The 56,937-nt window shown below is 39.8% G+C and carries 57 protein-coding genes and 5 tRNA genes (1 of these 62 only partly in view); 38 read left to right on the plus strand and 24 right to left on the minus strand.

Annotated features, from left to right (window positions below; all coding sequences use genetic code 11):
• Positions 1 to 25 precede the first annotated feature (25 nt).
• On the minus strand, positions 26 to 1,039 hold the full coding sequence (glpX, locus tag A9501_RS07755) for a class II fructose-bisphosphatase (RefSeq protein ID WP_065265491.1): 1,014 nt from the start codon (positions 1,037 to 1,039) through the stop codon (positions 26 to 28).
• Positions 1,040 to 1,189: 150 nt separating this feature from the next.
• Between glpX and A9501_RS07760 the strand changes: the two genes are divergently transcribed.
• The 3 genes from A9501_RS07760 (at position 1,190) to dtd (ending at position 2,389) form a co-directional block, all read left to right on the plus strand.
• Positions 1,190 to 1,408 carry a cell division protein ZapB gene (locus tag A9501_RS07760; protein ID WP_046949384.1) on the plus strand — a complete coding sequence of 73 codons (219 nt, stop codon included), beginning with the start codon at positions 1,190 to 1,192 and terminating at the stop codon, positions 1,406 to 1,408.
• 109 nt (positions 1,409 to 1,517) lie between these two features.
• Positions 1,518 to 1,958 carry an FMN-binding protein MioC gene (mioC, locus tag A9501_RS07765; protein WP_048953319.1) on the plus strand — a complete coding sequence of 147 codons (441 nt, stop codon included), beginning with the start codon at positions 1,518 to 1,520 and terminating at the stop codon, positions 1,956 to 1,958.
• Positions 1,955 to 2,389, plus strand: coding sequence for a D-aminoacyl-tRNA deacylase (gene dtd, locus A9501_RS07770; RefSeq protein WP_065265492.1), 435 nt, complete (start codon positions 1,955 to 1,957; stop codon positions 2,387 to 2,389). The genes mioC and dtd overlap by 4 nt, the downstream gene beginning before the upstream one ends.
• A 57-nt stretch (positions 2,390 to 2,446) precedes the next feature.
• Here dtd and purT read toward each other — a convergent pair whose 3' ends face one another.
• From purT to folD, 5 genes are all read right to left on the minus strand, one after another.
• Positions 2,447 to 3,628, minus strand: coding sequence for a formate-dependent phosphoribosylglycinamide formyltransferase (gene purT, locus A9501_RS07775; RefSeq protein ID WP_065265493.1), 1,182 nt, complete (start codon positions 3,626 to 3,628; stop codon positions 2,447 to 2,449).
• 8 nt (positions 3,629 to 3,636) lie between these two features.
• Complete coding sequence (luxS, locus tag A9501_RS07780) at positions 3,637 to 4,140, minus strand: S-ribosylhomocysteine lyase (RefSeq protein WP_065265494.1); 504 nt, start codon at positions 4,138 to 4,140, stop codon at positions 3,637 to 3,639.
• Between the two features lie 340 nt (positions 4,141 to 4,480).
• A complete protein-coding gene (locus A9501_RS07785; protein ID WP_065265495.1) occupies positions 4,481 to 4,954 on the minus strand; it encodes a YqaA family protein in 474 nt (157 codons plus the stop codon).
• The gene (locus A9501_RS07790) at positions 4,954 to 5,556 is read right to left on the minus strand and encodes a beta-phosphoglucomutase family hydrolase (protein WP_065265496.1); all 603 of its coding nucleotides are present in this window, start codon (positions 5,554 to 5,556) and stop codon (positions 4,954 to 4,956) included. The genes A9501_RS07785 and A9501_RS07790 overlap by 1 nt, the downstream gene beginning before the upstream one ends.
• Before the next feature lie 298 nt (positions 5,557 to 5,854).
• On the minus strand, positions 5,855 to 6,709 hold the full coding sequence (gene folD / locus A9501_RS07795; protein WP_065265497.1) for a bifunctional methylenetetrahydrofolate dehydrogenase/methenyltetrahydrofolate cyclohydrolase FolD: 855 nt from the start codon (positions 6,707 to 6,709) through the stop codon (positions 5,855 to 5,857).
• Positions 6,710 to 6,886: 177 nt separating this feature from the next.
• Here folD and A9501_RS07800 point away from each other — a divergent pair.
• From A9501_RS07800 to A9501_RS07825, 6 genes are all read left to right on the plus strand, one after another.
• Positions 6,887 to 6,963, plus strand: a tRNA-Pro gene (locus A9501_RS07800).
• Positions 6,964 to 7,011: 48 nt separating this feature from the next.
• Positions 7,012 to 7,088 (plus strand) — tRNA-Arg (locus A9501_RS07805).
• A 110-nt stretch (positions 7,089 to 7,198) separates the two neighbouring features.
• Positions 7,199 to 9,970 (plus strand): RNA polymerase-associated protein RapA, encoded by a 2,772-nt coding sequence (gene rapA, locus A9501_RS07810; protein ID WP_065265498.1) that lies wholly within the window; start codon positions 7,199 to 7,201, stop codon positions 9,968 to 9,970.
• A gap of 2 nt (positions 9,971 to 9,972) precedes the next feature.
• Positions 9,973 to 10,635 (plus strand): bifunctional tRNA pseudouridine(32) synthase/23S rRNA pseudouridine(746) synthase RluA, encoded by a 663-nt coding sequence (gene rluA / locus A9501_RS07815; RefSeq protein ID WP_065265499.1) that lies wholly within the window; start codon positions 9,973 to 9,975, stop codon positions 10,633 to 10,635.
• Between the two features lie 26 nt (positions 10,636 to 10,661).
• Positions 10,662 to 11,240, plus strand: a complete 579-nt coding sequence (locus A9501_RS07820) for a rhomboid family intramembrane serine protease (protein WP_065265500.1) — start codon at positions 10,662 to 10,664, stop codon at positions 11,238 to 11,240.
• Between the two features lie 29 nt (positions 11,241 to 11,269).
• Positions 11,270 to 12,022: a DeoR/GlpR family transcriptional regulator gene (locus tag A9501_RS07825; protein WP_065265501.1), complete on the plus strand. Its 753-nt coding sequence runs from the start codon at positions 11,270 to 11,272 to the stop codon at positions 12,020 to 12,022.
• Between the two features lie 57 nt (positions 12,023 to 12,079).
• Here A9501_RS07825 and nusG read toward each other — a convergent pair whose 3' ends face one another.
• The 5 genes from nusG to tig form a co-directional block, all read right to left on the minus strand.
• Positions 12,080 to 12,637 (minus strand): transcription termination/antitermination protein NusG, encoded by a 558-nt coding sequence (nusG, locus tag A9501_RS07830; protein ID WP_065265502.1) that lies wholly within the window; start codon positions 12,635 to 12,637, stop codon positions 12,080 to 12,082.
• A 1-nt stretch (position 12,638) separates the two neighbouring features.
• The gene (gene secE, locus A9501_RS07835; RefSeq protein ID WP_065265503.1) at positions 12,639 to 13,055 is read right to left on the minus strand and encodes a preprotein translocase subunit SecE; all 417 of its coding nucleotides are present in this window, start codon (positions 13,053 to 13,055) and stop codon (positions 12,639 to 12,641) included.
• 139 nt (positions 13,056 to 13,194) lie between these two features.
• Positions 13,195 to 14,436, minus strand: coding sequence for an ATP-dependent protease ATP-binding subunit ClpX (clpX, locus tag A9501_RS07840; RefSeq protein ID WP_065265504.1), 1,242 nt, complete (start codon positions 14,434 to 14,436; stop codon positions 13,195 to 13,197).
• Between the two features lie 8 nt (positions 14,437 to 14,444).
• On the minus strand, positions 14,445 to 15,056 hold the full coding sequence (gene clpP, locus A9501_RS07845) for an ATP-dependent Clp endopeptidase proteolytic subunit ClpP (protein WP_257006495.1): 612 nt from the start codon (positions 15,054 to 15,056) through the stop codon (positions 14,445 to 14,447).
• Between the two features lie 96 nt (positions 15,057 to 15,152).
• Positions 15,153 to 16,451, minus strand: coding sequence for a trigger factor (gene tig / locus A9501_RS07850; RefSeq protein ID WP_065265505.1), 1,299 nt, complete (start codon positions 16,449 to 16,451; stop codon positions 15,153 to 15,155).
• A 282-nt stretch (positions 16,452 to 16,733) separates the two neighbouring features.
• Between tig and A9501_RS07855 the strand changes: the two genes are divergently transcribed.
• The 5 genes from A9501_RS07855 (at position 16,734) to A9501_RS07875 (ending at position 20,482) form a co-directional block, all read left to right on the plus strand.
• Complete coding sequence (locus A9501_RS07855; protein ID WP_065265639.1) at positions 16,734 to 17,879, plus strand: porin; 1,146 nt, start codon at positions 16,734 to 16,736, stop codon at positions 17,877 to 17,879.
• A 123-nt stretch (positions 17,880 to 18,002) separates the two neighbouring features.
• Complete coding sequence (locus tag A9501_RS07860) at positions 18,003 to 18,539, plus strand: DNA topoisomerase family protein (RefSeq protein ID WP_065265506.1); 537 nt, start codon at positions 18,003 to 18,005, stop codon at positions 18,537 to 18,539.
• Positions 18,540 to 18,554: 15 nt separating this feature from the next.
• Positions 18,555 to 19,106, plus strand: a complete 552-nt coding sequence (locus A9501_RS07865; protein ID WP_065265507.1) for a Sua5/YciO/YrdC/YwlC family protein — start codon at positions 18,555 to 18,557, stop codon at positions 19,104 to 19,106.
• Between the two features lie 3 nt (positions 19,107 to 19,109).
• The gene (gene aroE, locus A9501_RS07870) at positions 19,110 to 19,928 is read left to right on the plus strand and encodes a shikimate dehydrogenase (RefSeq protein WP_065265508.1); all 819 of its coding nucleotides are present in this window, start codon (positions 19,110 to 19,112) and stop codon (positions 19,926 to 19,928) included.
• Positions 19,925 to 20,482 (plus strand): DNA-3-methyladenine glycosylase I, encoded by a 558-nt coding sequence (locus A9501_RS07875; protein ID WP_065265509.1) that lies wholly within the window; start codon positions 19,925 to 19,927, stop codon positions 20,480 to 20,482. The genes aroE and A9501_RS07875 overlap by 4 nt, the downstream gene beginning before the upstream one ends.
• Here A9501_RS07875 and A9501_RS07880 read toward each other — a convergent pair.
• On the minus strand, positions 20,479 to 21,243 hold the full coding sequence (locus tag A9501_RS07880; RefSeq protein ID WP_065265510.1) for a glycosyltransferase family 2 protein: 765 nt from the start codon (positions 21,241 to 21,243) through the stop codon (positions 20,479 to 20,481). The genes A9501_RS07875 and A9501_RS07880 overlap by 4 nt on opposite strands.
• Positions 21,244 to 21,305: 62 nt before the next feature.
• Here A9501_RS07880 and waaA point away from each other — a divergent pair, with 62 nt between their 5' ends.
• From waaA to rep, 4 genes are read left to right on the plus strand one after another with little or no spacing between them, the layout of a single operon-like run.
• On the plus strand, positions 21,306 to 22,589 hold the full coding sequence (waaA, locus tag A9501_RS07885; protein ID WP_065265511.1) for a lipid IV(A) 3-deoxy-D-manno-octulosonic acid transferase: 1,284 nt from the start codon (positions 21,306 to 21,308) through the stop codon (positions 22,587 to 22,589).
• Entirely contained in the window at positions 22,586 to 23,053 is a 468-nt protein-coding gene (coaD, locus tag A9501_RS07890) for a pantetheine-phosphate adenylyltransferase (RefSeq protein WP_065265512.1), read from the plus strand. Before waaA ends, coaD begins: the two co-directional genes overlap by 4 nt.
• The gene (locus A9501_RS07895; protein ID WP_005644190.1) at positions 23,053 to 23,265 is read left to right on the plus strand and encodes a YceK/YidQ family lipoprotein; all 213 of its coding nucleotides are present in this window, start codon (positions 23,053 to 23,055) and stop codon (positions 23,263 to 23,265) included. The genes coaD and A9501_RS07895 overlap by 1 nt, the downstream gene beginning before the upstream one ends.
• A gap of 5 nt (positions 23,266 to 23,270) precedes the next feature.
• Entirely contained in the window at positions 23,271 to 25,286 is a 2,016-nt protein-coding gene (gene rep, locus A9501_RS07900) for a DNA helicase Rep (protein ID WP_065265513.1), read from the plus strand.
• Positions 25,287 to 25,385: 99 nt separating this feature from the next.
• Here the strand turns inward: rep and yafC are convergent, their stop codons facing one another.
• Positions 25,386 to 26,273: a DNA-binding transcriptional regulator YafC gene (gene yafC, locus A9501_RS07905; RefSeq protein ID WP_065265514.1), complete on the minus strand. Its 888-nt coding sequence runs from the start codon at positions 26,271 to 26,273 to the stop codon at positions 25,386 to 25,388.
• Positions 26,274 to 26,383: 110 nt separating this feature from the next.
• Here yafC and A9501_RS07910 point away from each other — a divergent pair, with 110 nt between their 5' ends.
• The 4 genes from A9501_RS07910 to A9501_RS07925 all read left to right on the plus strand — a co-directional run bounded on the left by A9501_RS07910 (position 26,384) and on the right by A9501_RS07925 (position 30,735).
• Positions 26,384 to 26,962: an NAD(P)H-dependent oxidoreductase gene (locus A9501_RS07910; RefSeq protein WP_065265515.1), complete on the plus strand. Its 579-nt coding sequence runs from the start codon at positions 26,384 to 26,386 to the stop codon at positions 26,960 to 26,962.
• Between the two features lie 479 nt (positions 26,963 to 27,441).
• Positions 27,442 to 28,302: an SDR family oxidoreductase gene (locus tag A9501_RS07915; protein WP_065265516.1), complete on the plus strand. Its 861-nt coding sequence runs from the start codon at positions 27,442 to 27,444 to the stop codon at positions 28,300 to 28,302.
• Positions 28,292 to 29,116, plus strand: coding sequence for an ABC transporter ATP-binding protein (locus tag A9501_RS07920; protein WP_065265517.1), 825 nt, complete (start codon positions 28,292 to 28,294; stop codon positions 29,114 to 29,116). The genes A9501_RS07915 and A9501_RS07920 overlap by 11 nt, the downstream gene beginning before the upstream one ends.
• A gap of 101 nt (positions 29,117 to 29,217) precedes the next feature.
• A complete protein-coding gene (locus A9501_RS07925; RefSeq protein WP_065265518.1) occupies positions 29,218 to 30,735 on the plus strand; it encodes an ABC transporter permease/substrate-binding protein in 1,518 nt (505 codons plus the stop codon).
• Between the two features lie 187 nt (positions 30,736 to 30,922).
• On the opposite strand, the gene rimO is transcribed toward A9501_RS07925, so the two are convergent.
• Entirely contained in the window at positions 30,923 to 32,260 is a 1,338-nt protein-coding gene (gene rimO, locus A9501_RS07930) for a 30S ribosomal protein S12 methylthiotransferase RimO (protein WP_048953347.1), read from the minus strand.
• 152 nt (positions 32,261 to 32,412) lie between these two features.
• Between rimO and A9501_RS07935 the strand changes: the two genes are divergently transcribed.
• The 7 genes from A9501_RS07935 to A9501_RS07965 all read left to right on the plus strand — a co-directional run bounded on the left by A9501_RS07935 (position 32,413) and on the right by A9501_RS07965 (position 36,281).
• On the plus strand, positions 32,413 to 33,129 hold the full coding sequence (locus A9501_RS07935) for an MgtC/SapB family protein (protein ID WP_048953346.1): 717 nt from the start codon (positions 32,413 to 32,415) through the stop codon (positions 33,127 to 33,129).
• A gap of 165 nt (positions 33,130 to 33,294) precedes the next feature.
• Positions 33,295 to 34,410: an aspartate-semialdehyde dehydrogenase gene (gene asd / locus A9501_RS07940; RefSeq protein ID WP_048953345.1), complete on the plus strand. Its 1,116-nt coding sequence runs from the start codon at positions 33,295 to 33,297 to the stop codon at positions 34,408 to 34,410.
• Between the two features lie 78 nt (positions 34,411 to 34,488).
• A complete protein-coding gene (locus A9501_RS07945) occupies positions 34,489 to 35,433 on the plus strand; it encodes an alpha/beta fold hydrolase (RefSeq protein ID WP_048953344.1) in 945 nt (314 codons plus the stop codon).
• Between the two features lie 115 nt (positions 35,434 to 35,548).
• Positions 35,549 to 35,643 (plus strand) — tRNA-Ser (locus A9501_RS07950).
• Between the two features lie 20 nt (positions 35,644 to 35,663).
• Positions 35,664 to 35,740 (plus strand) — tRNA-Arg (locus tag A9501_RS07955).
• Positions 35,741 to 35,796: 56 nt separating this feature from the next.
• Positions 35,797 to 35,873: transfer RNA gene (locus tag A9501_RS07960), tRNA-Arg, on the plus strand.
• Positions 35,874 to 35,969: 96 nt separating this feature from the next.
• A complete protein-coding gene (locus A9501_RS07965; protein WP_065265519.1) occupies positions 35,970 to 36,281 on the plus strand; it encodes a DUF5389 family protein in 312 nt (103 codons plus the stop codon).
• A 40-nt stretch (positions 36,282 to 36,321) separates the two neighbouring features.
• Here the strand turns inward: A9501_RS07965 and glmU are convergent, their stop codons facing one another.
• From glmU to hflD, 5 genes are all read right to left on the minus strand, one after another.
• Positions 36,322 to 37,692: a bifunctional UDP-N-acetylglucosamine diphosphorylase/glucosamine-1-phosphate N-acetyltransferase GlmU gene (gene glmU, locus A9501_RS07970; RefSeq protein ID WP_048953343.1), complete on the minus strand. Its 1,371-nt coding sequence runs from the start codon at positions 37,690 to 37,692 to the stop codon at positions 36,322 to 36,324.
• A gap of 157 nt (positions 37,693 to 37,849) precedes the next feature.
• Complete coding sequence (rplL, locus tag A9501_RS07975) at positions 37,850 to 38,221, minus strand: 50S ribosomal protein L7/L12 (protein ID WP_005626607.1); 372 nt, start codon at positions 38,219 to 38,221, stop codon at positions 37,850 to 37,852.
• A 54-nt stretch (positions 38,222 to 38,275) separates the two neighbouring features.
• Complete coding sequence (rplJ, locus tag A9501_RS07980; RefSeq protein WP_005626605.1) at positions 38,276 to 38,767, minus strand: 50S ribosomal protein L10; 492 nt, start codon at positions 38,765 to 38,767, stop codon at positions 38,276 to 38,278.
• 271 nt (positions 38,768 to 39,038) lie between these two features.
• The gene (gene purB / locus A9501_RS07985; RefSeq protein WP_065265520.1) at positions 39,039 to 40,409 is read right to left on the minus strand and encodes an adenylosuccinate lyase; all 1,371 of its coding nucleotides are present in this window, start codon (positions 40,407 to 40,409) and stop codon (positions 39,039 to 39,041) included.
• A 22-nt stretch (positions 40,410 to 40,431) separates the two neighbouring features.
• Positions 40,432 to 41,049: a high frequency lysogenization protein HflD gene (gene hflD, locus A9501_RS07990; RefSeq protein ID WP_065265521.1), complete on the minus strand. Its 618-nt coding sequence runs from the start codon at positions 41,047 to 41,049 to the stop codon at positions 40,432 to 40,434.
• 128 nt (positions 41,050 to 41,177) lie between these two features.
• Between hflD and trpS the strand changes: the two genes are divergently transcribed.
• Together trpS and A9501_RS08000 are read left to right on the plus strand one after the other, a co-directional pair.
• On the plus strand, positions 41,178 to 42,182 hold the full coding sequence (trpS, locus tag A9501_RS07995; RefSeq protein ID WP_065265522.1) for a tryptophan--tRNA ligase: 1,005 nt from the start codon (positions 41,178 to 41,180) through the stop codon (positions 42,180 to 42,182).
• 22 nt (positions 42,183 to 42,204) lie between these two features.
• Entirely contained in the window at positions 42,205 to 42,495 is a 291-nt protein-coding gene (locus A9501_RS08000) for a YfcZ/YiiS family protein (RefSeq protein ID WP_065265523.1), read from the plus strand.
• A 48-nt stretch (positions 42,496 to 42,543) separates the two neighbouring features.
• Here A9501_RS08000 and dusA read toward each other — a convergent pair whose 3' ends face one another.
• Both dusA and A9501_RS08010 read right to left on the minus strand, forming a co-directional pair.
• Positions 42,544 to 43,533 (minus strand): tRNA dihydrouridine(20/20a) synthase DusA, encoded by a 990-nt coding sequence (gene dusA / locus A9501_RS08005; RefSeq protein WP_065265524.1) that lies wholly within the window; start codon positions 43,531 to 43,533, stop codon positions 42,544 to 42,546.
• Positions 43,534 to 43,544: 11 nt separating this feature from the next.
• Positions 43,545 to 44,921, minus strand: coding sequence for a chloride channel protein (locus A9501_RS08010; RefSeq protein ID WP_065265525.1), 1,377 nt, complete (start codon positions 44,919 to 44,921; stop codon positions 43,545 to 43,547).
• Positions 44,922 to 45,199: 278 nt separating this feature from the next.
• Here A9501_RS08010 and rpsL point away from each other — a divergent pair, with 278 nt between their 5' ends.
• From rpsL to tuf, 4 genes are all read left to right on the plus strand, one after another.
• Positions 45,200 to 45,574 (plus strand): 30S ribosomal protein S12, encoded by a 375-nt coding sequence (gene rpsL, locus A9501_RS08015; RefSeq protein ID WP_005543325.1) that lies wholly within the window; start codon positions 45,200 to 45,202, stop codon positions 45,572 to 45,574.
• 157 nt (positions 45,575 to 45,731) lie between these two features.
• Complete coding sequence (rpsG, locus tag A9501_RS08020; protein WP_005626581.1) at positions 45,732 to 46,202, plus strand: 30S ribosomal protein S7; 471 nt, start codon at positions 45,732 to 45,734, stop codon at positions 46,200 to 46,202.
• 83 nt (positions 46,203 to 46,285) lie between these two features.
• Complete coding sequence (fusA, locus tag A9501_RS08025; RefSeq protein WP_005638535.1) at positions 46,286 to 48,388, plus strand: elongation factor G; 2,103 nt, start codon at positions 46,286 to 46,288, stop codon at positions 48,386 to 48,388.
• Between the two features lie 64 nt (positions 48,389 to 48,452).
• Entirely contained in the window at positions 48,453 to 49,637 is a 1,185-nt protein-coding gene (tuf, locus tag A9501_RS08030) for an elongation factor Tu (RefSeq protein WP_065265526.1), read from the plus strand.
• A 128-nt stretch (positions 49,638 to 49,765) separates the two neighbouring features.
• Here the strand turns inward: tuf and A9501_RS08035 are convergent, their stop codons facing one another.
• The gene (locus A9501_RS08035; RefSeq protein ID WP_065265527.1) at positions 49,766 to 50,455 is read right to left on the minus strand and encodes an rRNA large subunit pseudouridine synthase E; all 690 of its coding nucleotides are present in this window, start codon (positions 50,453 to 50,455) and stop codon (positions 49,766 to 49,768) included.
• Positions 50,456 to 50,458: 3 nt separating this feature from the next.
• The gene (greB, locus tag A9501_RS08040; RefSeq protein WP_065265528.1) at positions 50,459 to 50,935 is read right to left on the minus strand and encodes a transcription elongation factor GreB; all 477 of its coding nucleotides are present in this window, start codon (positions 50,933 to 50,935) and stop codon (positions 50,459 to 50,461) included.
• A gap of 107 nt (positions 50,936 to 51,042) precedes the next feature.
• On the opposite strand from greB, the gene A9501_RS08045 reads away from it, so the two are divergent.
• Positions 51,043 to 53,355 (plus strand): Tex family protein, encoded by a 2,313-nt coding sequence (locus A9501_RS08045; RefSeq protein WP_065265529.1) that lies wholly within the window; start codon positions 51,043 to 51,045, stop codon positions 53,353 to 53,355.
• A 124-nt stretch (positions 53,356 to 53,479) separates the two neighbouring features.
• The gene (gene gyrB / locus A9501_RS08050; RefSeq protein WP_065265530.1) at positions 53,480 to 55,900 is read left to right on the plus strand and encodes a DNA topoisomerase (ATP-hydrolyzing) subunit B; all 2,421 of its coding nucleotides are present in this window, start codon (positions 53,480 to 53,482) and stop codon (positions 55,898 to 55,900) included.
• Positions 55,901 to 55,951: 51 nt separating this feature from the next.
• On the opposite strand, the gene hslR is transcribed toward gyrB, so the two are convergent.
• Complete coding sequence (gene hslR / locus A9501_RS08055) at positions 55,952 to 56,350, minus strand: ribosome-associated heat shock protein Hsp15 (RefSeq protein WP_048953393.1); 399 nt, start codon at positions 56,348 to 56,350, stop codon at positions 55,952 to 55,954.
• Between the two features lie 206 nt (positions 56,351 to 56,556).
• Between hslR and A9501_RS08060 the strand changes: the two genes are divergently transcribed.
• Positions 56,557 to 56,937, plus strand: partial view of an OPT family oligopeptide transporter gene (locus tag A9501_RS08060; protein WP_065265531.1) — the beginning only. Its footprint extends 1,608 nt past the window's final position; only the first 381 of its 1,989 coding nucleotides appear in the window; its start codon is at positions 56,557 to 56,559; its stop codon lies off the right edge, out of view.

Raw genomic sequence — 56,937 nt, forward strand, 5'->3', positions numbered from 1 at the left:
ATTTCACCGCACTTGTTGTAGACAACTAAATATTCAAAATCTTATAAATTTCAGAATCTTTACGAGCTAAGTCATGAATTGATTGTATTTTTTGGATTGCACATGGTTGACCACAAATTAAGAGGGTTTCTGTAAAAGCTAAATTACCCTTTCTAGAGATACCTTTAAGCAAATCACCATGGGTGATACCCGTTGCGGTAAATACGAGGTTGTCATCACGCACGAGATCTTCAAGTTTTAACACTTCATTGATTTTTACGCCTAACGCTTCACAACGCTGAATTTCATCGGCAGCAATTTTTTTATTTTCTTCCGTATCACCTTTTACTTCGTTACGAGGAAGTAAACGAGCTTGCATATCGCCACCTAATGCACGAATTGCCGCTGCAGCTGCCACACCTTCTGGCGCACCACCGATTCCGTAAAGAAGATCGACTTCGGCATCAGGCAAACAGCACAATACGGAACCTGCCACATCACCATCAGGGATCGCCATCACTCTCACGCTCAAGTTATGCATTTGTTTAATTACCGCATCATGACGTGGTTTTGCTAATACCATTACGGTGAGATCTGAGAGTGATTTTCCTAGCTTAGATGCGACACGGCGAAGATTTTGTTCCAGTGGTAAAGTTAAATCAATCATGCCCTTAACATTTGGGCCTACCACCAATTTTTCCATATACATATCGGGTGCTTTTAAAAAGGTATTTCTGCCACCAGCAGCCAAGACAGAAATAGCATTAGACTGGCCCATTGCGGTCATACGCGTCCCATCAATAGGATCAACGGCGATAGAAACCAATTCTCCCATACCTGAACCGACTTTTTCGCCAATATAAAGCATTGGAGCTTCATCAATTTCCCCTTCACCAATAACAATTTCAGCATCCATATCGATTAAATTTAGCATATAACGCATGGCTTTTACTGCAGCATCATCAGCCGCATTTTTATCTCCCCGCCCAAACCATGTATGAGCTGCTAATGCGGCCATTTCTGTTACACGTGAAAATTCAATTGCTAGGGCAGCGTTCATTTTATTCTCCTTTGACTTTTAGCCATAAAAACGGTGTGATTTTATCATTACGTTATTGAACGAATAATAATTTTTTATACAAGGCTTTAAAAAGAGGTGTGAACTAGGTAAAATACGCCTAAATTTACCCATATTTAAAAGGAAATCATTATGTCTTTAGAAATTTTAGACCAGCTTGAAGAAAAAATTAAACAAGCTGTGGAAACCATCCAATTGCTTCAATTAGAAGTTGAAGAATTAAAAGAGAAAAATGCAGAATCTCAAAGAAATATCGAAAGTTTACAAACTGAAAATGAGCAACTGAAAAACGAACACCGCAACTGGCAAGAACATATTCGTTCATTGCTTGGCAAATTCGATAACGTTTAATCGTAACAAAAGGCTTAGAAAATCTAAGCCTTTTTATTTTAATCATTTCAAAAATATTCTTTTTGCTTTTCCCTCGAATGAGGGAAGAAAATAAATATAGGATAATCAAATGCACATTTGCATTCTCTCTGGCAGCACTTTAGGTGGCGCAGAATATGTTGCCGAACATTTAAACGATGTTTTAGAGACTCAAGGTTTTTCCACCGCTCTTTTTCATGGGCCAAGTTTATCCGACATCGAAAATGAAAAAATTTGGCTTGTTGTGACTTCAACTCATGGTGCAGGCGAGTTGCCAGATAATTTAAAACCTCTATTTGATGAATTAGCTAAAAATCAAAGCGATTTTTCAGATGTTCGCTTTGCGGTCGTTGGATTAGGTAATTCTGATTATGATACGTTTTGCTATGCTGCGGACAAAGTGGAGCAAACTCTCCAAGAAAAAAGTGCGGTAAAAATTTGCGAGACTTTAAAAATTGATGTTTTAAACGTGGATGATCAAGAAGGCTATGCTGAAGCATGGTTACCGAGCTTTATCGAGGGATTAAAATGATTGCTTTAATTCAGCGTGTGTCTCAAGCGAAAGTTGATGTAAACGGTGAAACAATAGGACAAATTGGCAAAGGTTTACTGGTTTTGCTTGGTGTAGAAAAAGAAGATAACCAAGAGAAAGCGGATAAACTTGCTGAAAAAGTACTTAATTATCGAATTTTCAGTGATGAAAATGACAAAATGAACTTAAATGTTCAACAAGCACAAGGTGAACTACTTATTGTTTCTCAATTTACATTAGCGGCGGATACACAAAAAGGTTTGCGTCCAAGTTTTTCAAAAGGTGCGCCCCCAGCATTAGCTAATGAATTATATGAATACTTTATCCAAAAGTGCGGTGAGAAATTACCTGTTTCAACAGGGCAATTTGCAGCAGATATGCAAGTGAGTTTAACAAACGATGGCCCAGTGACATTTTGGCTTAATATATAAAATCTTCTATAAGATCGACGCAAGCTGAAAGGCTTGCGTCAGTGAGTGCAAGAAATATTAGAGTGTAATTTCTAATTTTTGATAAGCTTGATTTACTTTTTCTAGTGCTTTTTCTACGGATACGCCTCGTGCTAATAACACGCCTAAACGTCGGTGGCCATTAACCTCACCTTTACCAAATAAACGAATATTCGTATGGGGTTCAGCAAGCACTTTATCAATCGCACCAAATTTTACATTCTTTGATTTCCCCTCTACAACAATAGCTTTAGATGCGGATGGACTAATTAAGGTAATCTCTGGAATAGGTAAACCTAAAATGGCTCTTGCGTGTAAGGCAAATTCCGAAAGCTCTTGAGAAATAAGCGTGACCATGCCTGTATCATGTGGGCGTGGTGAGACTTCGTTGAAAATGACATTATCTCCACACACAAACATTTCTACGCCAAAGATGCCTCGTCCACCTAGTGCACTTGTAATTTTCTCCGCAATCGATTGCGCTTTTTCCAATGCAATATCCGACATCACTTGTGGTTGCCATGATTCCCGATAATCACCTTCTTCTTGGCGATGGCCAATTGGTGCTAAGAAGCTTGTACCATTGATATGACGAACGGTTAAAAGCGTAATTTCATAATCGAATTTTACAAACCCTTCTACAATTATTCTTCCTGCACCAGCACGGCCACCTTCTTGTGCATAATCCCATGCTTTTTGAATATCGTCTTTAGATCTTAAAATACTTTGCCCATGACCAGAAGATGACATGATTGGTTTCACGACACAGGGAATGCCAATTTTTTCTACCGCATTTTGGAAATCAGTAAAATTATCTACAAATTGGTAAGGCGAGGTGGGTAACTTAAGTTCTTCTGAGGCCAGTCGGCGAATCCCCTCACGATTCATAGTAAGTTGTGTGGCTTTGGCGGTAGGTACCACGTTAAAACCCTCTTGCTCTAATTCCACCAGTGTTGCTGTTGCAATTGCTTCTACTTCTGGCACGATGTAGTCAGGTTGTTCTTGTTTTACAAGTGTTTTTAATGCCTCACCATCTAACATTGAGAGTGTATAGGCACGGTGTGCAACTTGTTGTGCTGGGGCATTTTCATAGCGATCCACTGCAATTACTTCTACGCCTAATCGTTGTAGTTCAATTACTACTTCTTTACCAAGTTCCCCCGATCCCAATAGCATCACTTTTGTTGCATTAGGTGTTAATGCGGTACCAAGCGTTGTCATTATTTCTCCTATTTTAATAATGCGTTATCTAATGTTAAATCTTCGTTTTTATTAATACCAACACGACGAGCAATCACATTTTTTGCGATTTCATGTGCTTCTTCTAAAGAGTGCTCTGTATATGTGCCACATTGATAAATGTTTAATTCTGGAATTTTGGTTTGATCTTGTACATTTAAAATATCGTGCATTGATGCTAACCAAGCGTTAGCGACTTGTTGTTCGTCTGGTGTGCCGATGAGAGACATATAAAAACCGGTTCGACATCCCATAGGTGAAATATCAATAATTTCAACATCTTCGTTATTTAAGTGATCACGCATAAAACCTGCAAATAAGTGTTCTAGAGTGTGGATTCCTTTTGGAGGGAGGATTTCTTTATTGGGAATGCAGAAACGTAAGTCAAAAATAGTAATATCATCACCTTTAGGTGTACGCATTGTTTTAGCCACACGCACGGCAGGGGCATTCATTTTAGTGTGGTCTACTTTAAAACTATCAAGTAATGGCATAAATTTTCCTTATAAATCAGTTGATTAAGAATTATTTGAATGAATGTTCATTTTTTTACAATTTTTTTATGAACTTTATAGCAAGGTCTTTGTCCTATAAGACGAGCAACTTGCAGTTGTTTTAATAAAATTGGTTCCTTAGGTTATTTGCCCCGTATTCTTGCGGGGCTTTTTTCTTTGTATTTTTTGTTAGATTTTATTTTTTGGAATTTTTTTAATTTATGTGAACTTTTTCCAGATGGGCTTGTCTGATAGAACAAGCAACTTGCAGTTGTTTTAATAAAATTGGTTCCTTAGGTTATTTGCCCCGTATTCTTGCGGGGCTTTTCTTTTGTCCATTTTATAATAAGAAAGGTACACTGAGAAACAATAACGCGACATAACGTACCAGTTTTCCAAGAAAAATAAAAAAACAGCTCGCGATAAAGTTCAATCTAAGCCAGCCCGCTAGGGCGCAAAATAAATCGCCTACTATAGGTAGCCAACTTAATAGTAAGGTGAGTGAACCATAACGTTGAAGTTGCTTCATAACCCATAAAGTGCGGTGATTTTTTGGCCTAAATTGAGGAAGCCAGCGCCCTATTCCATAAGTAGTTAAGCTACCTAGCCCATTACCTAGTGTTGCCATAAAAAGAAGTAAAAAAATATCCGTACTTAGCCAAGTTCCTAACGCTAATTTGGGGATAGCTAATACAATAAATATTATCTCTGAATTACCTGGTAATACCGTCGCACTTAGAAATGCACTCGCAAACATTAACCATAAGGCATGAGTTTGCCAAAAATCGGAAAGTAATCCTAATAACCATTCCATCATTTTGTGGTTATAATTTTTTGAGTACGAATATCAAAAACATCCATTCCGGCACTTAAACCTGCTTTTATGCCCAAGTCTGCATCTTCAAAAACAATACAGTTTGTAGGATTAATCTTGATCAGTTCTGCACAACGTAAAAAAGTTTCTGGATGAGGTTTATGCGCTTTTACATCGTCTGCGCTGACAATAGAATTAAAATAAGAGGCAATATCAAGTTTATCTATCAACATATCAATAATTTTTCGATGAGAGCCCGAGCCTAATGCAATCGGTTTTTTCTGATAGAAATGTTTTACAATATCAAATGTGGGAAGCAAGGTGGATTGTGATGGAATGAGCTGATAAGATAAAGCACGTTTTGCTGTAATAACTTCATCAAGACGTTCAAGTGGCATATTAGCCGATTTCATCATTTCCTCTGCAATGGTTCTTACGGTTGCCCCACCTAGGTTATACATGATTTGACTGTCAAATTCGTAGCCAAATTGTTTTCCCACCATTCCCCATGCTTTTGCGTGAACAGGCATAGTATCAATGAGGGTTCCATCCATATCAAAAATTAATCCCTCATATCGATCGAACATTGCATAATTAAACATTTTTACATCCTTACTTATTTTTAAATTTTTATCATTTTGCTATAAAATTGAGATCTCTGCATTGTTTTATTTTCATAAAAAGCGGTAAATTAAAGCACAAATTTTGAACAAATAGAATTCAAATGAGATTGCTTAAGCAATTAGAATGTTGGAAAGTTCCTAGGCGAATTAATTAATCGATTATTGAATATTCATACGCTTGTTTTAGATTGCAATGGAACAATATTGTCCCTGACTGATAAGAAATGATTTCATTCACATTGGTGAGCAAGGTTAAAGTTAACCTTGCTTTTGAATTTTATTGCGTTAATGTTTTTTTATAGGCATAAAGTGTATTGCTCATTAACATTGCAACGGTCATTGGCCCAACTCCACCTGGAACAGGGGTAATATATGCCGCTTTTTCGGCCGCTTTGTCAAACTCTACATCGCCTACTAATTTTCCATCTACACGATTAATTCCGACATCAATGACGACCGCACTTTCTTTGATCCAATCGCCAGGAATTAAATTCGGCTTACCCACTGCAACGACAAGTATATCAGCTTGGCGAACATGACTTTCCAAATCTTTGGTGAATCGATGAGTCACAGTGACGGTTGCACCTGCTAATAATAATTCTAAAGACATTGGGCGGCCGACAATATTGGATGCACCTACAATTACCGCGTGTTTGCCATGTAAATCAATGCCTGTTGTTTCTAATAGTTTCATTACACCATAAGGTGTGCAGGCTCGTAATGTTGGAATTCGTTGACACAATCTTCCTACATTATAAGGATGGAAGCCATCCACGTCTTTTTTCGGATCAATATGTTCAATAATAGCTTCGGCATTGATTTGTTGAGGTAAGGGGAGTTGCACTAAGATACCATCAATTGTTTTGTCGTTATTGAGTTTATCGATGAGGGCTAATAATTCGGCTTGTGTAGTTGTTTCTGGTAAATCATAGGATTGGGAAAGTATGCCGATTTCTTCACAACTTTTACGTTTACTTCCTACATAAATTTGTGATGCAGGATCTGCCCCAACGAGAATGACTGCAAGCCCTGGTGCACGTTTACCTTGAGCAATATAACGTTCAATCTCAGAGGCAACATCAGATTTGATTTTTTTTGAAAGAGTAGTACCAGAGATGATTTGTGCAGTCATTTAGTTGTCCTTTTATATGAAAAGAGAGAAAACGTTTGCTATTCTAACGGACAATGAATTTTTTACAACGGGAAATAGTGACATTTCCTAAATTGAAATAATTTTGAGCAATTAGCTTAAAAAATAAAAAAAGTCATTGACTGGTATCAAAACAAATCTATAATTGGTTCAGCTTATCGGCGAGTAGCGCAGCTTGGTAGCGCAACTGGTTTGGGACCAGTGGGTCGTAGGTTCAAATCCTATCTCGCCGACCACTTCTTTTATATTGTCTTGAAATTCTGTACAAAAGAAATCCTTTGAATGCGCCCTTAGCTCAGCTGGATAGAGCAACGCCCTTCTAAGGCGTGGGTCAAAGGTTCGAATCCTTTAGGGCGTGCCATTTATTTCTTCAATCTATTTTTTATTCTCTTTTATTAATTTCCTTTGCTATTTAAGCAAGCTACAATACGCCCCCAAATTTTATCAATATAAATCAGAAAGAGAATTATTATGCCCTTTGCTATTGGTCAGCGCTGGTTGAGTGAAAGTGAAAACGCTTTAGGATTAGGTATCATTACCGCATTAGATCAAAGAACTGTCACGATTTATTTCCCCGCTGCGGATGAAACGCGTATATATGCTGCTGCACAAGCGCCTTTAAGCCGAATTGTATTTAGTAAAGGTGAAACGTTATCCCATCAAGCTGGCTGGAAAGGTGAGATTTTAGACGTTCAAAATATGAACGGTTTGCTCTTTTATTTAGTTAAAAATCCACAAGGTGAAGATGTCATTGTGCAAGAACGTGATATTTCACCGATTATTTCTTTTAGCCAAGCGAAAGATCGTTTGTTTTCAGCGCAAATTGATCGCAGCAGTCATTTTGCATTGCGTTATCGCACGCTTTGTCATCAGCAAGCACAATTTAAATCGCCATTGCGTGGTTTACGCGGAACGCGTGCGGGTTTAATTCCTCATCAGCTTCATATTGCAGCTGAAGTCGGTAATCGAGTTAATCCTCGTGTGTTATTGGCGGATGAAGTTGGCTTAGGGAAAACCATTGAAGCAGGAATGATTTTGCAGAATCAACTTTTTGCTGAGAAAGTACAACGTGTTCTTATTATCGTACCAGAAACTTTGCAACATCAATGGCTGGTGGAAATGCTTCGTCGCTTTAATTTGCATTTTTCACTTTTTGATGAAGAACGTTGCAACGATTTTGATATTGATGCCGTTAATCCGTTTACAACTGAAAGCTTAATTATTTGTTCGCTGAATTGGTTAGAAACTCATCCAAACCGAGTAGAGCAGGCGCTCAATGCTCAATTTGATTGCTTAATTGTGGATGAGGCGCATCATCTCGTTTGGTCCGAAATCTCGCCAAGTGCTGCTTATTTATTAGTTGAACAGCTTGCTCGTATCATTCCCTCTGTCTTGTTACTTACTGCAACTCCAGAACAACTTGGGCAAGAAAGTCATTTTGCTCGTTTGCGCTTACTGGATCCAGAACGTTTCTTTGATTATCAAACCTTTGTGAAAGAGCAGGAACGCTATCAACCTGTGGTTAATGCTGTTGAATCTTTACTGGCAAATAAGACATTAAGTGCGGTAGAAAAAAATCATATTTCTGATTTGTTGCTTGAACAAGATGTCGAGCCACTTTTTAAAGCGATTGCATCAAATAATGATCAAGAACAACAGCGTGCCCGTCAGAAACTGATTCAAGCTTTAATTGATCGTCACGGCACGGGGCGAATGTTATTCCGCAATACACGTCAAGGCGTGAAAGGTTTTCCGCACCGTGTTTACCACCAAATTACACTCTCTGAAGAGAATGATAAAATTGATTGGCTGATTGATTTCCTCAAACTACATCGCGATGAAAAAATTTTTGTGATTTGCCAGACAGCGGCAACGGCGATTCAGTTAGAACAAATTTTACGTGAACGTGAGGCGATTCGTGCCGCAGTGTTCCACGAAAAAATGTCGATTGTTGAACGGGATAGAGCCGCCGCTTATTTTGCAGATTTAGAAAACGGTGCACAGGTTTTACTGAGCTCGAGTATTGGCTCGGAAGGGCGTAACTTCCAATTCGCAGCAAATTTAGTGTTATTTGATTTACCGATCAATCCAGATTTATTGGAACAATGTATTGGCCGATTAGATCGTATTGGACAAAAACGTGATGTGCAAATTTATGTGCCTTGTGCGAAAGATTCGCCTCAAAGTCGTTTAGCGCGTTGGTACAATGAGGGGCTGAATGCTTTTGAACAAACTTGTCCAATGGGAATGGCATTATTTTCTCAGTTTGCCGATGAGTTGGAAAATGTGCGGTCAAATTTTACCGGACTTTCAGAGAATGAATTTTCTGAATTATTAAAACAAACTAAAACCGCGCGGGAAAAACTCAAGATTGACTTAGAAAAAGGTCGGGATCGTTTATTAGAGATAAATTCTCATGGCGGTGAGCAAGCACAAGCGTTAGCGGATCAAATTGCTGATGAAGATAATTCGCCTGAGCTTGTGAATTTTACTTTAAAATTATTTGATATTATTGGCGTAGAGCAAGAAGATCTTGGCGCAAATAGTATTGTGATTAGCCCAACTGGGACAATGCTTGTGCCTGATTTTCCGGGTTTAAAAGAAGAAGGTGTGACTGTTACCTTTGATCGTGAACTTGCCCTTGCTCGCGAAGAAATGGAATTCTTGACTTGGGATCATCCTATGATTCGTCAAGGTATTGATCTTGTTGCTTCGGGGGATATTGGCAAAGCCGCAATGGCATTGCTTGTAAATAAACAACTGCCAGCTGGAACCTTATTAATTGAATTAATTTACGTGGTGGAAAGCCAATCGCTAAAAGGATTACAGCTTAATCGTTTCTTGCCGCCAACGCCTATTCGCTTGCTGCTTGATAACAAAGGAAATAACATTGGTGAGCAGGTTGCCTTTGAAACATTGCATAGCAAATTGAAACCACTTGGTAAAAATATTGCTAATCAAATGGTGAAAATGGCTCGGAACAATATTGAATCCTTGATCACGAGAGGTGAGCAATTCGTAAAATCCTTGGCTGAACCGATTATTTCTGAGGCTAAAAATCAAGCAGCTCAACAATTAAGCGCAGAAATTAACCGTTTACAGGCTTTGCGAGCAGTGAATAAAAATATTCGCCAGAGCGAAATTGATATTTTAGAACAACAACGAACACAATCACTTGACGAGCTTTCTAAAGCAAATTGGCGTTTGGATTGCTTGCGTGTCATTGTGACGAACAAGGAATAAAAATGGCATTGATTGAATACAATCCGCCTCTTGACCACCCTTATTTGGATATTATTTATCAAGATAATCATTTGTGTGTGGTGAACAAACCGAGCGGTTTGCTTTCCGTGCCTGGCAATCAACCACAATATTATGATAGCGCAATGAGTCGAGTGAAAGAAAAATTCGGCTTTTGTGAGCCTGCTCATCGTTTGGATATGGCAACGAGCGGCATTATTGTGTTTGCTTTAAGTAAGGCAGCGGATCGTGAATTAAAACGTCAATTTCGCGAACGTGAACCGAAAAAACATTATCAAGCGATTGTTTGGGGGCATTTGGAGAAAGATTATGGCGAGGTAAATTTGCCGATGATTTGTGATTGGGAAAATCGACCTCGCCAACGTTTGGATTTCGTTTTAGGAAAAAGAGCGGTCACAAAATTCGAAGTTTTAGCACGTTTGTCAAATAACAGTACTCGCGTGAAATTGACGCCTGTGACAGGCAGATCTCATCAATTACGCTTGCACATGTTAGCATTGGGGCATCCAATTCTAGGTGATAAATTTTACTCTCATCCTCAGGCTAAAGCTATGTCGCCAAGATTATGTTTGCACGCAGAAGAATTGACGATTACACATCCTATTACAGAGGAAATAATAACCTTTAATGCGAAGTCTGATTTTTAAATTTGCGCAGAAGCACGAGATCACGAATGAAAAACTTTTTAGCCCAACAAGGAAAAATCACCTTAATTCTTACCGCACTTTGCGCACTTATCTATATTGCTCAGCAGCTGGGTTTTGAAGATGATATTATGTATTTGATGCATTACCCAGCTTACGAAGAGCAAGATAGCGAAGCATGGCGTTATATCTCACATACATTGGTACATTTATCTAATTTGCATATTTTGTTTAATTTGTCTTGGTTTTTTATTTTCGGTGGAATGATTGAGCGAACTTTTGGTTCGGTCAAATTATTGATGTTGTATGTTGTAGCCTCCGTCATAACAGGGTATGTGCAAAATTATGTGTCTGGCCCTGCTTTCTTTGGGCTTTCCGGTGTTGTATATGCGGTTCTAGGTTATGTATTTATACGTGATAAATTGAATCATCATTTATTTGATCTGCCAGAAGGTTTTTTCACCATGTTATTGGTGGGGATCGCATTAGGTTTTATTAGCCCCTTATTTGGTGTTGAAATGGGAAATGCAGCGCATATATCAGGCTTGGTTGTCGGCTTGATTTGGGGATTTATCGATAGCCAATTACGTAAAAATTCGCTACATTAGGTGTGTTCAATTTGGATAAAGGATTCTCTATGAAGCAGTCGTTACGGCATCAACAAATTATTAAACTGGTGGAACAATCCGGCTATTTAAGCACGGAAGAACTGGTTGCAGCCTTAGATGTTAGCCCTCAAACGATTCGCCGTGATTTGAATATTTTGGCAGAGTTAGATTTAATTCGTCGTCATCACGGTGGTGCAGCATCGCCATCTTCTGCAGAAAATTCTGATTACGTGGATCGTAAGCAATTCTTTTCATCACAAAAAAATAATATTGCGCAGGAAGTCGCGAAGGTGATTCCTAACGGTGCATCTTTGTTTATTGATATTGGTACCACGCCTGAGGCTGTCGCCAATGCATTGCTTGGTCACGAAAAACTCAGAATTGTGACGAACAATCTGAATGCCGCGCATCTTTTACGCCAAAATGAAAGTTTTGATATTGTCATGGCGGGCGGATCGTTACGAATGGATGGTGGAATTATCGGCGAAGCTACAGTGAATTTTATTTCTCAATTTCGCCTAGATTTCGGGATTTTAGGGATTAGTGCTATTGATGCAGATGGTTCACTATTGGATTATGATTACCATGAAGTACAAGTAAAGAGAGCGATTATTGAAAGTTCACGTCAGACCTTATTAGTGACCGATCACTCTAAATTTACGCGCCAAGCGATTGTTCGATTGGGCGAATTAAGTGATGTAGAATATTTGTTTACGGATAAGGTCCCTAATAGTATTACCGATTATTTATACGATAAAAAAACAAAATTAGTTTTATGTTAGTTTTTATCAGATATGAAGAAAAACCCCGCTTAATTAGCAGGGTTTTTTTATATGTAATTAATGTATTTTTTCTACTTGACTAAATTCAAGTTCAACAGGTGTTGCGCGACCAAAGATAGATACTGAGACTTTTAAGCGACCTTTTTCATAATCTACTTCTTCTACTGTTCCGTTAAAGTCTGCGAATGGACCTTCAGTAACTCGAACCTCTTCACCAGGGTGATACTCATTACGATGACGTGGTTTATCTGAACTTTGTTCTAATCGATTTAGAATAGCATCTGCTTCACGTTTAGAAATTGGCGCAGGTTTATCAGGTGTACCGCCAATGAATCCCATAACACGCGGAACACTTTTTACTAAGTGCCATGTTTCATCATTCATTTCCATTTCCACAAGCACATAGCCAGGGAAAAACTTACGTTCGCTTTTACGACGTTTACCAGCAACATTCTCAACGACTTCTTCAGTTGGAACTAACACTTCACCAAATTGGTCTTCCATTTGTTGCTGTTTAATGTATTCACGCAAAGTTAAAGCCACTCGGCTTTCAAAACCAGAAAACGCCTGTAATACATACCAACGTTTTTTTGATACAGTTGTTTCTTCAGTCATTTTAGAATCTCAAATCAGTTAAGAAATTAATTACTGTGACAATAATCGAATCTGTCGCCCAGAAAAATAAGGATGCAATGATTGTTACCCCAATTACGATTAATGTAGTTTGACGCGCTTCTTGGCGACTTGGCCATACCACTTTTTGCGCTTCTATTTTTGAATCTTTAAAGAATGTACGAGCTTTTGTACCTTGATTAGTAATTGCAGCAAATGCAAAAGCAATCACTAACGCAATGACGACACCCACTACACGAATAGGTAATGAATATACTTTTTGGAAATAAATATTACCAATTGCAGCCGCCACAAAAAAGACTGCGACTAAAATCCAAAGAAGGGTATTTAATCCTTTAGATTTACCTTCTACCACCGTATCTGGTACATTTTTCTTTTTATCAACAATTTCAGTTGCCATAAATTGAATCCGTTATTTACTTAGGAAAATAAGAATAAAGTTATAAGAACGTACGATTGTAGCATTTTCTTTTCGCCTTGCCTATTGAAAATCATCAAGCAAAATAGAAAACATAAGGAAAAACAACCGCACTTTTCTATTAAGAATGATATTCTAATTTTGGAGCAGTATTATCTACAATGGTACTTTTATCCACGACTACTTTACGTAAATTTTCGATAGATGGTAAATCATACATCGTATCAAGCAATACAGCCTCGACAATAGAACGTAAACCACGTGCGCCTGTTTTTCTTTCAAGCGCTTTCTTCGCCATTGCTTTTAAAGCTTCTGGAGTGAATTCTAACTCCACATTTTCAAGTCCAAATAAAGCTTGATATTGTTTAGTTAAGGCATTTTTAGGCTGTGTAAGAATTTGCACAAGGGCCTCTTCATCTAATTCGCTTAGTGGAGAAATCATGGGTAAACGCCCAATAAATTCCGGAATTAAACCGAACTTCATTAAATCATCTGGTTCTACTTGACGGAATAATTCAGAAAGAGACTTTTCTTCTTCATCCTTTTCTACTTTCGCACTAAAACCGATACTCGTACTTGTTTGTGTACGTTTACTGATAATTTTATCCAATCCCGCAAATGCGCCGCCGCAGATAAAGAGAATTTTTGACGTATCCAATTTCACCATTTCTTGCTGTGGATGTTTACGACCACCTTGAGGAGGAATAGACGCCACAGTACCTTCAATGAGTTTTAACAATGCTTGTTGTACACCTTCGCCAGATACATCTCGAGTAATTGATGCGCCTTCCGATTTACGGCTAATTTTATCAATTTCATCAATATAGATAATGCCTTGCTCAGCTTTTTCAGTATTATACTCACAATTTTGTAAAAGCTTTTGTAGGACATTTTCTACATCTTCACCGACGTAGCCAGCTTCTGTTAATGTCGTTGCGTCAGCCATCGCAAACGGCACATTTAAGCGACGAGCTAATGTTTGAGCAAGCAATGTTTTACCACTACCCGTTGGTCCAATAAGCAAGATATTACTTTTGCCAAGCTCAACATCGTTATTTTCATGATTAGTTCGTAAGCGTTTATAATGATTGTAAACTGCGACAGAAAGCACTTTTTTCGCATAATCCTGGCCAATAACATAATCATCTAGATGAGCACGAATTTCGTGAGGAGTAGGTAATTTCTCCTCATTTTCTGCCGCACTTTCGTCTACACTTTCATCATTACTTTCTTCAAGCATTGAATGACAAAGTTCAATACACTCATTACAAATATAGCCGTCTGTACCAGCAATTAATTTATCTACTTCGCTTTTTTCTTTTCCGCAAAAAGAGCAATGTAAATCTTTATCTTTGTCTGACATGTGTTTCCTTAACGTTTAATTAAAACTTCATCAACTAAACCATATGCTTTTGCTTCTTCAGCTGACATAAAGTTATCGCGATCTGTATCTTTCTCAATTCGTTCGATACTTTGCCCAGTATGGAATGCTAGACGATCGTTTAAGGTGTGTTTAATTTTCAAAATTTCTTGTGCATGAATTTGAATATCCGATGCTTGGCCTCGGAAACCACCCAAAGGTTGGTGAATCATCACGCGCGCATTTGGTAACGCTGCTCGTTTTCCCGCGGTTCCGCCAGCAAGTAAGAATGCGCCCATTGAGCATGCCTGACCGATACAAAGTGTACGAATATCTGGCTTAATAAATTGCATTGTGTCGTAGATAGCCATACCTGCGGTCACAGAACCACCGGGAGAGTTGATATAGATATTGATATCTTTAGTTGGATCTTCAGACTCTAAAAAAAGCAGCTGAGCCACAATGAGATTTGCCATACGATCTTCCACTTCACCACTAAGGAAGATCACACGCTCTTTTAATAAACGGGAATAAATGTCGTATGAACGCTCGCCACGCGAAGTCTGTTCAACAACCATAGGAATTACACTCATTTTCTTACCTTTTTCACTAAAATTTCTAATTATTTTACTCTAAATAACCTACAAATAAAAATGCGGTCGCTTTTGTTAAAAAGAGCGACCGCACTTTTATTCAATCATAACGATATTAATTAATCATTATGCTTGTGGATTCATAATTTCATCAAACGAAGAAGCTTTTTCAGTAACTTGTGCTTTAGCAAGTACTGCATCCACTGCTTGTTCTTCTAATACTACATTACGAATATTGTTCATTAATTCTTCGTTTTTACTATAGTATTCTACAACCTCAGCTGGTTGCTCGTAAGCTGATGCAATATCTGCAATCATTGCTTTAGCACGTTCTTCATCAGCTTTTAATTCATTAGATTTAATCACTTCAGAGAATAATAAACCTACTTGAACACGACGAGTTGCCTCCGTTTCAAATAATTCACGTGGTAACTGTGCAGCTTGTTGTGCATTACCGCCAAAACGTTGAGCCGCTTGATTGCGTAATACATTAATTTCTTCTTCTACTGCAGAAGCTGGAACTTCAATTGAATTTTGTTCAATTAACCCATTGATTACTTGTTGTTTAACACGTGAAACTAATGCATTTTTCAATTCACGTTCCATATTCTTACGAATTTCTACACGTAAATCTGCAACAGATTTAGTATTCGGACCGAACTTAGCTACAAACTCATCTGTTAACTCAGGTAACACCATGTTTTCTACTTTTTTCAAGGTGATTGCAAATTTTGCCGCTTTACCTTTTAAGTTTTCTGCATGGTATTCAGCAGGGAAAGTTACATTAATATCAAATTGCTCACCTGCTTTATGGCCTACGATACCATCTTCAAAACCAGGAATCATACGACCTTGTCCCATAAATAATACGAAGTCAGATGCTTTACCACCTTCAAACTCTTCGCCATCTACAGAACCAACAAAATCAATAGTTACGCGATCATCTGCTTTTGCTGCAGAGTTGGTTTCTGCCCAAGTTGCTTGTTGTTTACGTAACACATCAACCATTTTGTCAATATCAGCTTCTGTGATTTCAACAGTTGGTTTTTCAACTTTAATATTCTCTAAACCTTGTAACTTAACTTCTGGATAAACTTCAAAAGTTGCGGTGAAAACTAGATCTTTACCTTCTTCAAAAGTTTCAATACCAAAAGTTGGACGACCTGCAATATTGATCTTTTCTGCAATCACGGCATCAAAAAAATGACGTGGTAATAAATCGTTTAATACATCTTGACGGATTGATGCACCGAAACGTTGTTCGATAATATGACTAGGAACATGGCCTTTACGGAAACCATCTACGCGCACATTTTTTGATACGCGTTTAAATTCTTCACGAACTGCTTTAGATAGAGTTTCAGCTGGAACGGTGATCGCTACACGGCGTTCTAAACCTTGAGTTGTTTCAATATTTAATGACATTTGTTACCTCAATTAATTTGCACTCGGTAAAAATCCACACCGAACACGTTTGTTAAATAAAATAGGACGCTCAATTATAACGAAAGAAATCTAAGCAGTCGATATGAGACAGATGAAAAGTTGTATTTTAATGGCTTTTTTATATATATGTTTTACGTGATAATTTGATCGTGAATTTACAAATTTGCTTGATTATTTCTAATGTGGTGAGTAAACTTGAAAAAGTTCAATATATTTTAAATATATTTATTTCTTAACGTTTAATAAAAAGGAAAGCAAATGATGAAAAAAACATTTCTCGCTTTAACAGTAGCGGCATTGGCTTCAAGTTCTGCACAAGCTTACAAATTCCAAATTCAAGAAACTGGTACTGATATTGATTTCAATGGCTCTTTACGTGTGAAATGGGAAAGTACCTCTAATACCACAGATACTTATGGTAGTACACCTAGTCAGAAAAAAGATCATATTAATCATGCTGTTTCTAATAATGGTTCACGTTTTGGTTTCAAAGTGAAACAAAAATTAACTGATGATTTCTATGCTTTAGGTCGTGTTGAGTGGCGTTTACGTGGAGAAGCTGATTCTCAACATGATTTTGATCATCTGTATACGCGTATCCTTTATGCAGGTTTTGGTTATAAGCATACGGAGAAACAATTTAGTGAATTAACTTATGGTAATATGCCAACTATCACTGATGAAGTAAAACGTACAGATTTAGCTAATACTTATAGCTTATCTGATGGTTTATTAGATAGCGCTGCTCGTCGTGCAACTCAATATACTTATACTTCAGAATATGAAAATGGTGATAAAGTAAGAGCAGGTATTTACTACGGTGGTGCTAGCAAACGTGGTGATACTAATCTAGATTTAAAAAATCCTCGTAAAAATGTTTGGGGTGTAGGTTCTATTTACGAGCACAAAATTAATGATATTCAAAGTGTAAGTTTTGGTGCAGGCTTTACGCGTGAAATTTCTGCGAATACAAACGCTAATAATTCATTTGCAACAAATGCTTATTCTTTAGGTGCATCTTACACATTTGTAAATACAACTTATGGTATTGATCTTGAACGTCAAGTTACTAACCATAAAGGTGGTTATGATAACAAAAATACCAAGAATGAAATTCGTACAATTGTTCTTCAAAAATTCAATAACCCATGGACCTATAATAATGATTTAAATGTATATGCGATGTATGCATATAAAACAGATAAGGATCATACTGGTTCTCGTACAGAAAAAACTAAAAATCAATTTATGGTGGGAACAGAGTACTACGTATATAAACAAGGTTCTATTAAGGTTAAACCATTTGTTGAATGGCAAGCAACACGAACCAAAACTCAAGAAAATGGTGTAGAAACTAGCAAAGCACATGATTACAAAACTGTTGTAGGTTTACGTGCTTATTGGTAATCTAGGACTGTAATTGCGTGTGAGCGGGATATTGTAAAATATCCCGCTTTTATTTTATTGAATATTGACGAGAAAACCGAAGCTTGTAGAATCAATCATATTGGTAAATAAAGTGATCAGTTTATGGTAGAAACACTTTTTCAACGCATAAAGCATGAAGAGCTTTGTCCTCAATGTGGTGCGCCTTTGCAAATTAAACAAGGCAAAAAAGGGCTGTTTTTAGGTTGCTCTGCTTATCCTGAATGTGATTATTTGCGTCCTTTGCAACGATCGGAGCATAAAGTATTAAAAACACTTGATGAAATTTGCCCGAAGTGCGGTAATTTATTGCAGTTGAAACAAGGTAGTTTTGGGATGTTTATTGGTTGTAGCCATTATCCTGAATGCGATTTTGTGGTGCGAGAAGAATCTGAGACTGAGGAAAAAATTACTTGTCCTGAATGTAAAACGGGGCATTTAATTTCTCGTCGGGGTCGCCAAGGAAAAATTTTTTACGGTTGCAATAATTTCCCTAAATGTAAATTTTCTTTGCCTACCAAGCCTTATGCCGTGCCTTGCCCAACGTGCCATTTCCCGCTTTCTTTGTTAAAAAGCGAAGATAGGGAAAAACAAATTTTCCAGTGTGCAAATAAAACTTGTCGTCATATTTTTGAGCAATAAAAGTAAAAGAGTGAAATGAATAGAGAACAAATCGCCGAGGCTCTTCGACAAAATCAAGTAGTTGCTTATCCCACTGAAGCTGTATTTGGATTGGGCTGTAATCCGCAAAGTGAAAGTGCGGTAAAAAAATTACTTGATTTGAAGCAACGTCCAGTGGAAAAAGGGTTGATTTTAGTAGCACCTAGCTTGGATTTTTTCCGTCCTTTTGTTGATTTTGAGCAGATTAATGATGAGCAGCTTTCTCGCCTGCAAGGTAAATATGAACGTCCAACAACTTGGATTGTGCCAGCAAAATCAACAATCTCGCATTTTCTCACAGGCAAATTTGATAGCATCGCAGTACGTTTGTGCGATCATCTTTCTGTGAAAGTCTTATGTGAACTCACGGGGTTTGCATTAACTTCGACTAGCGCAAATTTGACTGGTGAATCACCTTGCCGCACAGCCGATGAAGTGCGGTCACAATTCGGTGCAGATTTTCCTGTATTGGATGAAATGGTTGGCGGGGCGCTCAATCCATCCGAAATTCGAGACTTGCGCACAAATCAACTTTTTAGACAGGGATAATTTATGGATCTTTATGCTGTGTGGGGCAATCCAATTGCGCAAAGTAAATCGCCATTAATTCAACGTCAGTTAGCCGCGCAAACCCATCAGACTATGGAATATATTGCAAAATTAGGTGATCTTGATGTTTTTGAACAACAGCTTTTGGCATTTTTTGAGGATGGTGCGAAAGGTTGCAATATTACTTCGCCTTTTAAAGAACGTGCCTACCAGCTGGCAGACGAATATAGCCAACGAGCAAAATTGGCGGAAGCCTGTAATACGCTAAAAAAACTCGATGATGGAAAACTTTATGCGGATAACACTGATGGGATTGGTTTGGTAACGGATTTACAACGTTTGAATTGGCTTCATCCAAATCAACGCATATTAATTCTAGGAGCAGGCGGAGCAACAAAAGGTGTATTATTGCCACTTTTACAAGCTCAACAAAATATTCTCCTTGCCAACCGCACTTTTTCGAAAGCCAAAGAATTAGCCGAAAGATTTCAGCTTTACGGCAATATTCAAGCTGCCTCAATGGATGCTATTCCGCTACAAACTTATGATTTGGTGATTAATGCAACTTCCGCTGGATTAAGTGGTGGAATTGCCCCAGTTAATGGTGAAATTTTAAAATTAGGCTCCGCTTTTTACGATATGCAATATGCGAAAGGAGCAGACACGCCATTTATCGCATTATGCAAACGTTTAGGCTTAACCAACGTTAGCGATGGCTTTGGAATGTTGGTCGCGCAAGCAGCACATTCTTTTCATTTATGGCGAGGTGTAATGCCAGATTTTGTGGCGGTTTATAAACAGCTTAAAAAGGAGATGTTATGATTATTCGATGCCCTTGGGTTGGCGAACAACCTATTTATATTGATTATCATGACAAGGAATGGGGAAAGCCTGAATTCGACAGCCAAAAGCTATTTGAAAAAATCTGTTTGGAAGGGCAGCAAGCGGGGCTTTCGTGGATTACGGTTTTGAAAAAACGTGAATCTTACCGTGCAGCCTTTAATCAATTTGATCCGAAAAGAATTGCAAAAATGACTGGACTTGATATTGATGCTTGTATGAGAAATGCAGGATTAATTCGCCATCGAGCCAAGTTAGAGGCCATTGTCAAAAATGCTAAAGCTTATTTGGCGATGGAAAAGTGCGGTGAAAATTTCAGTGATTTTATTTGGTCATTTGTGAATCATAAACCGATTGTCAATGATGTGCCTGATTTGCGAACTGTGCCTGTTAAAACAGAAGCATCTAAAGCACTTTCTAAAGCCTTAAAAAAACGTGGTTTCGTCTTTGTTGGCGAAACCACGTGCTATGCATTTATGCAGTCTATGGGGCTGGTGGACGATCATTTAAATGATTGTTCTTGCAAAACTCGCTAGTGTTTATGCTGATCGTGCTCCCATAAATCGGCGTATTTTACAAAGGTTGAATGCGCCGATAACACCGCTAATAAAAATCCTTGTTTGCCATCTAAAAAACCCGCTTTTAACAAATACATCTTCACAAAACAACCGAGTGCATGCGTGATTCCTTGCCAAAGTGTGGCTTTTTTTCCTTTAGCTCGGCGTTGGTCTGCCCAGGCTTTTGCATAACCTGCTGATTTCACTAGATAATGATGGATACTTTTATAAGTGAAATGCTCTAAATCACCAGTTAATTTTTCTACTTTTGTCTCAGCTGGAAATTCGACTTTTTCATGTACAAGTGAGTCGTTATATTGCGCATAGTTTGTGCGATAGAGGCGAACCACATAATCGGGATACCAGCCTGAATGACGAATTTCACGTCCAAATACTTCACTAACTCGTGGAATTTCATAAACGGTATTTTCTCGATCATTTTTAACCGCACTTAAGATAGCCTGTTGTAGCTTGGGTGTAACGCGTTCATCTGCATCTAACCAGAGTATATAATCACTGGTTACATATTGTTGGGCTAATTGGCGTTGTTTACCAAAGCCCGGCCATAGGCTATTTTCATAGAATTTCGCCCCATAACTGAGCGCAATTTCTTTAGTGTTATCTGTGCTACCAGAATCTAGAATGATAATTTCATCCACCCAATCTTTTACGGTGTCTAAGCAATTGGCGAGGTCTTGTGCTTCATTTTTTACAATCATCGCAACGCTAATTGTAGGCATATTTTCAATCCTTTTTTTGCTATACTAGCCGAAATTTTTTTAAGTATAACCGAATTTCATTTATGTGGCGTTTTTTTTATACGAGCTTGATGTATCTGATTCAACCGCTAGTGCTGCTCTTTATGTGGCTACGCGGATTTAAGGCACCGAATTACCGAAAAAGGCTTGGTGAGCGTTATGGTTTTTATGCCTCACTGACACCACCTAAGGCTGGTGGTATCGTTATTCATGCGGCATCAGTGGGCGAGGTTATTGCTGCTACGCAACTCGTGCAAAAACTCCAACAAAATTACCCGCACTTACCGATTACTTTCACTACGGTCACCCCTACGGGTTCTGATCGTGTCAAAGCGGCTTTTGGCGATAGCGTTTTCCATTGCTATTTGCCTTACGACATACCTTGCGCCATTAATCGTTTTATTGACTTTGTTCAACCAAAACTTTGTATTGTGATTGAAACTGAACTTTGGCCAAATTTAATTCAACAATTTTATCACCGTGACATTCCTTTTATGGTGGCAAATGCACGCTTGTCTGCTCGTTCAGCGCGCCGTTATGGAAAAATTAAACCGCATTTGCAAAATATGTTTTCACAAATTGATTTAATTGCACCTCAAGACCACATTAGTAGCAATCGTTATTTGGATTTAGGTTATCGCAAAGATAAATTGAAGGTGACGGGCAATATTAAATATGATCTTTCCATCACTGATGAGTTACGTGAAAAAATTGATGCTTTACGAGCACTTTGGGTAAAAAATCGTCCGATTTGGATTGCTGCGAGCACCCATGAAGGAGAAGAGCAAATTATCTTACAAACACATCGCCAATTATTGGAAAAATACCCAAATTTATTGTTATTGCTCGTTCCGCGCCATCCAGAGCGTTTTAATATGGTGGCAGATTTACTTAAAAAAGAAAAATTCCAATTTATTCGCCGTTCGACAAATGAGTTACCAAATGAAAACACCCAAGTGATTTTAGGCGATAGCATGGGCGAACTGATGTTGATGTATGGTGTTTCAGATATTGCTTTTGTGGGTGGAAGCCTTGTGAAACATGGTGGACATAATCCACTGGAACCTCTTGCATTTAAAATGCCAGTGATTACCGGCAAGCATACTTTCAATTTCCCTGAGATATTCCGAATGCTGGTGGAAGTACAAGGTGTTTTGGAAGTTAATTCAACCGCAGATGCTTTGGAACGCGCGGTAGAAGCCTTATTAAATTCAAAAGAGGCGAGTGAGCGTTTAGGCAATGCTGGCTATGAGGTGCTGATGGAAAACCGAGGGGCATTACAGCGTTTGTTAGATTTATTAAAACCTTATTTGGAGCGCAATGTATGACGAGCGTGATTTATCCCGGTACTTTTGACCCGATTACGAACGGTCATTTAGACATTATTGAAAGAAGTGCGGTGATTTTTCCTCGTGTTTTAGTAGCGGTGGCGAATAGCCCAAGTAAAAAGCCGTTATTTTCGTTGGATGAGCGCGTAGAACTTGTGCGTCAGTCTGTTGCACATTTATCCAATGTGGAGGTTTTTGGCTTCTCTGATTTGTTGGCCAATGTGATTAAACAGCACAATATTTCCGCCATTATTCGCGGCGTACGCACGACAACAGATTTTGAATATGAACTTCAATTAGCCGCCCTTAATCATTTACTCACAAAAGGCGTAGACAGTCTGTTTTTCCCACCAGCAGAAAAATGGGCGTTTGTTTCTTCCACCATTGTGCGTGAAATTTATTTGCATGGCGGTGATGTCGCTGAGCTAGTTCCTGTGCCAGTGTTGAATGCGTTAAAAGCATGATGATAAAAACCTTTATTTTTTTGACCGCACTTATCGCTTTATCTGGTTGCGGTTCCGTGGTCAAACTTATCGATCCAACAGAAAAATATACCGCCTATGCAGGGGCTGCTTATGATCTTGAAATGGCCCAACAATGGGGATTGCCAATCTTAGATTTGCCCCTCTCATTTTTATTAGACACCGTATTACTGCCCTATGCGTGGGCTCAATAATTCTTATGAAACTCAATCCTCAACAACAACAAGCCGTTGAATATGTGACAGGCCCTTGCCTTGTACTTGCTGGCGCTGGCTCAGGCAAAACTCGCGTAATCATTAATAAAATTGCCCATTTAATTGAAAAGTGCGGTTATTCTCCGAAACAAATTGCCGCAGTGACTTTCACTAACAAAGCCGCACGCGAGATGAAAGAGCGTGTAGCACATTCCATTGGCAAAGAGCAATCTAAAGGCTTGCTTGTTTCCACTTTTCATACGCTCGGTTTTGACATTATTAAACGCGAATATAAAGCTCTTGGCTTTAAATCAAATATGACCTTGTTTGATGAACATGATCAATTTGCGTTGTTAAAAGAGCTAACCGCTGATGTGTTAAAAGAAGATAAGGATTTATTGCGTGAGTTAATTTCAGTGATTTCTAACTGGAAGAACGATTTGATTTCGCCAAAACAGGCATTTGCGTTGGCGCGTGATGCAAAATATCAAACTTTTGCAAAATGTTATGAGCGTTATGCCACACAAATTCGAGCTTACAATGCCCTTGATTTTGATGATTTAATTATGTTGCCGACATTGTTGTTCAAGCAAAATGAAGAAGTGCGGTCAAAATGGCAGGCAAAAATTCGTTATTTGTTGGTGGATGAATATCAAGACACCAACACCAGTCAATATGAACTGATTAAACTTTTAGTGGGTGAGCGTGCCTGTTTCACCGTGGTGGGCGATGATGACCAGTCTATTTATTCGTGGCGTGGCGCACGACCAGAAAATATGGTGCGTTTACGCGATGATTTCCCTCGTTTGCAAGTGATTAAGCTAGAGCAAAATTATCGTTCAACCCAACGTATTTTGCATTGCGCCAATATTTTGATTGATAACAATGAGCACGTGTTTGATAAGAAACTTTTTTCAACTATTGGTGAAGGGGAGAAATTGCTTGTTATCGAAGCAAAAAATGAAGAACACGAAGCCGAGCGGATTGTCGCCGAGCTGATCGCCCATCGTTTTAGCCGTAAAACCAAATATAAAGATTATGCGATTTTGTATCGAGGCAATCATCAATCCAGATTACTCGAAAAAGTACTGATGCAAAACCGTATTCCTTACAAAATTTCGGGTGGTACTTCTTTTTTCTCCCGTGCAGAAATTAAAGATATGATGGCGTATTTGCGCTTGGTGGTGAATCAAGATGATGACGCAGCATTCCTGCGTATTGTGAATACGCCAAAACGTGAAATTGGCACCGCAACGTTACAAAAACTTGGTGAGTTGGCTCAAGAAAAGCACATCAGTTTGTTTGAGGCTATTTTTGAGTTTGAGCTTATTCAACGCATCACACCAAAAGCCTATGATTCATTGCAAAAATTTGGCCGTTGGATTGTAGAACTTAATGATGAAATTCAACGTTCTGAACCAGAACGTGCGGTACGTTCTATGTTATCCGCGATTCATTATGAAGAATATTTGTACGAATACGCGACAAGCCCTAAAGCGGCAGAAATGCAAAGTAAGAATGTTGCCACGCTATTTGACTGGGTTGCGGATATGTTAAAAGGCGATGAAACCAATGAGCCAATGAACCTTAATCAAGTAGTAACCCGCCTGACATTGCGCGATATGTTAGAGCGAGGCGAAGACGATGATGAGAGCGATCAAGTTCAACTGATGACATTGCACGCATCTAAAGGATTGGAATTTCCTTATGTTTATTTGATCGGTATGGAAGAAGGCATTTTGCCTCACCAAACTAGCATTGATGAAGACAACGTGGAAGAAGAACGCCGCTTGGCTTATGTAGGCATTACAAGAGCGCAAAAAGAACTCACTTTTTCCTTATGTCGTGAGCGCCGTCAATATGGTGAATTAGTTCGCCCAGAACCCAGCAGATTTTTAGCTGAATTACCCAATGACGATGTGCTGTGGGAACGTGATAAACCAAAACTAACCACCGAGCAAAAACAGGAAAAAACACAAAACCAACTTGATCGATTAAGGGCGATTTTGAAAGGAAGTTAGAAAATCTAGCTCGAAATGAAAAGACAGGAGGAAAAGTGCGGTCAGGTTTTAAAGTATTTTTGCAAATTGACGTTAAAATTCGATGCTTATGAATTTTAATTATCCCCTTAGCTCTTCTACTAAAAAGTCTAAAAATACACGTAGGCGAAGATTAACGGCTTTATCGCTGTAGTAAACAGCATTGAAGGGGAGCGTTTTATTGGAGGTTTGTTCAGTAAGTAAGGGAATTAATTTTCCTTCAGCGATGTCATTGTCTACCAAAAAATCTGATAAGCAAGCAATACCACAACCTGAAAGGCACAATGACCGTAAAATTTCACCGCTGCTGGCGGTAAAGTGCGGTGAGATTTTATAGGGATTCCCTTGAGCATCTAAAACTGCCCATGTATTTAGTGAACTGGGCTCAGTGAAGCCTAAACATTGATGGTTGGCAAGCGCTTCAGTTGATTGTGGGGTGCCGTGTTTTGCCAAGTAGTCTGGACTGGCGACTACGCGGAAGTGGCTATCAAACAGATGACGAGCACGTAACCCAGAATCGTCCAATTCTCCAGCTCGTAAAGCTATATCGACTTTGCGTTCAATCAGATTGATATAGCCTTCGGAAGAAACGAGCGAAAGTTGGATATGCGGATAGCGTTCGTTGAATTTCGCAGCCAATGGCACAAGCAGATGTAGCACCATCGGCATGGCAGAATCTACGCGTAGTACGCCTTGTGGGACTTCGTGCACCGCCAACATTTCAGCCTCAGCTGCGGCCATTTCTTGTAGAATTTTCTGTACTCGGCGAAAATATTGCGAACCTTCTTCTGTTAGTCTTAGCTGTCGCGTAGTGCGGTTGATTAGGTTAACGCCTAATTTTTCTTCTAGCCTTTTCACCACACGGCTTACCGCAGAATTTGCCATCGCTAGCTGCTCTGCTGCACGGCTGAAACTGCCATTTTCGACTACTTGTACAAATACCGTTAATTCTTCAGAAGTTGTTTTCATTTTATTATTCTGTTTAACGCAAAAGAGTTTTTTTATTTTTGCACTTTTTAAGTATAAAGTAAAACAGCATAATAAAGTCCTCTTTGGATCATTGTTTTAGGAGCAAAAAAATGAATATTTTATTATTAGACGGTGGTAAAAATTTCGGACATTCGCATGGTGAGTTAAACCATACACTTCACAAAAAAGCGAAAGAAGTTTTGACCGCACTTGGACACAATGTAAAAGAAACTGTGATTGATGCCGGCTATGATGTTGAGGCAGAAATCGAAAAGTTCTTGTGGATGGATGCGGTGATTTGGCAGATGCCAGGCTGGTGGATGCACGAACCTTGGACAGTGAAAAAATACATAGACGAAGTATTAACCAGCGGACACGGCAAGCTTTACCACAGTGATGGTCGCCATCGTGTCAATCCGACTGAAGGCTACGGCACAGGTGGCTTGTTGCAAGGCAAAAAACACATGCTTTCGCTTACGTGGAATGCCCCTATTGAAGCGTTCACCCGCGAAGGTGACTTCTTCGAAGGCAAAGGTGTAGATGTTTTATACATGCACTTCCACAAACTCAACGAGTTCATCGGTTTGACCCGTCTGCCGACATTCTTGTGTAACGATGTGATTAAAAATCCACAAGTAGAACAATACTTGGCAGACTACCAAGCACACTTGGAAAAAGTATTTGGTTAATTACAAACTATTAGTTTAGAAGGTGAGTATTTGGGCTCACCTTTTTTATTTTCTCCGCATCAAACTTCCTGATGGGGAGAGGGAAAGTGAGTAGGCCGAGTTTAGATAAAACAAGCGGTCAAGTTTTTAGGAAGATTTGCAAAAACACCTAAAAATTTGACCTCACTTTTGTATTTGTTATTCAAAAACTGTTCTTCCACGATCTATTTAGGGATGAAATTCAGATAAATTCCGAATATTTTTTATTTTAATCAACGGCAGGAAATGCTCCATGTGGTCATGATTTCTCGTTGGTGGCACGAGAATATGCTTGTGCCGATATGGGGTTGGCGGTATTACTTTTCGGTGATGCTACACCATTGATAGAAAATATGGCCAATTGAGAGTTGTTATGCCTGACTGCAAAATTCCTACTACCCTAAAGCCACTTTTTCAGTTACCCTTATCTTATATCTACACAGTTCCCCAAGGAGTTCCTCATGAAAATCGCCATCACTGGTTCCAGCGGTAATATCGGCGGTATGGTCGCCCGATACCTCAACTCACTCAGCCTTCCGCTAATTCTGCCGCTGCGCAACCCAGCCAAAGCTCCCGAACTGATGAACTGCGAGGCGCGGCGGTTTGCTTATGGCGATTTGGAGCTTGCTAAGCAGGCGTTAAACGGGGTGGACGTGCTGTTTATGGTGTCCGCCGCCGAAAGCCCGACGCGCGAACAGGAGCATTTGACTTTGGTGCAGGCTGCTTCGGAAGCGGGTGTGAAACACATGGTCTATCTCTCTTTTGCACAGGCGGCGTTGGACAGCACCTTCACGTTGGCGCGTACCCATGCGGTTACCGAAAATGCGATCCGGCAAACGAATATGCGCTACACCTTTCTGCGCGACAATTTTTACAGCGAGATGATGGCAACGATTGCTAACGCAGACGGCATCATCGCGGGCCCAGCCGACGATGGGCGCGTTGCCTGCGTTTCGCAGCGCGATGTCGCCCAAGCGGCGGCAAACGTCATCGCTGACATCGCATGTGGCAACCACCGCCACGACAATCAGACCTACACGCTGACCGGTTCCCAATCATTAAGTTTTGCTGAAATAGCTGCTGTCTTAACCGAAATCACCGGCAAACCGCACCGCTACCACAATGAAACCGTGGAAGAAGCCTTCGCCAGCCGCAAAGCTGAATATTCTGACACACCCGATTGGCAGATTGAAGCCTGGGTTTCCACCTACACCGCCATTGCCAAAGGCGAACTTGCCGCCGTTTCAGATGACCTGCCACAGTTATTGGGACGCACACTGCTTAATTTTGAAGATGTAGTAAAGGCACAATATGCAAAATAATCTTGTCCCGTTTATTGAATTTCGTGGAGCAGGCAAGCAGTATGATGGCAAATATGCTGTGCACGATTTGGATTTGACCATTTATCAGGGTGAATTTTTCGTGTTGGTAGGCGGTTCGGGTAGTGGTAAATCTACCACGTTACGCATGATTAACGCGCTAATTGAACCGACAGACGGCAACGTTTATCTGCACGGCAAACGGATTAAAGACTACGACATCCGCCAGCTCCGCCACCAAATTGGTTACGTATTGCAGCAAATAGCGCTTTTTCCCACTATGACTGTGGCGGAAAACATCGAACTCATGCCAGACGTACTGGGCTGGCCGAAAGCAGAACGCAAAACGCGTGTGAATGAATTATTGGAGTTGGTGGAGCTTGATCCTGCGCACTATCGCGACCGCTATCCGCACGAACTTTCCGGCGGTGAACAGCAGCGCATCGGCATTTTGCGCTCCATTGCTGCCAAACCCCAAGTACTGCTGATGGACGAACCGTTTTCTGCGCTTGACCCACTAGTACGTACCGTGCTGCAGGACCAAATTGCTATGATTCACCAAAAATTTGGCACCACTATCGTTTTCGTTACCCACGATATGCAGGAAGCCGTCAAACTCGCTTGCCGTATCGGGGTTATGCATAATGGCAAACTGGTGCAAATCGGAACGTCTGAAGAAATCAAAAAGCAGCCAGCAAATGATTATGTGCAATCGCTGTTTTCCACCGCCGACGCACCGGATGCCGAACGCATCATCCACCAATTCTTACGGTTGGATAAACAGGGACAGGAAGCTGTGAGAAGGGCAGTGTTATGATGGTGAAGGCTGTCTGAAACCTCTTTCAAGGCGCTAACACCTTGCTGTAAAGCAAACATAAACATCTATTATTCAACGTACTAACCATAAAATTTAAAACTATGTTCTCATCCCTAAACGTTACGCTCGCCGAACTCTGGCAAATGCTGCTTACGCATTTATGGCTTTCCGGACTGGCTTTGCTCGCGGCAGTAGCGATTGCGGTGCCTACCGCCGTGTTGTTTGCGCGCAGACAGCGGGCAGCGGAAGCGGTATTGCAGTTCACCAATATATTGCAAACTATCCCGTCTTTGGCGCTATTGGGTTTACTGATCCCGTTTGTCGGCATTGGATCTCCGCCCGTCTTGATTGCTCTCACGCTATACGCACTGTTGCCGATTTTTCAAAATACCTATTTGGGACTGACCCAAATCGACCAATCGATTCAAGATGCATACACCGCATTCGGGCTATCGCGTTGGCAGTCGCTATGGCGGATTGAGCTCCCTATGGCGCTGCCTGCCATGATTTCCGGCATCCGCACGGCGGCAGTGTTGATTGTCGGCACGGCAACACTGGCTGCGTTAATTGGCGCAGGCGGCTTGGGTAACCTGATTCTGCTCGGCATCGACCGAAACAACATGACGATGACGTTTACCGGTGCACTGCTCTCCGCGTTACTAGCTGTCGGCGTAAGTGGCATTATCGGGCTGTTACAGAAATCGCGACGCAAGTTGCCGATTATTCTTGCATTGGCGGTGGGCTTAGGCGCACTCGGTCTCTCGCAGATTTCATTTACGCCTGCCACAAAAAACGTGGTGATTGCCGGCAAAATGGGGAGTGAGCCGGATATTCTGATTAATATGTATAAATTCTTGATTGAACGAGAAAATCCGAATGTGAAAGTCACAGTCAAACCTAATTTTGGTAAAACCACCTTCCTGTTTAACGCACTAAATAGTGGTGAAATCGACATTTACCCCGAATTCACTGGCACCGTGCTGGAAGCCTTAGTGCAAGTACCACCTGAACAGAAGAACCGCCATCTGTCGCCAGATGAAACCTATCAACGGGGCAAACAATTATTGGCGGAACAATATCAGTTAGAGTTTCTACCACCGATGTCTTATCAGAACACTTATGCGTTGGCAGTCAAAGAAAGCTACGGTGCATCGCACCAACTGAAGACAATCAGCGACTTAAAGCAGGTTGCGTCCGATATCCGAGCCGGTTTCTCACTGGAGTTTACCGATCGAGCGGATGGCTATAAAGGCATGCAGGCAGCTGGTATCACGCTAAAACATATTGTCAGCCTAGAACCAGCCTTACGTTATACGGCATTGTTGAATGACAAAATCGACCTAGTGGAAGCCTTTTCCACCGATGCAGAATTGAAACAATATCAATTGCGCCTGCTGAAAGATGATATTTCCCTGTTTCCTGCTTATCAGGGGGCACCGCTAATGAAAGCAGAATTTGCCGAGAAAAATTCTCAAATTGTGACCGCACTTAACCGACTGGCGGGAAAAATTAGCGAAGAGGAAATGAGTGAGATGAACTACCGCGTGAAAGTGCAAGGCGAAAGCGCGGAAAACGTGGCGCGGGATTATTTGGAGAAAAATGGGTTGTTAGGAAAGTAAAATTGGCAGTAGGCTGCCTGAAAGCATTAGATTCTTAGGGAGATATTATGAAAGCCGTAAAAATCCTCAAGTAGAACAATACTTAGTAGACTACCAAGCACACTTAGAAAAAGTGTTTGGTTAATAAAAAAATCCATCTTCAATACGAAGATGGATTTTTTGTTTATTTCGTTGAGATTGTTATTATTTAACAACTTCCCCACAAATCATATTCATCAGAATTTGTGATGGTTACTTTAATCACGTCACCGACTTTTACATTCATTCCGCTTAAATTATCTACATAAACTAACCCGTCAACTTCAGGGGCATCTGCTTTGGAGCGGCCAATAATGCCGTCTTCGTCAATTTCATCCACTAATACATCAAGAGTTTTACCGATTTTTTGTTTTAAACGGTTTGCAGAAATTTCCTGTTGTAATTGCATAAAACGATGGAAACGTTCTTCTTTCACATCTTCTGGTACTTGGTCAGCCATCTCTGTTGCAGGTGCGCCTTCAACGGGGCTGAATTTGAAACAGCCTACGCGATCAAGTTGAGCTTCTTTTAAGAAATCGAGCAATAATTGGAAATCTTCTTCTGTTTCACCAGGGAAACCGACAATAAAGGTGGAGCGCAATGTTAAATCTGGGCAAATTTCACGCCATTGTTTAATGCGTTCTAAAGTGCGGTCAATACTGCCCGGTCTTTTCATTGCTTTTAAGATTTTCGGGCTGGCGTGTTGTAATGGAATGTCTAAATACGGCAAGAGCGTGCCGTCAGCCATTAATGGAATTAAATCATCCACATGCGGATAGGGATACACATAATGTAAGCGAACCCAAATGCGAAGTTTGCCAAGCTGTTTACAAAGCGTCATTAAATCATTTTTAATTGGCATGCCATTCCAGAAAGCCGTTTTTACTCCGCCCTCTTGGCGTTTTAAATCCATGGAATAAGCGGAAGTATCTTGCGATACCACAAGTAATTCTTTTACGCCTGCTTCGGCCAAACGTTTTGCTTCGTCTAAAACTTGCGTAATAGAACGGCTTTCTAAATCACCACGCATAGATGGAATAATACAGAACGTACAACGGTGATCACAGCCTTCAGAGATTTTCAAATAGGCATAATGTTTTGGTGTGAGTTTTACGCCTTGTTTTGGTACTAAGCTGGTGTAAGGGCTATGTGTTGGTTTTGGCACGTATTTGTGAACTTGCGCCATCACTGTTTCATAACTATGTGGGCCGCTGACTTCCAAAACTTTAGGATGCACTTCACGAATTTGGTCTTCTTTTGCCCCCAAACAGCCAGTTACAATGACGCGTCCATTTTCTTCCAATGCTTCGCCAATGGCTTCGAGTGATTCCTGCACGGCACTATCAATAAAGCCACAAGTGTTCACAATCACTAAATCAACATTTTCATAGCTTGGCACAATATTGTAACCATCGGTGCGTAGTTCCGTTAAGATTCGTTCAGAATCTACTAAGTTTTTTGGGCAACCAAGGCTTACAAAGCCAATGCTTGGGGTTGAATTTTGCATAAAAATAACCGTTCTTTCGCTCTATAAAATTTCAAACGCAAGATTTTACTCAATTTTCGCAAGAAAGGCGATAAATTAAAGGCTTGGAAGGGTAAAGATTTTAAGCTAAGTGATGTAGAATAGACGATTATGTCGTACTCATTTTTATCATTATGGAAAATTCATCTTTACTTTTAACCGCACTTTTCGATCCTTATCACTTAATTATTTTTAGCAAAATGCTATTGGCGATGGTGCTTGGCAGTGTTATTGGCTTAGAGCGTGAGCTTAAGCGCAAACCTGTGGGTGTAAAAACTTGCGCCATTATTGCCGTCACCACTTGTGTGCTAACCATTGTTTCGATTCAAGCCGCAGAGCATTATGCGCAAGTTTCAGAAAATATTCGTACGGATCCGATGCGTCTTGCGGCTCAAGTGATTAGCGGCATCGGTTTTTTAGGTGCAGGAGTGATTTTGCATAAGAAAAATGATGCGATTTCAGGTTTAACCACTGCGGCGATTATTTGGGCTTCTGCGGGGATCGGTATTGCCGCTGGTGCGGGCTTCGTGTTTGATGCGGTCATTGCGACGGTGATGATTTTGGTGTCTATTCGATTAAGTCCGTTGGTACAACGTTGGGTTCATCGTAAATCACAACGTCGTCGGACAAAATTCAATATTCTTGTCAATAGTGCAGAAAGTATTGGAAAAGTCACCCAATTGTTAGTAAACAATCAGTATCGTATTGAACATATACAGGTGAAAGATCAAAGTAGTGGTGAAGTGCGGCTACAAATTCGCTGTTTTTCCATTGATTCCACAATGTTGAAAGATGCGTATGCATTGTTGAAAGCGGAAGAAGGTGTGATAAGTGTCGAAGTAGATAACTAGAAAAAGAGCGGTCAAATTAAATTTTCTTTTAAATTGACTGCTCTTTTTTATTTCTTATTTAATTTCTTTCGCAAAATGTAAATTTCCATGAAAAATACTTGATTTTGCTAACGCTATCTTGTAATTAATAATTCTATTTAAACACAACGAACTAAGGAAACAATAATGAAAAATGTAGGCTTTATCGGCTGGCGCGGAATGGTGGGTTCCGTATTAATGGATCGTATGTTGCAGGAAAATGATTTTGCGAATCTTAATCCCGTATTTTTTACAACTTCACAAGCAGGTCAAAAAGCCCCTGTATTTGGTGGCAAGGATGCAGGCGAACTTAAAAATGCATTCGATATTGAAGAACTGAAAAAATTAGACATTATCGTGACTTGCCAAGGAGGCGATTACACCAATGAAGTCTATCCAAAATTAAAAGCAACAGGTTGGGACGGTTATTGGGTTGATGCCGCTTCTGCACTACGCATGAAAGATGACGCAATTATCGTGCTTGATCCGGTAAATCAACATGTGATTTCTGAAGGGTTGAAAAAAGGCATTAAAACTTTCGTGGGCGGGAACTGTACCGTAAGCTTAATGCTTATGGCTATCGGCGGTCTATTTGAAAAAGATTTGGTGGAATGGATTTCTGTGGCAACTTACCAAGCGGCTTCAGGTGCTGGCGCAAAAAATATGCGTGAATTACTTTCACAAATGGGTTTATTAGAAAAATCCGTAAGCGCAGAATTAGCCGATCCGGCCTCTTCTATTTTAGACATTGAACGTAAAGTCACCGCTGAAATGCGCGCTGACAGCTTCCCAACAGAAAACTTTGGTGCCGCATTAGGTGGCAGCTTAATCCCTTGGATTGACAAACTTCTTCCAGAAACCGGACAAACTAAAGAAGAATGGAAGGGTTATGCAGAAACCAACAAAATTTTAGGTTTAAGCGACAATCCAATTCCTGTGGATGGTTTATGTGTGCGTATTGGTGCATTACGTTGCCATAGCCAAGCATTCACTATTAAACTGAAAAAAGACTTACCATTAGAAGAAATCGAACAAATTATTGCATCACATAATGAATGGGTGAAAGTGATTCCAAACGACAAAGAAAGTACATTGCGTGAATTAACGCCAGCTAAAGTAACGGGTACATTAAGCGTACCGGTTGGTCGTTTACGTAAATTGGCAATGGGACCAGAATACTTGGCTGCCTTTACTGTGGGTGACCAATTATTATGGGGGGCAGCAGAGCCAGTTCGCCGTATCTTAAAACAATTGGTTGCATAATTGGCAGAGTGCGTGAAGTAAAATCTCACGCACTTTTTCTTTCTTTTGTATGCGTTGATGTATCCCATCTAAAAACTTATGAATCGAGAATCCTACTTTACTCAATTTGTCTTTACCAAACTGTTACCTTTTTTTAATCAATTTTCAACGCAATATTTCACTGGCAAAAATAATGTTCAAATCGCTTATCGTCATTTAATCCACGCAAAAAGTGCGGATAGAAAATTGATGATTTTAGTGAATGGTCGTGCTGAAAATATGTTGAAATGGTCAGAGCCAGCTTATGATTTTTATCATCAAGGCTATGATGTGTTGCTATTTGATCACCGTGGTCAAGGCTATTCAACCCATTTGTTGAAGGATTCTGAAAAAGGGCATTTAGACGAATTTCGTTTCTATGTCGATGATATGGCGAAAATCATCGAAAAAGTAACCGCACTTTTCAGCTATTCAACGCAGCATTTGCTTGCTCATTCAATGGGCGCATTGATTGCAACCTATTATTTGGCTAATTATGATCATCGCATTAATAAAGCCGTGCTTTCTTCGCCTTTTTACGGTATTCCTTTAAAACACCCTATTAGAGATGAACTGATTATTGCCCTAATGAATATGTTAGGGCAGAGCGAGCGTTATGTTTTTGGTAAAGGGGCTTATCAACAAGCCCACTTGGAATACAATGAACTAAGTTTCTGTAAAAACAGAATGAAATGGATGAATCGTGTTAATCGTAAGAATCCAGCAATTCATCTTGGCGGACCAACGTTCCGTTGGGTACATTTGTGTTTGAATGCCATTAAACGTTTGCCGAAAGTTATTCCTAAGATTGAAATTCCAATCCTAATTTTACAAGCCGAAAAAGAAAAAATAGTAGATAACAAAAATCTTGAAAAATTAACCGCACTTTTTCCGAATGCTCAGTGTAAAGTTGTATTGAACGCGAAACATGAGGTGTTATTTGAGCAAGATGAATTAAGACGGGAAACAATATCTAAGATTTTAGTATTTTTGAATGATGAGTAGATTTTTATTCAAGAATATATTTAATGTGTAGATAAAATATTCAAACAGGTACGTTTTTCAAAAAATGGTTTGACATATTTTCTAAAAAACGTATTATACCGCTCACACCGATCGTGGTGAGATGGCCGAGCAGGCTGAAGGCGCTCCCCTGCTAAGGGAGTATGGGGTTAAAAAGCTCCATCGAGGGTTCGAATCCCTCTCTCACCGCCATTGTTTGTTTTATTTATTCTGCACCCGTAGCTCAGCTGGATAGAGTACTCGGCTACGAACCGAGCGGTCAGAGGTTCGAATCCTCTCGGGTGCGCCATTTTAAAACGGCTCTATCTTATTAAATTGGTTATGAATAATTAAAGCATCATCTACGCACCCGTAGCTCAGCTGGATAGAGTACTCGGCTACGAACCGAGCGGTCAAAGGTTCGAATCCTTTCGGGTGCGCCATTTCATTTTATTCAAGTCTATTGATTTCTACTTACTTTCTAATAATCACAGTATTTGTTATATTGTAATTATCTATTATTTGTAAAATTTTAAATTATGACAAGACAATCTTTGCCTCGTGGTTTTAGTTTATTTTCCTGGGGATTAGCTATTTTTTGTGCCCCTGTATTGTTATGTCCGATGGCTCTGTTGCTTTCAACTACATTTGATAAAAATCCTAGCTTGGAAACTTGGCAAGTTAATTTATTCTCAATATTTTTTTGGATTTATCCTATTATTCTTGCGGTAGTAGCTCGAATTTTATATCGTCTACATCATAGAAAGCCAAAATTGGCTTTTAAATTATTGGTATTAAGTGCGGTCATTTTTTATATAGCTTTAATTACGATTTGTAAAATCGGTTTATAAAAAAATCCTGCGATAAAACGTAGGATTTTTTTATGCTATTTTATTTTTTCTTTGTTGGTCGTTGCCAATCTTGAATATGGCGTTGAGGAACTCGTGTAATCACTAATTCATTTTCACTTACATCGCGTGTAATTGTTGTCCCAGCACCAATAGTTGCACCATTTGCGACTTTTACTGGCGCGACTAATTGTGTATCCGATCCCACAAACACATCATCACCGATGATCGTTTTAAATTTATTTGCGCCATCGTAGTTACAGGTGATGACACCCGCACCAATATTACAATTTGAGCCAATTTCTGAATCGCCAACATAGGTCAGGTGATTTACTTTAGAACCTTTACCAACGGTAGATTTTTTAATTTCTACAAAGTTACCGACATGCGTTTCAGCTGCAAGTTCTGCACCTGGGCGTAAACGAGAAAATGGACCAATTGCGGCTTTTTCTCCCACCGCAGAATCCTCTAGCACTGAATAGGGTTTTATTTCTACATCATTGCCAATAACAACATTTTTTAATACGCAACCTGCGCCAATTTTTACGCGATCGCCGAGTTTAACACTACCTTCGATAATAACATTAACGTCGATTTCCACATCTTTTCCATGCTCTAATGTTCCACGCAGGTCAAAGCGAACAGGATCGTAGATCATTACGCCTTCAAGTAGTAATTTGGAGGCTTGTTTATTTTGGAAATAACGTTCAAGTGCGGCTAATTGTAAGCGATTATTTGCACCTTCAACTTCCATGATATCTGTTGCTTGTACCGCAACAACTTGGCAATTATCCTGGTTTGCAAGAGCAATAAGATCCGTTAAGTAATATTCGCCTTGAGCATTATTATTGCCTACACGAGCTAGCCATTTTTTGAAACTTGCACCATCAGATACCATAACGCCAGTATTTACTTCTTTAATATTTAGTTGATCAGCATTTGCATCTTTTTGTTCTACAATTGCTACAACATTCCCATTTTCACGAATAATTCGTCCATAGCCTGTTGGGTTATCTAAATTTACGGTAAGCAATGCAATGCCATTTTCTGGTTTTGCTTTAATTAATTTTTCTAGTGTTTCTTTAGTTATTAATGGTGCATCGCCGTAAAGTACAACAATATTTTCGTTATCTTTAAAGAAAGGTGCCGCTTGTTGAACTGCATGTGCAGTACCAAGTTGTTCTGTTTGTAATACCCAATTTACTTGTTCATTTGCAAGATGGGTACGCATTAAGTCCCCACCGTGACCATAGATTAAATGAATATTTTCTGCGCCTAATTGATGAGCAGTATCAATTACATGTTTTACCATTGGTTTACCAGCGATTGTATGTAGAACTTTAGGTAAATCGGAATACATACGCGTTCCTTTTCCGGCTGCTAAAATTACCGCACTTAATGCTTTTGTAGTCATAGATTTTCTCTTTATTTATCAATAATAATAGGAGATATTTTATCGTAGAAAGGAGAAGATGATAAGTTTTTAAATTAAGGAAGTTGTGGCTTTATAGATAGGAAAAACCGATGGTTTCCCATCGGTTTTCTGAATTTTAAAGTGGTTAAAAGAGAAATTATTTAACTTCTACTTGTGCACCAGCTTCTTCTAATTCTTTCTTAAGTGCTTCAGCTTCTTCTTTAGAAACACCTTCTTTTAATGCTGCTGGAGCAGATTCAACTAAATCTTTAGCTTCTTTTAAGCCTAAACCAGTTGCACCACGTACTGCTTTGATTACTGCTACTTTGTTAGCACCAGCTGCTGCAAGAATTACGTCGAATTCAGTTTTTTCTTCTGCTGCCGCTGCGCCGCCTGCTGCTGGAGCTGCTGCTACTGCTGCCGCTGCTGAAACACCGAATTTTTCTTCCATCGCTGCGATTAATTCAACGATTTCAGTTACAGTTTTTGAAGCAATCGCTTCAATGATTTGTTCGTTAGTTAATGACATAACAATCAATTCCTAAAATAAATAAAGTTAGATGAAGTAAGAAACGCTTAATGATTAAGCTGCTTCTTGTAATTTGTCGCGTAATGCCGCGAAGGTGCGAGCAAGTTTGCCTGCTGCAGCTTCTTTCATTGTGCCCATTAAACGTGCAATCGCTTCTTCGTAAGTTGGTAATGTTGCCAAGAATTCAACATCTTGGATTTTACCTTCAAAGGCTGCACCTTTAATTTCAAACTTATCGTTTGCTTTAGCAAACTCTTTGAACAAACGAGCAGCTGCGCCCGGGTGTTCGTTAGAGAACGCGATAAGTGTTGGACCTACAAACGTATCTTTTAAGCATTCGTAATCTGTGCCTTCAACTGCGCGACGTAATAAAGTATTACGAACTACACGCATTGTAACGCCAGCTTCACGTGCTGATTTACGTAATTCAGTCATTTTCTCAACAGTTACACCGCGTGAATCCGCGATTACTGCTGAAAGTGCACCTTTGGCTGCTTCATTTACTTCAGCAACAATTGCTTGTTTGTCTTGAAGATTTAATGCCATTGGCTTTTAGCTCCTGAATACACTCCGATTACTCGGAATTAATTTACCTAATCCTAAGACTAGGATGACTTCGGCGCCCAGAAGCAAGAAAAATTCTTATTCTGTTCACCATCTACGTAGGATAATTAAGATTACTCCCCTACGGTCTTGGATGGGGCTTGAATAGGTCAAGCACCAACCAGAAATTTGTTAGATTGACTAACACAGGCGCAAGATTATAGAGAAAAGCTATGTTCTTGTAAAGGATATTGTTGGAAAAAGAGCCAAATTCCTATGATAGCTTCTCTACTAATTCCACTGCAGCCCCAATATAAGTAGCGGGTGTTAATTTTTGTAAACGTAATTTTTCTTCTTGTGGAATATCCAACTTATCAATAAATTCACGCATAGCCTGTTCTGTCACTCGTTTACCTCGCGTTAATTCTTTTAATTTTTCGTAAGGTTTTTCTATTCCATAGCGACGCATTACGGTTTGAATTGGTTCAGCCAAAACTTCCCAGTTTTGATTGAGTTCTTCTAATAAGTGCGGTTGATTTACTTCAAGTTTACTAATGCCTTTGCGAGTTGAAGCATAAGCGATCAAACAATAACCTAATCCTACGCCTAAATTACGTAATACGGTTGAATCTGTTAAGTCACGCTGCCAGCGAGAAATTGGTAACTTTTGACCTAAGTGGGTCATCACTGCATTGGCTAATCCCAGATTGCCCTCTGAGTTTTCAAAATCAATTGGATTGACTTTATGTGGCATGGTAGAAGAACCAATTTCGCCTGCAATAGTTCGTTGTTTGAAGTGATTTAATGCAATGTACCCCCATAAATCCCGATCAAAATCAATGATAATGGTATTAAAGCGTACTACAGCATCAAAAAATTCAGCGATGTAATCGTGCGGCTCAATTTGCGTGGTATAAGGATTCCATTGAATACCTAATGAAGTGACAAATTCTTCGCTGAATTTATGCCAATCAATATTAGGATATGCCGATAAATGCGCATTGTAGTTACCTACCGCGCCATTGATTTTACCTAAGATTTCCGCGTTTTGGAGTTGTTTAAATTGACGTTTTAGACGGTAAACGACATTCGCCATTTCTTTGCCCACTGTGCTTGGTGAAGCTGGTTGGCCATGTGTGCGAGAAAGTAATGGAATCGTTTTATATTCTTCTGCAAGACGAGTGATTTCATCAATCAGTTTTTTCCATTCTGGTAAAATCACTTCGTCACGAGCGGTGCTTAACATTAATGCGTGAGAGAGGTTGTTAATATCTTCTGAGGTGCAAGCGAAATGAATAAATTCGGAAACGTTCATTAGTTCCACTTCATTTTGAATTTTCTCTTTCAGAAAATACTCAACGGCTTTCACATCGTGATTGGTTGTGCGTTCAATTTCTTTAATACGCGCAGCATCTGTCTCATTAAAATTAGCCACAATTCCATCTAAAAAAGCATTTGCTTGCGTAGAAAATGGCGGTATTTCGGTAATTTCTGCCGTTGAAGCTAATTTTTGTAACCAACGAACTTCCACAGCTACACGGAATTTCATTAACCCGAATTCGCTAAAAATAGCGCGTAATGGAGTTACTTTATCTTGATAACGACCATCAAGAGGGGAAAGTGCGGTCAGTGTAGAGAGTTGCATAAATGTTTGCTCCAGAATTGTATTAATAAATAGAAGAATAAATCTGTTTTGCGGTGGCAAGTAATTTTCTGCGGAAAAATAAAATTTGCCATTTTGTTCCACCCATTTGTTTCCACAGCACGGCAGAGCGAATGCCTGCAAGTAAAACTGCACGAATTTTATTTTGCACGAGTTCTTGTCGCAAATAATCAGGCGAGCCTAGTATGTGAATTTTTTTGCCCAATGGGCTAATAACGTCGCTGTAAATGTTTGCCATAATAGATAACATTGTTTCACTATCGCGAGCGTAATGAATTTCTTGTTCTTTTAGGCGAGAAATTCGATTGCCTAATGTTTGTTTAGCGTCGGGATTTTTTGATAATTTTCCTTCTAATGCCAAAAGGCTTAACCAATAGCGAGTTAAATTTTGATCGCCTTGTGCATTGAGCTGGTGAATTAAGGTTTCTAGACCTAATTTTAAATGACGAACTTCTCCACCAAAAACATCTTCAATTCGTTGTGGTTGGGTAATGAAAAGGCTATTAAGTGCGGTTAAAAATGTATCAGAATCTGCTCGACTTTCTGTTGCAAGTTGATGAACCAATTTTGCTGATTGGCACACGCCAGCAAGGGCAAGAACAATATTGTGGTAGTTTTTCATTAGAAAATATTAGGAAAACGTTTCCGTTAAATATAGCATTTTTAACCTAGCTTTTGAACTCGAACATTAAAAAAGCCTAGAGTTTCTGGTATGATGTGCGAACAGTTTTAAGGTATTAAGGATTGATTATGGCAAAACCAATTGTTTTTAGTGGCGTGCAGCCTTCTGGTGAATTAACTATCGGAAATTATTTGGGCGCGTTGCGCAACTGGGTAAAAATGCAAGAAGATTATGAATGTATTTTCTGCGTAGTTGATCTACATGCGATCACTGTTCGTCAAGATCCTGTTGCCCTGCGCAAAGCAACGCTTGATGTGCTTGCACTTTATTTGGCATGCGGAATTGATCCAAATAAAAGTACTATTTTTGTTCAATCTCATGTTCCAGAACACACGCAATTAGGCTGGGTGTTAAACTGCTACACCTATTTCGGTGAAATGAGTCGAATGACGCAATTCAAAGATAAATCAGCACGTTATGCAGAAAATATTAACGTAGGTTTGTTTGATTATCCTGTGTTAATGGCGGCGGATATTTTACTTTATCAAGCAAAAAGTGTGCCTGTCGGCGATGACCAAAAGCAACACTTAGAAATTACGCGTGATATTGCAAGCCGCTTTAATGCGCTCTATGGCAATATTTTCACCATTCCTGAAATTTTCATTGGAAAAGCAGGGGCGCGTATTATGTCATTGCAAGATCCTGAAAAGAAAATGTCAAAATCAGATGATAACCGCAACAACGTGGTGACACTTTTGGAAGATCCAAAATCTGTGGCGAAGAAAATTAAACGTGCCGTAACAGATTCAGATGAGCCGCCTGTTGTTCGTTATGACGTGCAAAATAAAGCGGGGGTATCCAATCTTTTAGATATTCTTTCTGCGGTTACGGATAAGCCAATTGCTGATCTTGAAAAAGAATTTGAAGGTAAAATGTACGGACATTTAAAAACTGCAGTAGCGGATGAAGTATCAACTTTACTTGCTGGTTTACAAGAACGTTTCCATCAATATCGTAATGATGAAGCTTTATTAGATAATATCTTACGACAAGGAGCGGAAAAAGCTCGTGCAAAAGCGCAAGAAACCTTGGTGAAAGTGTATGAAGCAGTAGGTTTTGTTGCTGCAAAATAATCTGAAGAAAAGGGATAATATTATGGCAATTCAAACTGAAAAACCGATTGAATGTGTAGGTTGTAATACTTTTGATATGAAATCACTTTTCGATAATCGTGATTGTAGTCAGGTTATTGAATATGTTTATGACAGTGAAGAACAAGCGCAAGAAGCGCTCGCATTTTTTACTCAGAAAGCGCGTGATGTAGAAACTGAAACTTGTGAAATTCAATCTGAAATTACAAAAGTGGATGATGGCTATTTATTAAAGGCAGATTTTACTTTCTGTTGCCAAGCTGAATTGGTGATTTTTCAAATGCGTATTGCGTAAGAAAAATAGCTAAAAAATAAGCCGCACTTTTGCGGCTTATTTTGTTTTTTAGGATTCGTTTTCTACAAAGCTTAAGGCGGTTTCAACTACTTCAACTCCCGCACCTTGTTTAAACGCATTTTCGCTTAAATAGCGTCGCCATTGACGAGCACCTTTGCAATTTTGAAATGCACCTAACATATGACGGACGATATGATTAAGGTGTATACCTTGGCTAAGTTGTTGCTCAATATAAGGAAGCATTGATTGTACCGCTTCATGGGCGGTAACAATTGGTGCGTTAGGATCAAATAAAGCTTGGTCAATTTGCCCAAGTAAACTTGGATTTTGATAGGCCTCTCGCCCAACCATAACGCCGTCTACATATTGCAAATGTTGCTTTATTTCTTCAATGGTTTTAATACCACCGTTAATTGAAATAGTTAGTTGTGGAAAATCACGTTTTAGTTGATACACCCGAGCATAATCTAATGGCGGAATTTCTCGATTTTCTTTCGGGCTTAATCCTGAAAGCCAAGCTTTTCGTGCGTGGATAATAAACTCTTGGCAACCTTTTCCTTGAACCTTTTCAATAAAATCACATAAAAATTCATAGCTGTCTAATTCATCAATGCCAATACGCGTTTTCACCGTGACTGGAATTTTGACCGCACTTTGCATTTGTTCTACACAGTTTGCTACCAAATCTGCTTTCGCCATTAAGCAAGCGCCAAACATCCCATTTTGTACGCGATCAGAAGGGCATCCTACATTAAGATTAATTTCGTGATAACCTTGTTCCTCAGCAAGTTTTGCACAATATTTTAGTTGTTCAGGATCGCTTCCTCCTAGCTGTAACGCAACGGGATTTTCTTGTAAATCAAAATCCAAGTGATCGTATTTGGCATGGATAATCGCAGGCGCTGTGACCATTTCAGTGTAAAGTAGAGCATGCTTTGAAAATTGGCGATGAAAATAACGACAATGGCGTGTTGTCCAATCTAACATTGGCGCAACAGAAAAACGGCCGCGGTAAAAGTGCGGTAGATTTTGAGGCATTTTTATTTCTCTTATTCGGTTTTGCTGCGTAGTTCTTCGGCTTGGCGAGTTTGCATTTGCTGGCGAAAACGGCCTGCAGCAAAGTGGTAAAATGGTTTTGGGCTAAATTGGCGCGAGATTATGGATGCAATAATGCTGGAAATCAAGGTCCAAATGAGAACGAGTTGTGAACCAGTCATTTCCATTACAACAACACTGGCGGTAACTGGCGATTGTGTGCCGCCAGCTAAAAATGCCGCCATACATAAAATCACCAAAAAACGTTGATCGACCATCCCTCCGCTGATATCCCACAGCATTGCGCCAATGCCTGCGCCTGTTGTCAGTGATGGGGTGAAGATACCACCGGCAATACCATTCCAATAAGTGGTCACCGTTGCCAAAAGTTTAAGGATGCCAATTTCAGGATCTATGGCTTGCCCTTCTAAAGCGTGCTCAACAACCTCATAGCCTGTGCCATAAGTTTGCCCGTGAGTGTAACTGCCGAGTGCGGCAAGCACTAAACCCAATAATAAAGCAATATAAACAGGATGTTGGCGAACCCAGCCACGCCATTTTTCAGGCGATAATCCTGCGAGACCTTTTGCTAATAGTCGTCCGAATATGCCACCTAGAATGCCACAAACCACCCCACAAATTGCAAGCCAAAGATAGAGATAAGAAACAGATGTTGCCCCTTGGTAACTTGGAAAATAAGGGCTGTTTCCTTGAATCGCGACAAGAATAAAACCAGCAGCTAATACGCCCATCAATACGCGTCGTTCCCAACGTAACATTACGCCACGTCCAAGTTCTTCAATCGCAAATATCACCCCAGCCAAAGGTGCATTAAAGGCGGCTGCAAGCCCACCCGCTGCACCTGTCGCAAGTAATTCATTGGTGCTTAATCCTCTAAACGCTAAATTATGTTTTCTACAATAATTTCCCCATGCCAGCATGACAGCTGCGCCAACTTGTACTGATGGACCTTCACGTCCAACCGATGCGCCAATAAGCATTGCTAGAAAGGTAAGAGGAATTTTCCAAATAGTTTGGCTGAATTCAACTAATTTGGTTTTATAGCGACTATGAGGAAGATTAATTGATGCAATGACTTGCGGAATACCGCTTCCACCTACATAGGGAGTATATTTTTTCGTAAACCAAGTCAGGCAAGCCATGCTTAGGGGTAACACAAACCAAACCGCAATAGGATATTTAGATGACCAGTGAGCGTTTAGTTCTAGACCAAGATCGGATAATTTAGCAAAGCCAAATGAAAAGAGTGAGACAAATGTTGCACCTATAATTAGGCAGATAAATCCTAAACTTTTGTGGGAAATTCTGTGTGTTTGGCGTAGCTTTTTATGGAAGAAATAGCGTAAGTGAAATTTGAGCGCGCGTAACATAATGATTGTAATTTAATACTAATTAAGTAGAAATTATAAAACTGTCATTTCGCTGGGGCAATTGGTTTGGCATTTTGAATAAAAAAGTGCGGTGAATTTTGGAAGCGTTTTTTGTACGTAACTTACGTAACTAAAGATCCTTTCGCGGATCTTTGGCGCTGTTTAATTATTGACAACAAACCTCAGAACGATTAAAATTCGCCGTCTATTTCTGTATGGAAGTAGATTTTTTGAACAACATTCTATTATTGAATAACATTTAAACTGGAGCTTTTTTAATGGCAACTATCAACCAGCTAGTACGCAAACCGCGTGTGAAAAAGGTTGTAAAAAGCAACGTTCCTGCATTAGAGGCTTGCCCGCAGAAACGTGGTGTATGTACTCGTGTATATACTACAACTCCTAAAAAACCAAACTCAGCGTTACGTAAAGTATGTCGTATCCGCTTAACTAACGGTTTTGAAGTAACTTCTTATATCGGTGGTGAAGGTCACAACCTTCAAGAGCACAGTGTTGTATTAATCCGTGGTGGTCGTGTTAAAGACTTACCGGGTGTGCGTTACCACACAGTACGCGGTGCATTAGACTGCGCAGGCGTTAAAGATCGTAAACAAGGTCGTTCTAAATACGGCGTTAAACGTCCTAAAGCTTAATGGTTCTCCGTTAAGTAAGGCCAAACGTCTAAATTAGCAAAACAATTTAAACCATAAACTCCAGTCAAAAAGCGCTTTGCGCTGCAAATTTTCTCAATGAGAAATATTGCTGATGGGTTTTGGATATCCTGAAGATTAAAATACGGAGAAATTCGCAATGCCACGTCGTCGTAGTGTTGAAGCACGCAAGATTCTTCCAGATCCGAAGTTCGGTTCAGAATTACTTGCAAAATTTATTAATGTAATCATGGTAGACGGTAAAAAATCCGTTGCTGAATCAATCGTTTATGGTGCTTTAGAAACTTTAGCACAACGCACAGGTAAAGAGCCTTTAGAAGCGTTTGAAGTTGCACTTGAAAACGTACGTCCAACTGTTGAGGTTAAATCTCGTCGTGTTGGTGGTTCTACTTACCAAGTACCAGTTGAAGTGCGCCCTGTACGTCGTAACGCATTAGGTATGCGTTGGATCGTTGAAGCAGCACGTAAACGTGGTGATAAATCAATGGCTTTACGCCTTGCAAACGAATTATCTGATGCTTCAGATAATAAAGGTGCAGCAGTGAAAAAACGTGAAGATGTTCACCGCATGGCTGAAGCTAACAAAGCATTTGCTCACTACCGTTGGTAATAAGTTTTTGAATTTAAAGGGCTTCATCATTGATGAAGCCTTACCCTTATATAAACTGATATTAAATAAACAAGGTTATAATAATGGCTCGTACAACCCCTATTGAAAGATATCGTAATATCGGTATCAGTGCGCATATTGATGCGGGTAAAACCACTACTACTGAGCGTATCTTATTCTATACTGGTGTTAGCCACAAAATCGGTGAAGTGCACGATGGTGCCGCAACGATGGACTGGATGGAACAAGAACAAGAGCGTGGTATTACCATTACCTCTGCGGCAACAACTGCATTCTGGTCTGGTATGTCACAACAGTTCCAACAACACCGCATCAACGTTATCGATACTCCAGGACACGTAGACTTTACTGTTGAAGTAGAACGTTCTATGCGTGTTCTTGATGGTGCGGTAATGGTTTACTGTGCGGTTGGTGGTGTTCAACCACAATCTGAAACTGTATGGCGTCAAGCTAACAAATATCAAGTGCCACGTATTGCGTTCGTAAACAAGATGGACCGTACTGGTGCAAATTTCTTACGCGTAGTTGAGCAATTGAAAACTCGTTTAGGTGCTAACGCAGTTCCTCTTCAACTTCCAATTGGTGCAGAAGATAACTTCACCGGTGTTGTTGACTTGATCAAAATGAAAGCGATTAACTGGAATGAAGCAGATCAAGGTATGACATTTACCTATGAAGATGTGCCTGCAAATATGCAAGCAGACTGTGAAGAATGGCGTCAAAACCTTGTAGAAGCAGCAGCTGAAGCGTCTGAGGAATTAATGGAGAAATACTTAGGCGGTGAAGACTTAACTGAAGAAGAAATTAAGTCTGCATTACGTCAGCGTGTATTAGCAAGTGAAATTATCTTAGTAACCTGTGGTTCTGCATTCAAAAACAAAGGTGTTCAAGCTATGCTAGATGCCGTTGTTGAATATTTACCAGCGCCAACAGATATTCCAGCTATTAAAGGTATCAATCCAGATGAAACTGAAGGCGAACGTCATGCAAGTGATGAAGAACCATTCTCTTCATTAGCATTTAAAATTGCAACTGACCCGTTTGTAGGTAACTTAACCTTCTTCCGTGTATATTCTGGTGTTATTAATTCTGGTGACACAGTATTAAACTCTGTACGTCAAAAACGCGAACGTTTTGGTCGTATCGTACAGATGCACGCTAACAAACGTGAAGAAATTAAAGAAGTTCGTGCAGGTGACATTGCAGCTGCTATCGGCTTAAAAGATGTAACTACTGGTGATACATTATGTGCAATTGAAGCACCAATCATCCTTGAGCGTATGGAATTCCCAGAGCCAGTAATCTCTGTTGCGGTAGAACCAAAAACTAAAGCTGACCAAGAAAAAATGGGCTTAGCATTAGGTCGTTTAGCACAAGAAGACCCTTCATTCCGTGTTCACACTGATGAAGAATCTGGTGAAACCATTATTTCTGGTATGGGTGAGTTACACTTAGATATCATCGTTGACCGTATGAAACGTGAGTTTAAAGTAGAAGCTAACATCGGTAAACCACAAGTATCTTATCGTGAAACTATCCGCACTCGTGTTAATGATGTAGAAGGTAAACATGCAAAACAATCTGGTGGTCGCGGTCAATATGGTCACGTTGTTATTGACTTATATCCATTAGATCCAGAAGGCCCAGGTTACGAATTCGTAAATGAAATCAAAGGTGGTGTAATCCCTGGTGAATACATTCCTGCGGTTGATAAAGGTATCCAAGAACAGCTTAAATCTGGTCCATTAGCGGGCTACCCAGTAGTTGATCTTGGTGTACGTTTACACTTCGGTTCATACCATGATGTGGACTCATCTGAGTTAGCGTTTAAACTTGCTGCATCTTTAGCATTTAAAGCAGCATTCGCAAAAGCAAACCCAGTATTACTTGAGCCGATTATGAAAGTTGAAGTTGAAACTCCACCTGAATATGTTGGTGATGTAATTGGTGACTTAAGCCGTCGTCGTGCTATGGTGAACGGTCAAGAAGCGAATGAGTTCGTTGTTAAGATCGATGCTGAAGTTCCACTTTCAGAAATGTTCGGCTATGCAACAGACTTACGTTCACAAACTCAAGGTCGTGCATCTTACTCAATGGAACCGTTAAAATATGCTGAAGCTCCAACAAGTGTTGCAGCTGCAGTAATTGAAGCGCGTAAAAAATAATTTTTGTAAACCAGCGGTGTAAAACATGAGTGTTTTATACCGCACTTCTTAGGAAACATTAGCAATGTCTAAAGAAAAATTTGAACGTACAAAACCGCACGTAAACGTGGGTACAATCGGCCACGTTGACCACGGTAAAACAACTTTAACAGCAGCAATCACAACCGTATTATCTAAACACTACGGTGGTGCGGCTCGCGCATTTGACCAAATCGATAACGCGCCAGAAGAAAAAGCGCGTGGTATCACCATCAACACTTCACACGTTGAGTACGATACAGCAACTCGTCACTACGCACACGTTGACTGTCCGGGACACGCCGACTATGTTAAAAACATGATTACTGGTGCGGCACAAATGGATGGTGCTATCTTAGTAGTAGCAGCAACTGATGGTCCAATGCCACAAACTCGTGAGCACATCTTATTAGGTCGCCAAGTAGGTGTTCCATACATCATCGTATTCTTAAACAAATGCGACATGGTAGATGATGAAGAGTTATTAGAATTAGTAGAAATGGAAGTTCGTGAACTTCTTTCTCAATATGACTTCCCAGGTGACGATACGCCAATCGTACGTGGTTCTGCATTACAAGCATTAAATGGCGTAGCAGAATGGGAAGAAAAAATCCTTGAATTAGCAAACCACTTAGATACTTACATCCCAGAACCAGAACGTGCGATTGACCAACCGTTCCTTCTTCCAATCGAAGACGTGTTCTCAATCTCAGGTCGTGGTACAGTAGTAACAGGTCGTGTAGAACGTGGTATCATCCGTACTGGTGATGAAGTAGAAATCGTAGGTATCAAACCAACTGCGAAAACTACTGTAACGGGTGTTGAAATGTTCCGTAAATTACTTGACGAAGGTCGTGCAGGTGAAAACATCGGTGCATTATTACGTGGTACCAAACGTGAAGAAATCGAACGTGGTCAAGTACTAGCTAAACCAGGTTCAATCACACCACACACTGACTTCGAATCAGAAGTGTACGTATTATCAAAAGAAGAAGGTGGTCGTCATACTCCATTCTTCAAAGGTTACCGTCCACAATTCTATTTCCGTACAACTGACGTAACTGGTACTATCGAATTACCAGAAGGCGTGGAAATGGTAATGCCAGGCGATAACATCAAAATGACAGTAAGCTTAATCCACCCAATTGCGATGGACCAAGGTTTACGTTTCGCAATCCGTGAAGGTGGTCGTACAGTTGGTGCGGGCGTTGTAGCGAAAATCATCAAATAATAGATGTAGCGAAATAGTCTAAGAGACAAGTAAGAGAAAAGTGCGGTGAGTTTTCATCGCACTTTTTGTTTATGAGATATTAGATATATCTCTATAATATTTATAGTTATCAAGTTATATTTATCGGATTAGTATCTTATCTTTAATTGATTAAATAGGTCTTTTATTTCATCTAATGACAATGATCTAAATGCACCATTTTTTAAATTATTTATGGATAAATCGCCGATATTTACTCTTATTAGCCGTAAAGTAGGGAAACCAATATGGGCGGTCATTCTACGAACTTGACGATTACGCCCTTCACTGATTTTTATTTCTAGCCAACTTGTTGGAATATTTTTACGATCTCGGATGGGCGGATTTCGTTCCCATAGGTTAGGTTCGGAGATATGGCATACTTTGGCTGGGCTAGTTATGCCATCTTTAAGTTTTACGCCTTTTCTAAGTTGATCTAAAGTTTTTTCTTCGGGTATTCCTTCAATTTGTACCCAATAAGTTTTTTCTGTTTTAAATTGAGGATCTGCTAAGCGATGTTGTAGTTCGCCATTGTTAGTTAGAATCAATAATCCCTCACTATCTCTATCTAATCGTCCTGCTGCATAAACATTTGGAATAGAAATAAAATCTTTTAATGTGCGACGACCTTGCTCATCAGTAAATTGAGTAAGCACGTCAAAGGGTTTATTAAATACGATAACTTTCGTTTCTTTTAGTGAGATGAGTTTAAACTTTGACTTTTGCTTGAAAGTGCGGTGAAAATTATTCGAATTTTGTTTGATCTTATTTAAAGAGAAAGATGATGAATGTTTTTTCATTGCTTATTTCTCATACCAAATTCGGTTCACATAGAGAATTATTTTGCCAGAGGGCGTTTTTACATGGATTTCATCGTCAACGCTTTTACCGATTAAAGCACGCGCAACAGGAGAATCAATGGAGATCCAGTTTTTAGCAGGATCGAATTCATCACAACCGACTAGGCGATATTGCTTCACTTCTCCCTCTTCATTTTCTAGCTCAACCCACGCACCAAAAAACACTTTACCTTCTTGTTTAGGGCTGTAATCTACTATTTGTAGCACTTCTAGTCGTTTAGAAAGAAAACGTACTCGACGATCAATTTCACGTAAACGACGTTTTCCGTAAATATATTCTGCATTCTCACTGCGGTCACCAAGAGCAGCGGCATCTGAAACAGCTTGGGTAACTTTGGGACGTTCTTCTTTCCACAAAAACTTGAGTTCTTGATTAAGCTCATTCCAGCCTTGACGGGTAATATAATTTGATTTTGCCATAATAAAAATAAAAGAAAGTTTTTCGAATTATATTTGAGCCAACAGCCTAAAACCAGTATTCTATCCCCGTTTTTTCTCGAATCTTTTCATAACAAAGAAGTATGACAATGTTAAATCAACAAATTAGCCAAATTATTGCGGCAGAATTAACCGTTCAACCCCAACAAATCCTCGCTGCCATTCAATTATTAGATGATGGCAACACCATTCCATTTATCGCTCGTTATCGTAAAGAAGCCACAGGTGGTCTAGATGACACCCAACTTCGTCATTTTGAAACCCGTTTAATTTATTTGCGTGAATTAGAAGAACGTCGTCAAACCATTTTGAAATCCATTGAAGAGCAAGGGAAATTGACCGCTGAATTGCGCGATAAAATTCATGCGACACAAAGCAAAACTGAATTAGAAGATTTGTATTTACCATATAAACCAAAACGTCGCACCAAAGGCCAAATTGCCATTGAAGCTGGTCTTGAGCCATTGGCTGATTTACTTTGGAACGAGCCGAAAAATGATCCAGAATCAACCGCACTTTCCTTTGTTGATGCTGATAAAGGCGTGACAGACACCAAAGTAGCCCTTGATGGTGCACGCTATATTTTAATGGAGCGTTTTGCTGAAGATGCAGGTTTATTAGCGAAAGTCCGTGATTATTTAGCAAAAAATGCGGTTATCGTATCCAAAGTGATCGAAGGCAAAGAAACGGACGGCGCAAAATTCCAAGATTATTTCGACCACCAAGAATTATTGAAAAATGCGCCTTCTCACCGTGCATTAGCGATGTTCCGTGGACGTAATGAGGGCATTTTACAATTAAGCTTAAATGCTGATCCTGATGCGGAAGAGGGAAGTCGCCAAAGTTATTGTGAAGAAATTATTCGTGATTATTTAGATGTACGTTTTACAGGTCATCCTGCGGATAAATGGCGTGAGCAAGTGATTGCGTGGACATGGAAAATCAAAGTGTCGTTGCATTTAGAAACGGAATTAATGGCAAGTTTACGTGAAAAAGCGGAGGAAGAAGCTATTGATGTTTTCGCTCGAAATCTGACCGCACTTTTAATGGCGGCACCCGCTGGCGCGAAGAGCACCATGGGCTTGGACCCAGGCTTACGTACGGGGGTTAAAGTCGCAGTGGTGGATAACACAGGTAAATTATTAGATACCACCACCATTTATCCACACACGGGGCGTGAAGCTGAAGCGCAAGTGGCGATTTTCAGCTTAATCCGCAAACATAACGTAGAGTTAATTGCCATTGGTAATGGTACAGCTTCTCGTGAAACAGAACGTTTTGCGAAAGAAGTGATTAAAGAAATCAAAGAAAATAAACCTCAAACCGTTGTAGTGAGCGAAGCGGGCGCATCCGTTTATTCTGCTTCTGAATTTGCCGCAAATGAATTTCCGAATTTAGATGTATCTTTGCGTGGTGCGGTCTCTATCGCCCGTCGTTTACAAGATCCATTGGCAGAATTAGTGAAAATCGAACCGAAAGCCATTGGTGTGGGGCAATATCAGCACGATGTAAATCAAACCCAACTTGCGCGTAAACTCGATGCGGTGGTGGAAGACTGTGTAAACGCAGTAGGTGTGGATTTGAATACGGCATCTGCACCATTACTTGCTCGCGTGGCAGGGATGACGAAAACCTTAGCGCAAAACATTGTGGAATACCGTGATGAAAATGGTCGTTTTGAAAGTCGTGCAGAATTGAAAAAAGTGCCACGTTTAGGGCCAAAAGCCTTTGAGCAATGTGCGGGCTTTATGCGTATTGCAGACGGGAAAAATCCACTTGATGCTTCAGGTGTTCACCCAGAAGCTTATCCTGTTGTCGAAAAAATCTTGCAAGCCACCGCGCAATCTATCCAAGATTTAATGGGTAACGCTGGTGTGGTGCATCAACTTGACGCTAAACAATTCATTGATGAGCAATTTGGTTTACCAACGGTTCAAGATATTTTTAAAGAATTGGAAAAACCGGGTCGCGATCCACGCGGCGAGTTCAAAACGGCTGTATTCGCAGAAGGTGTGGAAGAAATCACCGATTTAAAACCAGGTATGATTTTAGAAGGTACGGTGACCAATGTGACCAACTTCGGCGCATTTGTGGATATCGGTGTTCACCAAGACGGTTTAGTACATATTTCATCATTAAGCGATAAATTCGTCGAAGATCCACATCAAGTGGTGAAAACTGGTGATATCGTAAAAGTAAAAGTGTTGGAAGTAGATGTGCCGCGTAAACGTATTGCGTTAACGATGCGATTAGATGAAAGTGCGGTCAAAAATGATAGCAAATCTGACCGTACTTTATCTGCAAGACCTCGTGGAAATACGCAGCGAGAGGAGCGTAGTTCAAGAGGTAATAATGCGATGGGCAATGCCTTTGCTGATGCGCTAAAAAATTGGAAAAAATAACAAGTTATAGGGCGAGATTATTCGCCCTTTTTTATATCTTTCCTTTCCCGAAAAGCATCGCCAAAACGGCGATTTTTTGCTATAATCCCACCCAATTTTTATTTACAAAAGAATGAGATAAATTATGTCAGAAACGACCAATGATAACTATGGTGCATCGAGCATTAAAGTATTAAAAGGCCTTGATGCGGTGCGTAAACGTCCAGGTATGTATATCGGTGATACTGATGATGGTACTGGTTTGCACCATATGGTATTTGAAGTGGTGGATAATGCCATTGATGAAGCCCTCGCTGGCCATTGTTCCGATATTATCGTGACAATTCATGATGATAATTCTGTATCGGTACAAGATGATGGGCGTGGTATTCCTGTGGATATTCACCCTGAAGAAGGCGTTTCTGCAGCAGAAGTTATCATGACCGTGCTTCACGCTGGCGGTAAATTTGACGATAACTCTTATAAAGTATCGGGCGGTTTACACGGTGTAGGTGTATCAGTGGTGAATGCGCTTTCTGATAAATTACAGTTAACCATTCGTCGTCAAGGTCACGTTCATGAGCAATTCTATCATTTAGGTGAGCCACAAGCGCCATTAACAGTGATTGGTGACACAGAGGCAACGGGGACAACGGTTCGTTTCTGGCCAAGCTCAGATATTTTTGCTATCACAACCTTTGATTACAAAATCTTAGCAAAACGCTTACGTGAGCTTTCTTTCTTGAACTCAGGCGTATCTATTCGTTTAATCGATAAACGTGATGGCTCTGAAGATCATTTCCATTACGAAGGCGGTATTCAAGCATTTGTCGAATATTTGAATAAAAATAAAAACCCAATTCATCCAAAACCATTTTATTTTACCGCTGAGAAAGATGGTATCGGTGTAGAAGTTGCCTTGCAGTGGAATGATGGTGTAAATGAAAACGTGTATTGCTTCACCAATAACATTCCTCAACGTGATGGCGGTACTCACTTAGCAGGTTTCCGTGGGGCTTTAACCCGTAGTTTAAATAGCTATATGGAAAACGAGGGTATGCTGAAAAAAGAAAAAGTGGCGACTTCAGGCGATGATGCGCGTGAAGGTTTAGTTGCGATTATTTCAGTTAAAGTGCCTGATCCAAAATTCTCATCGCAAACGAAAGACAAACTCGTGTCTTCAGAAGTTAAAAGTGCGGTGGAATCTGCGATGAATGAAAAAATGCAGGAATATTTATTGGAAAATCCGGCAGATGCAAAAATCATTGTAAATCAAATTATTATGGCCGCTCGTGCGCGCGAAGCAGCACGTAAAGCTCGTGAAATGACGCGTCGTAAAGGGGCGTTAGATATTGCAGGTTTACCAGGTAAACTTGCAGACTGCCAAGAAAAAGATCCTGCACTTTCTGAACTTTACTTGGTGGAGGGTGACTCCGCGGGTGGTTCTGCAAAAGTTGGTCGTGATCGTAAAACTCAAGCAATTTTGCCATTGAAAGGTAAAATCTTAAACGTAGAAAAAGCACGTTTCGACAAAATGTTGTCTTCCCAAGAGGTGGGAACATTGATTACTGCCTTAGGTTGCGGTATTGGTCGTGATGAATATAACCCTGATAAATTACGCTATCATCATATCATTATCATGACTGATGCTGATGTGGATGGTTCTCACATTCGTACGCTGCTTTTAACATTCTTCTATCGTCAAATGCCTGAGCTTATTGAGCGTGGTTATGTTTACATTGCTCAGCCGCCACTTTACAAAGTGAAAAAAGGAAAACAAGAACGCTACATTAAAGATGCGGATGAAATGGAGCAATATGAATTAACGCTTGCTTTAGATGGCGCAGAATTACATATTAGCGCAAATGCACCGGCAATGAATGCCCTTGTATTTGAAAAATTGGTGGCAGAATATAACGGCGTACAAAAACTTATAGGTCGCTTAAGTCGCCATTATCCAACGCCTGTGTTGCAAGGATTAATTTATCAGTCGCCAATTTCTGTTGAAATGATGAAAGACGAAAGTGCGGTTGAAAATTGGGGTAAATCTTTTGTTGAACAACTGACTGCAAAAGAAACAGAAGCGCATCAATATTCAGTGCGTACACAATTTAACGCGGAACGCCAAGTATATGAAGCGGTGATTACGGTTCGTAAACACGGTATTGATACAGATTATTTCTTGAATTTTGATTTTGTTCACGGCAATGAATACGCGAAAATTGTTTCTCTTAATAAACAACTCAATGGTTTATTGGAAGAAGGCGCTTATGTTACACGCGGTGAAAAAATGCAACCCGTGCGTAGCTTTGAACAAGTCGTTGAATGGCTAGTGAAAGAATCTCGCAAAGGCCTTGAAGTACAACGTTATAAAGGACTTGGTGAAATGAACGCAGATCAACTTTGGGAAACCACAATGGATCCAAATTCACGTCGTATGTTGAAGGTTTCTATTAAGGACGCCGTTGCGGCGGATCAACTCTTCACGACCTTAATGGGAGATGAAGTTGAGCCACGCCGTGAGTTCATTGAGTTGAATGCGTTAAGAGCAAATTTAGATATCTAATCGAAATATAGTAAGAAAAATAACCGTGCTTGTATTAAGTGCGGTTATTTTTTATTCAAAGTGATCTTGGTGTTTAAATTTCAGTAAATTACGTCTTTCTTGTTTGTTTGGGCGACGATCAGGATGGGGCATGGATAATGCATTATTTTTACGAGCCCATGCTATTTCCTCACGTTTTTTTAGGCTTGTTTCCGTTTCCCGGTAAAGTAATTGTGCATCAGGTGCGCCACGACGTTGATCACTTAATGCAAGTACTTCAACTTCTTTTTCTTCATTCCCTTGGCGTAATTTTATTAATGCACCTAGTTCTACAATTTTACTAACTTTTGCACGTTGTCCATTGTAGTGTATTTTCCCCCCTTCAATCATGGTTTTGGCGATAGTACGAGTTTTGTAAAAACGTGCTGCCCATAACCATTTATCTAAGCGGACACCTTCTTTGCTAGCCATGAATTTACCTTTTGGATTAGGTTATTATTGAATAAGATAGTATCACAAATCTTATTTATTGCATTTTTATTAAATTAGGAAAGAGAAATACCGCTTAATTTAAATATTTTCTAATTGAATAAAATTAAGATTAAAAGTACTTGAAAAAATATGTGTTTTTTGCGATTTTTAAAGTGTTCTCTTTTTTTTACTTAAGGATGTAACATATGCATAACGAAAACTTAAAAGAATTGACCTTTCGAGGGATCATCCTCGGCGCATTGATTACAGTGATTTTCACTGCATCTAATGTGTATCTCGGTCTAAAAGTAGGGATGACATTCGCGTCATCTATTCCGGCGGCCGTCATTTCTATGGCTGTACTCAAATTTTTCAAAGATTCTAGTATTCTTGAAAATAACATGGTGCAAACACAAGCATCTTCAGCGGGGACACTTTCTTCTGTGATCTTCGTCTTACCAGGCTTATTAATGATGGGTTACTGGCAAGACTTCCCATTCTGGCAAACTATGCTGATTTGTGCTGCTGGTGGTACATTGGGCGTGTTATTCACCATTCCATTACGCCGTGCGATGGTGGTAAACAGT

Source organism: Haemophilus sp. CCUG 66565 (assembly GCF_001679495.1).
Taxonomy (GTDB): domain Bacteria; phylum Pseudomonadota; class Gammaproteobacteria; order Enterobacterales; family Pasteurellaceae; genus Haemophilus; species Haemophilus haemolyticus_K.

Excerpts from the sequence above, each read along its gene's own strand:
- glpX (WP_065265491.1), bottom strand. The coding sequence starts at position 1,039 with ATGAACGCTGCCCTAGCAATTGAATTTTCACGTGTAACAGAAATGGCC.
- A9501_RS07760 (WP_046949384.1), top strand. The coding sequence starts at position 1,190 with ATGTCTTTAGAAATTTTAGACCAGCTTGAAGAAAAAATTAAACAAGCT.
- mioC (WP_048953319.1), top strand. The coding sequence starts at position 1,518 with ATGCACATTTGCATTCTCTCTGGCAGCACTTTAGGTGGCGCAGAATAT.
- dtd (WP_065265492.1), top strand. The coding sequence starts at position 1,955 with ATGATTGCTTTAATTCAGCGTGTGTCTCAAGCGAAAGTTGATGTAAAC.
- purT (WP_065265493.1), bottom strand. The coding sequence starts at position 3,628 with ATGACAACGCTTGGTACCGCATTAACACCTAATGCAACAAAAGTGATG.
- luxS (WP_065265494.1), bottom strand. The coding sequence starts at position 4,140 with ATGCCATTACTTGATAGTTTTAAAGTAGACCACACTAAAATGAATGCC.
- A9501_RS07785 (WP_065265495.1), bottom strand. The coding sequence starts at position 4,954 with ATGGAATGGTTATTAGGATTACTTTCCGATTTTTGGCAAACTCATGCC.
- A9501_RS07790 (WP_065265496.1), bottom strand. The coding sequence starts at position 5,556 with ATGTTTAATTATGCAATGTTCGATCGATATGAGGGATTAATTTTTGAT.
- folD (WP_065265497.1), bottom strand. The coding sequence starts at position 6,709 with ATGACTGCACAAATCATCTCTGGTACTACTCTTTCAAAAAAAATCAAA.
- rapA (WP_065265498.1), top strand. The coding sequence starts at position 7,199 with ATGCCCTTTGCTATTGGTCAGCGCTGGTTGAGTGAAAGTGAAAACGCT.
- rluA (WP_065265499.1), top strand. The coding sequence starts at position 9,973 with ATGGCATTGATTGAATACAATCCGCCTCTTGACCACCCTTATTTGGAT.
- A9501_RS07820 (WP_065265500.1), top strand. The coding sequence starts at position 10,662 with ATGAAAAACTTTTTAGCCCAACAAGGAAAAATCACCTTAATTCTTACC.
- A9501_RS07825 (WP_065265501.1), top strand. The coding sequence starts at position 11,270 with ATGAAGCAGTCGTTACGGCATCAACAAATTATTAAACTGGTGGAACAA.
- nusG (WP_065265502.1), bottom strand. The coding sequence starts at position 12,637 with ATGACTGAAGAAACAACTGTATCAAAAAAACGTTGGTATGTATTACAG.
- secE (WP_065265503.1), bottom strand. The coding sequence starts at position 13,055 with ATGGCAACTGAAATTGTTGATAAAAAGAAAAATGTACCAGATACGGTG.
- clpX (WP_065265504.1), bottom strand. The coding sequence starts at position 14,436 with ATGTCAGACAAAGATAAAGATTTACATTGCTCTTTTTGCGGAAAAGAA.
- tig (WP_065265505.1), bottom strand. The coding sequence starts at position 16,451 with ATGTCATTAAATATTGAAACAACTCAAGGTTTAGAACGCCGTGTAGCG.
- A9501_RS07855 (WP_065265639.1), top strand. The coding sequence starts at position 16,734 with ATGAAAAAAACATTTCTCGCTTTAACAGTAGCGGCATTGGCTTCAAGT.
- A9501_RS07860 (WP_065265506.1), top strand. The coding sequence starts at position 18,003 with ATGGTAGAAACACTTTTTCAACGCATAAAGCATGAAGAGCTTTGTCCT.
- A9501_RS07865 (WP_065265507.1), top strand. The coding sequence starts at position 18,555 with ATGAATAGAGAACAAATCGCCGAGGCTCTTCGACAAAATCAAGTAGTT.
- aroE (WP_065265508.1), top strand. The coding sequence starts at position 19,110 with ATGGATCTTTATGCTGTGTGGGGCAATCCAATTGCGCAAAGTAAATCG.
- A9501_RS07875 (WP_065265509.1), top strand. The coding sequence starts at position 19,925 with ATGATTATTCGATGCCCTTGGGTTGGCGAACAACCTATTTATATTGAT.
- A9501_RS07880 (WP_065265510.1), bottom strand. The coding sequence starts at position 21,243 with ATGCCTACAATTAGCGTTGCGATGATTGTAAAAAATGAAGCACAAGAC.
- waaA (WP_065265511.1), top strand. The coding sequence starts at position 21,306 with ATGTGGCGTTTTTTTTATACGAGCTTGATGTATCTGATTCAACCGCTA.
- coaD (WP_065265512.1), top strand. The coding sequence starts at position 22,586 with ATGACGAGCGTGATTTATCCCGGTACTTTTGACCCGATTACGAACGGT.
- A9501_RS07895 (WP_005644190.1), top strand. The coding sequence starts at position 23,053 with ATGATAAAAACCTTTATTTTTTTGACCGCACTTATCGCTTTATCTGGT.
- rep (WP_065265513.1), top strand. The coding sequence starts at position 23,271 with ATGAAACTCAATCCTCAACAACAACAAGCCGTTGAATATGTGACAGGC.
- yafC (WP_065265514.1), bottom strand. The coding sequence starts at position 26,273 with ATGAAAACAACTTCTGAAGAATTAACGGTATTTGTACAAGTAGTCGAA.
- A9501_RS07910 (WP_065265515.1), top strand. The coding sequence starts at position 26,384 with ATGAATATTTTATTATTAGACGGTGGTAAAAATTTCGGACATTCGCAT.
- A9501_RS07915 (WP_065265516.1), top strand. The coding sequence starts at position 27,442 with ATGAAAATCGCCATCACTGGTTCCAGCGGTAATATCGGCGGTATGGTC.
- A9501_RS07920 (WP_065265517.1), top strand. The coding sequence starts at position 28,292 with ATGCAAAATAATCTTGTCCCGTTTATTGAATTTCGTGGAGCAGGCAAG.
- A9501_RS07925 (WP_065265518.1), top strand. The coding sequence starts at position 29,218 with ATGTTCTCATCCCTAAACGTTACGCTCGCCGAACTCTGGCAAATGCTG.
- rimO (WP_048953347.1), bottom strand. The coding sequence starts at position 32,260 with ATGCAAAATTCAACCCCAAGCATTGGCTTTGTAAGCCTTGGTTGCCCA.
- A9501_RS07935 (WP_048953346.1), top strand. The coding sequence starts at position 32,413 with ATGGAAAATTCATCTTTACTTTTAACCGCACTTTTCGATCCTTATCAC.
- asd (WP_048953345.1), top strand. The coding sequence starts at position 33,295 with ATGAAAAATGTAGGCTTTATCGGCTGGCGCGGAATGGTGGGTTCCGTA.
- A9501_RS07945 (WP_048953344.1), top strand. The coding sequence starts at position 34,489 with ATGAATCGAGAATCCTACTTTACTCAATTTGTCTTTACCAAACTGTTA.
- A9501_RS07965 (WP_065265519.1), top strand. The coding sequence starts at position 35,970 with ATGACAAGACAATCTTTGCCTCGTGGTTTTAGTTTATTTTCCTGGGGA.
- glmU (WP_048953343.1), bottom strand. The coding sequence starts at position 37,692 with ATGACTACAAAAGCATTAAGTGCGGTAATTTTAGCAGCCGGAAAAGGA.
- rplL (WP_005626607.1), bottom strand. The coding sequence starts at position 38,221 with ATGTCATTAACTAACGAACAAATCATTGAAGCGATTGCTTCAAAAACT.
- rplJ (WP_005626605.1), bottom strand. The coding sequence starts at position 38,767 with ATGGCATTAAATCTTCAAGACAAACAAGCAATTGTTGCTGAAGTAAAT.
- purB (WP_065265520.1), bottom strand. The coding sequence starts at position 40,409 with ATGCAACTCTCTACACTGACCGCACTTTCCCCTCTTGATGGTCGTTAT.
- hflD (WP_065265521.1), bottom strand. The coding sequence starts at position 41,049 with ATGAAAAACTACCACAATATTGTTCTTGCCCTTGCTGGCGTGTGCCAA.
- trpS (WP_065265522.1), top strand. The coding sequence starts at position 41,178 with ATGGCAAAACCAATTGTTTTTAGTGGCGTGCAGCCTTCTGGTGAATTA.
- A9501_RS08000 (WP_065265523.1), top strand. The coding sequence starts at position 42,205 with ATGGCAATTCAAACTGAAAAACCGATTGAATGTGTAGGTTGTAATACT.
- dusA (WP_065265524.1), bottom strand. The coding sequence starts at position 43,533 with ATGCCTCAAAATCTACCGCACTTTTACCGCGGCCGTTTTTCTGTTGCG.
- A9501_RS08010 (WP_065265525.1), bottom strand. The coding sequence starts at position 44,921 with ATGTTACGCGCGCTCAAATTTCACTTACGCTATTTCTTCCATAAAAAG.
- rpsL (WP_005543325.1), top strand. The coding sequence starts at position 45,200 with ATGGCAACTATCAACCAGCTAGTACGCAAACCGCGTGTGAAAAAGGTT.
- rpsG (WP_005626581.1), top strand. The coding sequence starts at position 45,732 with ATGCCACGTCGTCGTAGTGTTGAAGCACGCAAGATTCTTCCAGATCCG.
- fusA (WP_005638535.1), top strand. The coding sequence starts at position 46,286 with ATGGCTCGTACAACCCCTATTGAAAGATATCGTAATATCGGTATCAGT.
- tuf (WP_065265526.1), top strand. The coding sequence starts at position 48,453 with ATGTCTAAAGAAAAATTTGAACGTACAAAACCGCACGTAAACGTGGGT.
- A9501_RS08035 (WP_065265527.1), bottom strand. The coding sequence starts at position 50,455 with ATGAAAAAACATTCATCATCTTTCTCTTTAAATAAGATCAAACAAAAT.
- greB (WP_065265528.1), bottom strand. The coding sequence starts at position 50,935 with ATGGCAAAATCAAATTATATTACCCGTCAAGGCTGGAATGAGCTTAAT.
- A9501_RS08045 (WP_065265529.1), top strand. The coding sequence starts at position 51,043 with ATGTTAAATCAACAAATTAGCCAAATTATTGCGGCAGAATTAACCGTT.
- gyrB (WP_065265530.1), top strand. The coding sequence starts at position 53,480 with ATGTCAGAAACGACCAATGATAACTATGGTGCATCGAGCATTAAAGTA.
- hslR (WP_048953393.1), bottom strand. The coding sequence starts at position 56,350 with ATGGCTAGCAAAGAAGGTGTCCGCTTAGATAAATGGTTATGGGCAGCA.